This window comes from Pseudomonas sp. BIOMIG1BAC (genome assembly GCF_001705995.2).
Lineage (GTDB): Bacteria > Pseudomonadota > Gammaproteobacteria > Pseudomonadales > Pseudomonadaceae > Aquipseudomonas > Aquipseudomonas sessilinigenes.
Window position 1 is genome coordinate 7,506,948 of sequence record NZ_CP049045.1, and the last position, 54,132, is coordinate 7,561,079.

Annotated in this window: 61 protein-coding genes (2 of these 61 running past the window's edge); 40 read left to right on the forward strand and 21 right to left on the reverse strand. The window is 63.5% G+C overall.

Going from position 1 to position 54,132, the window contains the following annotated elements:
• The 5 genes from ATY02_RS34945 to ATY02_RS34965 all read right to left on the reverse strand — a co-directional run.
• A protein-coding gene (locus tag ATY02_RS34945; RefSeq protein ID WP_068575408.1) for a polyamine ABC transporter substrate-binding protein crosses the window boundary here: on the reverse strand, positions 1-57 show its 5' portion. The gene continues 1,038 nt to the left of window position 1, outside the view; 57 of the gene's 1,095 nt are visible here — the first part of the coding sequence; its start codon is at positions 55-57; its stop codon lies off the left edge, out of view.
• A 189-nt stretch (positions 58-246) separates the two neighbouring features.
• The gene (locus tag ATY02_RS34950; protein WP_068575407.1) at positions 247-1,359 is read right to left on the reverse strand and encodes a polyamine ABC transporter substrate-binding protein; all 1,113 of its coding nucleotides are present in this window, start codon (positions 1,357-1,359) and stop codon (positions 247-249) included.
• A 180-nt stretch (positions 1,360-1,539) separates the two neighbouring features.
• Positions 1,540-2,904 (reverse strand): aspartate aminotransferase family protein, encoded by a 1,365-nt coding sequence (locus ATY02_RS34955; RefSeq protein ID WP_068575406.1) that lies wholly within the window; start codon positions 2,902-2,904, stop codon positions 1,540-1,542.
• Positions 2,905-2,960: 56 nt separating this feature from the next.
• Entirely contained in the window at positions 2,961-4,319 is a 1,359-nt protein-coding gene (locus tag ATY02_RS34960; RefSeq protein WP_068575405.1) for a glutamine synthetase family protein, read from the reverse strand.
• Between the two features lie 38 nt (positions 4,320-4,357).
• A complete protein-coding gene (locus tag ATY02_RS34965) occupies positions 4,358-5,140 on the reverse strand; it encodes a gamma-glutamyl-gamma-aminobutyrate hydrolase family protein (protein WP_068575404.1) in 783 nt (260 codons plus the stop codon).
• Between the two features lie 278 nt (positions 5,141-5,418).
• On the opposite strand from ATY02_RS34965, the gene ATY02_RS34970 reads away from it, so the two are divergent.
• Positions 5,419-6,795, forward strand: a complete 1,377-nt coding sequence (locus tag ATY02_RS34970; RefSeq protein WP_068575403.1) for a glutamine synthetase family protein — start codon at positions 5,419-5,421, stop codon at positions 6,793-6,795.
• A gap of 142 nt (positions 6,796-6,937) precedes the next feature.
• Positions 6,938-7,576, forward strand: a complete 639-nt coding sequence (locus ATY02_RS34975) for a TetR/AcrR family transcriptional regulator (protein ID WP_068575402.1) — start codon at positions 6,938-6,940, stop codon at positions 7,574-7,576.
• A gap of 4 nt (positions 7,577-7,580) precedes the next feature.
• Here the strand turns inward: ATY02_RS34975 and coaA are convergent, their stop codons facing one another.
• The 8 genes from coaA to ATY02_RS35015 form a co-directional block, all read right to left on the reverse strand.
• Positions 7,581-8,498: a type I pantothenate kinase gene (gene coaA, locus ATY02_RS34980; RefSeq protein ID WP_068575401.1), complete on the reverse strand. Its 918-nt coding sequence runs from the start codon at positions 8,496-8,498 to the stop codon at positions 7,581-7,583.
• A 118-nt stretch (positions 8,499-8,616) separates the two neighbouring features.
• Positions 8,617-8,832: a TOBE domain-containing protein gene (locus ATY02_RS34985; RefSeq protein WP_011064106.1), complete on the reverse strand. Its 216-nt coding sequence runs from the start codon at positions 8,830-8,832 to the stop codon at positions 8,617-8,619.
• A gap of 88 nt (positions 8,833-8,920) precedes the next feature.
• Entirely contained in the window at positions 8,921-9,727 is an 807-nt protein-coding gene (ssuB, locus tag ATY02_RS34990; protein ID WP_068575400.1) for an aliphatic sulfonates ABC transporter ATP-binding protein, read from the reverse strand.
• Positions 9,724-10,512, reverse strand: coding sequence for an aliphatic sulfonate ABC transporter permease SsuC (ssuC, locus tag ATY02_RS34995; protein WP_068575399.1), 789 nt, complete (start codon positions 10,510-10,512; stop codon positions 9,724-9,726). The genes ssuB and ssuC overlap by 4 nt, the downstream gene beginning before the upstream one ends.
• A 9-nt stretch (positions 10,513-10,521) precedes the next feature.
• Entirely contained in the window at positions 10,522-11,670 is a 1,149-nt protein-coding gene (gene ssuD / locus ATY02_RS35000; protein ID WP_068575398.1) for an FMNH2-dependent alkanesulfonate monooxygenase, read from the reverse strand.
• Positions 11,671-11,694: 24 nt separating this feature from the next.
• On the reverse strand, positions 11,695-12,660 hold the full coding sequence (locus ATY02_RS35005; protein ID WP_068575397.1) for a sulfonate ABC transporter substrate-binding protein: 966 nt from the start codon (positions 12,658-12,660) through the stop codon (positions 11,695-11,697).
• Positions 12,661-12,750: 90 nt separating this feature from the next.
• A complete protein-coding gene (ssuE, locus tag ATY02_RS35010) occupies positions 12,751-13,344 on the reverse strand; it encodes an NADPH-dependent FMN reductase (protein ID WP_068575396.1) in 594 nt (197 codons plus the stop codon).
• Positions 13,345-13,551: 207 nt separating this feature from the next.
• A complete protein-coding gene (locus tag ATY02_RS35015; RefSeq protein WP_022641715.1) occupies positions 13,552-14,190 on the reverse strand; it encodes a peroxiredoxin in 639 nt (212 codons plus the stop codon).
• A gap of 443 nt (positions 14,191-14,633) precedes the next feature.
• On the opposite strand from ATY02_RS35015, the gene ATY02_RS35020 reads away from it, so the two are divergent.
• The 9 genes from ATY02_RS35020 (at position 14,634) to ATY02_RS35060 (ending at position 23,833) form a co-directional block, all read left to right on the forward strand.
• The gene (locus tag ATY02_RS35020; protein ID WP_019726269.1) at positions 14,634-15,833 is read left to right on the forward strand and encodes a tyrosine-type recombinase/integrase; all 1,200 of its coding nucleotides are present in this window, start codon (positions 14,634-14,636) and stop codon (positions 15,831-15,833) included.
• Entirely contained in the window at positions 15,830-16,894 is a 1,065-nt protein-coding gene (locus ATY02_RS35025) for a PDDEXK nuclease domain-containing protein (protein ID WP_019726270.1), read from the forward strand. The genes ATY02_RS35020 and ATY02_RS35025 overlap by 4 nt, the downstream gene beginning before the upstream one ends.
• 364 nt (positions 16,895-17,258) lie before the next feature.
• Complete coding sequence (gene radC / locus ATY02_RS35030; RefSeq protein ID WP_019726271.1) at positions 17,259-17,768, forward strand: RadC family protein; 510 nt, start codon at positions 17,259-17,261, stop codon at positions 17,766-17,768.
• Positions 17,769-18,051: 283 nt separating this feature from the next.
• Positions 18,052-18,402: a DUF2958 domain-containing protein gene (locus ATY02_RS35035; RefSeq protein WP_019726272.1), complete on the forward strand. Its 351-nt coding sequence runs from the start codon at positions 18,052-18,054 to the stop codon at positions 18,400-18,402.
• 65 nt (positions 18,403-18,467) lie between these two features.
• Complete coding sequence (locus ATY02_RS35040) at positions 18,468-18,746, forward strand: hypothetical protein (RefSeq protein WP_019726273.1); 279 nt, start codon at positions 18,468-18,470, stop codon at positions 18,744-18,746.
• A 700-nt stretch (positions 18,747-19,446) separates the two neighbouring features.
• A complete protein-coding gene (locus tag ATY02_RS35045) occupies positions 19,447-20,271 on the forward strand; it encodes a DUF932 domain-containing protein (protein ID WP_068584010.1) in 825 nt (274 codons plus the stop codon).
• Between the two features lie 64 nt (positions 20,272-20,335).
• Positions 20,336-22,393 carry a ParB/RepB/Spo0J family partition protein gene (locus ATY02_RS35050; protein ID WP_019726276.1) on the forward strand — a complete coding sequence of 686 codons (2,058 nt, stop codon included), beginning with the start codon at positions 20,336-20,338 and terminating at the stop codon, positions 22,391-22,393.
• Positions 22,394-22,454: 61 nt separating this feature from the next.
• Complete coding sequence (locus tag ATY02_RS35055) at positions 22,455-22,664, forward strand: hypothetical protein (RefSeq protein ID WP_019726277.1); 210 nt, start codon at positions 22,455-22,457, stop codon at positions 22,662-22,664.
• 854 nt (positions 22,665-23,518) lie between these two features.
• Positions 23,519-23,833, forward strand: a complete 315-nt coding sequence (locus ATY02_RS35060; protein ID WP_019726278.1) for a DUF736 domain-containing protein — start codon at positions 23,519-23,521, stop codon at positions 23,831-23,833.
• Positions 23,834-24,245: 412 nt separating this feature from the next.
• Here the strand turns inward: ATY02_RS35060 and ATY02_RS35065 are convergent, their stop codons facing one another.
• The gene (locus ATY02_RS35065; protein ID WP_003158660.1) at positions 24,246-27,161 is read right to left on the reverse strand and encodes a Tn3-like element IS1071 family transposase; all 2,916 of its coding nucleotides are present in this window, start codon (positions 27,159-27,161) and stop codon (positions 24,246-24,248) included.
• 215 nt (positions 27,162-27,376) lie between these two features.
• Positions 27,377-27,670, reverse strand: coding sequence for a helix-turn-helix domain-containing protein (locus ATY02_RS35070; protein WP_019726279.1), 294 nt, complete (start codon positions 27,668-27,670; stop codon positions 27,377-27,379).
• 223 nt (positions 27,671-27,893) lie between these two features.
• Between ATY02_RS35070 and ATY02_RS35075 the strand changes: the two genes are divergently transcribed.
• The 17 genes from ATY02_RS35075 (at position 27,894) to ATY02_RS35160 (ending at position 41,217) form a co-directional block, all read left to right on the forward strand.
• Positions 27,894-28,241, forward strand: coding sequence for a DUF2958 domain-containing protein (locus ATY02_RS35075; protein ID WP_019726280.1), 348 nt, complete (start codon positions 27,894-27,896; stop codon positions 28,239-28,241).
• A 340-nt stretch (positions 28,242-28,581) separates the two neighbouring features.
• A complete protein-coding gene (locus ATY02_RS35080) occupies positions 28,582-29,361 on the forward strand; it encodes a DUF2285 domain-containing protein (protein WP_019726283.1) in 780 nt (259 codons plus the stop codon).
• Between the two features lie 83 nt (positions 29,362-29,444).
• Positions 29,445-29,726, forward strand: a complete 282-nt coding sequence (locus ATY02_RS35085) for a helix-turn-helix transcriptional regulator (protein WP_019726284.1) — start codon at positions 29,445-29,447, stop codon at positions 29,724-29,726.
• Between the two features lie 26 nt (positions 29,727-29,752).
• A complete protein-coding gene (locus ATY02_RS35090; protein WP_019726285.1) occupies positions 29,753-30,610 on the forward strand; it encodes a replication initiator protein A in 858 nt (285 codons plus the stop codon).
• A gap of 253 nt (positions 30,611-30,863) precedes the next feature.
• Positions 30,864-31,502, forward strand: coding sequence for a ParA family partition ATPase (gene parA / locus ATY02_RS35100; protein WP_019726286.1), 639 nt, complete (start codon positions 30,864-30,866; stop codon positions 31,500-31,502).
• On the forward strand, positions 31,499-31,783 hold the full coding sequence (locus tag ATY02_RS35105; protein WP_025981540.1) for a hypothetical protein: 285 nt from the start codon (positions 31,499-31,501) through the stop codon (positions 31,781-31,783). The genes parA and ATY02_RS35105 overlap by 4 nt, the downstream gene beginning before the upstream one ends.
• Positions 31,780-32,313, forward strand: a complete 534-nt coding sequence (locus ATY02_RS35110; protein WP_025981541.1) for a DUF2840 domain-containing protein — start codon at positions 31,780-31,782, stop codon at positions 32,311-32,313. The genes ATY02_RS35105 and ATY02_RS35110 overlap by 4 nt, the downstream gene beginning before the upstream one ends.
• Entirely contained in the window at positions 32,310-32,885 is a 576-nt protein-coding gene (locus tag ATY02_RS35115; RefSeq protein ID WP_019726289.1) for a S26 family signal peptidase, read from the forward strand. The genes ATY02_RS35110 and ATY02_RS35115 overlap by 4 nt, the downstream gene beginning before the upstream one ends.
• A gap of 448 nt (positions 32,886-33,333) precedes the next feature.
• On the forward strand, positions 33,334-35,328 hold the full coding sequence (locus ATY02_RS35120; RefSeq protein ID WP_034112315.1) for a relaxase/mobilization nuclease domain-containing protein: 1,995 nt from the start codon (positions 33,334-33,336) through the stop codon (positions 35,326-35,328).
• Positions 35,329-35,442: 114 nt separating this feature from the next.
• Entirely contained in the window at positions 35,443-35,910 is a 468-nt protein-coding gene (locus ATY02_RS35125) for a DUF6789 family protein (RefSeq protein WP_034112313.1), read from the forward strand.
• Positions 35,911-35,977: 67 nt separating this feature from the next.
• Complete coding sequence (locus ATY02_RS35130; RefSeq protein ID WP_054076179.1) at positions 35,978-36,937, forward strand: IS5 family transposase; 960 nt, start codon at positions 35,978-35,980, stop codon at positions 36,935-36,937.
• Between the two features lie 450 nt (positions 36,938-37,387).
• Positions 37,388-37,951: an RNA polymerase sigma factor gene (locus tag ATY02_RS35135; protein ID WP_034112311.1), complete on the forward strand. Its 564-nt coding sequence runs from the start codon at positions 37,388-37,390 to the stop codon at positions 37,949-37,951.
• 329 nt (positions 37,952-38,280) lie between these two features.
• Positions 38,281-38,511 carry a DUF2282 domain-containing protein gene (locus ATY02_RS35140; RefSeq protein ID WP_226097804.1) on the forward strand — a complete coding sequence of 77 codons (231 nt, stop codon included), beginning with the start codon at positions 38,281-38,283 and terminating at the stop codon, positions 38,509-38,511.
• 69 nt (positions 38,512-38,580) lie between these two features.
• Complete coding sequence (locus ATY02_RS35145; protein ID WP_052229529.1) at positions 38,581-39,474, forward strand: DUF692 domain-containing protein; 894 nt, start codon at positions 38,581-38,583, stop codon at positions 39,472-39,474.
• A complete protein-coding gene (locus ATY02_RS35150) occupies positions 39,458-40,246 on the forward strand; it encodes a DNA-binding domain-containing protein (protein WP_034112307.1) in 789 nt (262 codons plus the stop codon). Before ATY02_RS35145 ends, ATY02_RS35150 begins: the two co-directional genes overlap by 17 nt.
• Positions 40,239-40,748, forward strand: a complete 510-nt coding sequence (locus ATY02_RS35155; RefSeq protein ID WP_052229528.1) for a DoxX family protein — start codon at positions 40,239-40,241, stop codon at positions 40,746-40,748. The genes ATY02_RS35150 and ATY02_RS35155 overlap by 8 nt, the downstream gene beginning before the upstream one ends.
• A 13-nt stretch (positions 40,749-40,761) precedes the next feature.
• Positions 40,762-41,217: a DUF302 domain-containing protein gene (locus tag ATY02_RS35160; RefSeq protein ID WP_034112305.1), complete on the forward strand. Its 456-nt coding sequence runs from the start codon at positions 40,762-40,764 to the stop codon at positions 41,215-41,217.
• 191 nt (positions 41,218-41,408) lie between these two features.
• Here the strand turns inward: ATY02_RS35160 and merR are convergent, their stop codons facing one another.
• Positions 41,409-41,816, reverse strand: coding sequence for an Hg(II)-responsive transcriptional regulator (gene merR, locus ATY02_RS35165; RefSeq protein ID WP_034112304.1), 408 nt, complete (start codon positions 41,814-41,816; stop codon positions 41,409-41,411).
• A 71-nt stretch (positions 41,817-41,887) separates the two neighbouring features.
• Here merR and merT point away from each other — a divergent pair, with 71 nt between their 5' ends.
• From merT to merA, 4 genes are read left to right on the forward strand one after another with little or no spacing between them, the layout of a single operon-like run.
• On the forward strand, positions 41,888-42,238 hold the full coding sequence (merT, locus tag ATY02_RS35170) for a mercuric ion transporter MerT (protein WP_034112303.1): 351 nt from the start codon (positions 41,888-41,890) through the stop codon (positions 42,236-42,238).
• Positions 42,239-42,251: 13 nt separating this feature from the next.
• Complete coding sequence (merP, locus tag ATY02_RS35175) at positions 42,252-42,527, forward strand: mercury resistance system periplasmic binding protein MerP (RefSeq protein WP_034112302.1); 276 nt, start codon at positions 42,252-42,254, stop codon at positions 42,525-42,527.
• A gap of 15 nt (positions 42,528-42,542) precedes the next feature.
• On the forward strand, positions 42,543-42,965 hold the full coding sequence (gene merC / locus ATY02_RS35180; protein WP_034112301.1) for an organomercurial transporter MerC: 423 nt from the start codon (positions 42,543-42,545) through the stop codon (positions 42,963-42,965).
• 37 nt (positions 42,966-43,002) lie between these two features.
• Positions 43,003-44,685: a mercury(II) reductase gene (gene merA / locus ATY02_RS35185; RefSeq protein ID WP_034112300.1), complete on the forward strand. Its 1,683-nt coding sequence runs from the start codon at positions 43,003-43,005 to the stop codon at positions 44,683-44,685.
• Between the two features lie 25 nt (positions 44,686-44,710).
• Here merA and ATY02_RS35190 read toward each other — a convergent pair whose 3' ends face one another.
• The 5 genes from ATY02_RS35190 to ATY02_RS35210 all read right to left on the reverse strand — a co-directional run bounded on the left by ATY02_RS35190 (position 44,711) and on the right by ATY02_RS35210 (position 48,247).
• The gene (locus tag ATY02_RS35190) at positions 44,711-45,682 is read right to left on the reverse strand and encodes an HPP family protein (protein WP_206600606.1); all 972 of its coding nucleotides are present in this window, start codon (positions 45,680-45,682) and stop codon (positions 44,711-44,713) included.
• Positions 45,683-45,752: 70 nt separating this feature from the next.
• A complete protein-coding gene (locus ATY02_RS35195) occupies positions 45,753-46,325 on the reverse strand; it encodes a carboxymuconolactone decarboxylase family protein (RefSeq protein WP_034112296.1) in 573 nt (190 codons plus the stop codon).
• Positions 46,322-47,086: a YiiX/YebB-like N1pC/P60 family cysteine hydrolase gene (locus ATY02_RS35200; RefSeq protein WP_228022245.1), complete on the reverse strand. Its 765-nt coding sequence runs from the start codon at positions 47,084-47,086 to the stop codon at positions 46,322-46,324. Before ATY02_RS35200 ends, ATY02_RS35195 begins: the two co-directional genes overlap by 4 nt.
• Before the next feature lie 46 nt (positions 47,087-47,132).
• Positions 47,133-47,861, reverse strand: coding sequence for a cytochrome c biogenesis CcdA family protein (locus ATY02_RS35205; RefSeq protein ID WP_034112294.1), 729 nt, complete (start codon positions 47,859-47,861; stop codon positions 47,133-47,135).
• The gene (locus ATY02_RS35210; protein ID WP_034112292.1) at positions 47,861-48,247 is read right to left on the reverse strand and encodes a thioredoxin family protein; all 387 of its coding nucleotides are present in this window, start codon (positions 48,245-48,247) and stop codon (positions 47,861-47,863) included. The genes ATY02_RS35205 and ATY02_RS35210 overlap by 1 nt, the downstream gene beginning before the upstream one ends.
• Before the next feature lie 322 nt (positions 48,248-48,569).
• On the opposite strand from ATY02_RS35210, the gene ATY02_RS35215 reads away from it, so the two are divergent.
• The 8 genes from ATY02_RS35215 to ATY02_RS35250 form a co-directional block, all read left to right on the forward strand.
• On the forward strand, positions 48,570-48,782 hold the full coding sequence (locus ATY02_RS35215; protein WP_141698137.1) for a hypothetical protein: 213 nt from the start codon (positions 48,570-48,572) through the stop codon (positions 48,780-48,782).
• Between the two features lie 14 nt (positions 48,783-48,796).
• A complete protein-coding gene (locus ATY02_RS35220) occupies positions 48,797-49,702 on the forward strand; it encodes a LysR family transcriptional regulator (protein WP_034112290.1) in 906 nt (301 codons plus the stop codon).
• 33 nt (positions 49,703-49,735) lie between these two features.
• A complete protein-coding gene (locus tag ATY02_RS35225) occupies positions 49,736-49,966 on the forward strand; it encodes an EexN family lipoprotein (RefSeq protein WP_034112288.1) in 231 nt (76 codons plus the stop codon).
• Between the two features lie 217 nt (positions 49,967-50,183).
• Positions 50,184-52,193 (forward strand): conjugal transfer protein TraG, encoded by a 2,010-nt coding sequence (locus ATY02_RS35230; RefSeq protein ID WP_034112285.1) that lies wholly within the window; start codon positions 50,184-50,186, stop codon positions 52,191-52,193.
• The gene (locus tag ATY02_RS35235; protein ID WP_034112282.1) at positions 52,190-52,654 is read left to right on the forward strand and encodes a CopG family transcriptional regulator; all 465 of its coding nucleotides are present in this window, start codon (positions 52,190-52,192) and stop codon (positions 52,652-52,654) included. Before ATY02_RS35230 ends, ATY02_RS35235 begins: the two co-directional genes overlap by 4 nt.
• Complete coding sequence (gene trbB, locus ATY02_RS35240; RefSeq protein ID WP_034112280.1) at positions 52,651-53,703, forward strand: P-type conjugative transfer ATPase TrbB; 1,053 nt, start codon at positions 52,651-52,653, stop codon at positions 53,701-53,703. Before ATY02_RS35235 ends, trbB begins: the two co-directional genes overlap by 4 nt.
• The gene (locus ATY02_RS35245; protein WP_034112278.1) at positions 53,700-54,092 is read left to right on the forward strand and encodes a TrbC/VirB2 family protein; all 393 of its coding nucleotides are present in this window, start codon (positions 53,700-53,702) and stop codon (positions 54,090-54,092) included. Before trbB ends, ATY02_RS35245 begins: the two co-directional genes overlap by 4 nt.
• Positions 54,089-54,132, forward strand: the start of a protein-coding gene (locus tag ATY02_RS35250; RefSeq protein WP_034112276.1) for a VirB3 family type IV secretion system protein. Its footprint extends 229 nt past the window's final position; only the first 44 of its 273 coding nucleotides appear in the window; its start codon is at positions 54,089-54,091; the stop codon falls past the right edge of the window. Before ATY02_RS35245 ends, ATY02_RS35250 begins: the two co-directional genes overlap by 4 nt.

Sequence of the window (54,132 nt, forward strand, 5' to 3'; positions counted from 1 at the left end):
CACCAGCGTCAGACTGGCGGCGACCAGCATGGCTTTGCGAAATAAAGAAATAGGCAAGTGGAGGTCCTCTTAAATAGTTGGGCCCAAGTTGCTCCGAGCTACCTGACAGCCCCCAAGCTGCCCAGCAACAAAACCGGCGCGCAACTTACCCTCGATAAACCAATCCAGCAAAACTTTCTGTCATTTATTTGTTCCCTGTTGCCGTCGTCGTCACGACAACGGCAACAGGTCTTGCTGAAAATCGGCTTACTTGCCGGATTTGATCTTGGTCCAGCTGCGAGTCAGGATGCGCTGGGTTGCGGCCGGCAGGTCGGCGATCGCATACAGCTTGGCCTGGACTTCAGCCGGTGGGTAAACGCCTGGATCGCTGGTGATGTCTTTATCGACCAGTGGGGTTGCAGCCGCGTTACCGTTGGGGAAGCGCACGGCGTTGGTGATCTCGGCCATGATTTCCGGCTTCTGCAGGAACGTCATGAACTTGTAGGCACCCTCGACGTTCTCTGCGTCCTTGGGAATGGCCACCATGTCGTAGAAGCTGCCAGCACCTTCCTTGGGAATGTTATAGCTGACCTTGACCTTGTCACCGGCTTCCGCAGCGCGGGCCTTGGCCTGGTAGATGTCACCCGAGTAACCCACGGCTACGCAGATATTGCCGTTGGCCAGGTCCGAGATGTATTTGGAGGAGTGGAAGTAGCCGATCGAAGGACGGATCTTGAGGAACAGCTTCTCAGCCTCGTCCAGTTGCTTCTTGTCCTGGCTGTCGGTCGGATAGCCCAGGTAGTGCAGCGCCACCGGGATCATCTCGGTCGGCGAATCGAGGAAGCTGATACCGCAGGACTTCAACTTCTCGGCGTTTTCCGGCTTGAACAACAGGTCCCAGGAGTTGGTGGGAGCATCGGCACCCAGCGCAGCCTTGACCTTCTCGGCGTTGAAGCCGATGCCGATCGAACCCCACATGTAAGGGAAGGCATGCTTGTTGCCCGGGTCACTCACCGATACCGCCTTGAGCAGCGACTCGTTGAGGTTCTTCCAGTTCGGCAACTTGGACTTGTCCAGGTCCTGGTAGACACCGGCCTTGATCTGCTTGGCCAGGAAGTTGTTGGAAGGCACTACCACGTCGTAACCGGACTTGCCGGCGAGCAACTTGGCTTCCAGGGTTTCATTGCTGTCGAAAACGTCATAGACAACCTTGATACCCGACTCGGCTTCAAACTTCTTGATGGTGTCTGGAGCAATGTAGTCGGACCAGTTGTATACGTGCAGCACTTTATCGTCCGCCTGTGCTGCCGCCGCCATCACGCCCATCAGGGACATGGCGAGGAGGGTCTTGCCAGCTAACTTCTTACCTAATGCCTTCATGCGTAATGCTCCAATTATTCTTTTTAACCACATTCTCGGTGATCAGGAGCCAGGACCAGGTTCCGGGCCACTAAAAACGGCGGGTAGTCTGGCAAGATCCAAGGCCGGCTTTCAAGAAAAGTCGGCCTTTAATCTGCCCTGGACACGGTGCCCGCAAGCACCGCGCCCAAAGCCTAGCACTCAGCCCTGCAGGACACTCAAGGTCAGGTCCAGGCACTTACGCGCCTTGGCCACCAACTCGTCGATTTCCGCCTCGCTGATCACCAGCGACGGGGCAATGATCATGGTGTCGCCCACGGCGCGCATGATCAGGCCGTTGTCGAAGCAGAACTGCCGGCAAATCATGCCCACGCCCCGGCCCTCGTAGCGCGCCCGGGTGGCCTTGTCCTTGACCAGTTCGATCGCCCCCAACATCCCCAGGCCACGAACTTCGCCCACCAGCGGGTGGTCGCTGAGCTCACGCAGACGCTTCTGCAAATACGGTGCCGTCTGGCTATGTACCTTCTCGACGATTTTCTCTTCGCGCAGGATGCGGATGTTTTCCAGGCCCACCGCTGCTGCCACCGGGTGGCCGGAATAGGTGAAGCCGTGGTTGAAGTCACCGCCCTCGCTGAGCACCTTGGCCACGGTGTCACGTACGATCACACCGCCCATGGGGATGTAACCGGAGGTCAGGCCCTTGGCGATGGTCATGAGGTCAGGCGCCAGGTCATAGTAGTCGGCGCCGAACCATTCGCCGGTGCGACCGAAGCCGCAGATCACTTCGTCGGCGACGAACAGGATCTCGTACTTGGCGAGGATTTCCTTGATCTTCGGCCAGTAGGTTTCCGGCGGGATGATCACACCGCCAGCGCCCTGGATCGGCTCGGCAATGAAGGCGGCAACGTTGTCTTCGCCGACTTCGAGGATTTTCTTCTCCAGTTGCTCGGCAGCCCACACGCCGAACTCATCCGGCGTCATGTCGCCGCCTTCGCCGAACCAATATGGCTGCGGGATATGCACGATGCCGGGAATCGGCAGGCCGCCCTGCTCGTGCATGCCGCTCATGCCGCCCAGGCTGGCGCCAGCTACCGTGGAACCGTGGTAGCCGTTGATGCGGCCGATGATGGTCTGCTTCTGCGGCTTGCCCTTGAGCGCCCAGTAATGGCGCACCATGCGCAGCACGGTGTCGTTGCCCTCGGAGCCGGAGCCGGTGAAGAACACATGACTCATGCCCTTGGGGGCCACGTCGATGATCGCCTTGGCCAGTTCCAGCGCCGGTGGGTGGGCAGTCTGGAAGAACAGGTTGTAGTACGGCAGTTCGCGCATCTGCTTGCTGGCCACCTCGGCCAGTTCGTCACGACCGTAGCCCACGGCCACGCACCACAGCCCGGCCATGCCGTCGAGAATCTGGTTGCCTTCACTGTCCCACAGGTACACGCCCTTGGCATGGGTGATGATTCGCGGCCCCTTCTCCTTCAGTTGATTGAAGTCGCTGAAGGGTGCCAGGTGGTGATCACTGCTGAGGGTTTGCCACTCGCGGGTTTGCGGGTTTTTATGAGTCATCAATGTCTCCTTAGTGTCAGTGAAGGCGCCACCGCCGGACAGCGGCGCCCGGCGTATCAGACGGCGAACAACAGGAATTCCCTCTCCCAGGAACTGATCACGCGCTTGAAGTTTTCATGCTCGGCCCGTTTGACCGCGACGTAGCCGGTGATGAATTTGTGGCCCAGGTACTTCTCGATGGTCTTGCTGTTTTCCATCCGTTCCAGTGCGTCCTCGATGGTCAGCGGCAGGCGCAGGTTGCGGCGCTCGTAGCCACGGCCCACCACTGGCGCGCTCGGGTTGTGCCCCTCGACCATGCCGATGAAGCCGCACAGCAGGCTGGCGGCGATCGCCAGGTAGGGATTGGCGTCGGCACCCGGCAGGCGGTTTTCCACCCGGCGGTTCTGCGGCCCGGCATCCGGCACCCGCAGGCCCACGGTACGGTTCTCCTCGCCCCACTCGACGTTCACCGGCGCCGAGGTGTCGGGCAGGAAACGGCGGAACGAGTTGACGTTGGGGGCGAACAGCGGCAGCAGCTCGGGGATGAATTTCTGCAAGCCGCCAATGTGATTGAGGAACAGCTGGCTCATGGTCCCGTCTTCATTGGAGAAGACGTTCTTGCCCGTGTTGATGTCGATGATGCTCTGGTGCAGGTGCATGGCACTGCCCGGCTCGCCGGTCATGGGCTTGGCCATGAAGGTGGCCGCCACATCGTGCTTGAGCGCCGCTTCGCGCATGGTGCGCTTGAACACCAGGATCTGGTCGGCCAGGGACAGGGCGTCGCCGTGACGGAAGTTGATTTCCATCTGCGCCGTGCCGTCTTCGTGGATCAGGGTATCGAGGTCCAGCTCCTGCAGTTCGCACCAGTCGTAGACATCCTCGAACAGCGGGTCGAATTCGTTGGCCGCTTCGATGGAGAAAGACTGGCGCCCGGTTTCCGGACGGCCGGAACGGCCCACCGGCGGCTGCAACGGATAGTCGGGGTCCTCGCTGCGCTTGGTCAGGTAGAACTCCATTTCCGGCGCCACGATCGGCTGCCAGCCATGGTCGGCATAGAGTTTCAGGACCTTCTTGAGCACGTTGCGCGGCGACAGCTCGATGGGGTTGCCCTGCTTGTCGTAGGTATCGTGGATCACCTGGGCCGTGGGCTCTATGGCCCAGGGTACGAGATAGACCGCGTTATGGTCGGGACGACAGATCATGTCGATGTCCGCCGGGTCCAGCAGCTCGTAATAGATGTCGTCTTCGACATAGTCGCCGGTGACGGTCTGCAGTAGCACGCTCTCGGGCAGGCGCATGCCTTTTTCGGCGATGAACTTGTTGGTCGGCGAGATCTTGCCCCGGGTGATGCCGGTCAGATCGCCGATCATGCATTCGACTTCTGTGATCTTGTGGTCTTTCAACCAATCGGTGAGCTGGTCGAGGTTGTTACTCATAAATGCCTCTAGGCTGAGTTTCCTGACTCTCTATTAAGTCAGGCGTTGTATGACGCTTCGGCGTCGCGCTGTTTTGCCCGCTTGCGGCAGGCATCACCAAAAGCCCGGAAGATGGCCAGGTAGTGAGGATTGCAGCTTACCTGCCATTCGGGGTGCCATTGCACCCCCAAAGCAAAAGCCTTGCTCGCCTCGACGGAAACAGCCTCGATCAGCCCATCCGGAGCCCGGGCCTCGACCTTCAACCCCGGGGCCAGGCGCTCGATGCCCTGGGCATGGATCGAGTTGACTTGGATTGTTTCCGGTAGCCCCAGCCCCGCCAGTACTCCATCGGCCTCGATGAACAGCTCGTGGGCCGGCGCATACCAGGCGTCCAGGGGTTGGCCGGGCACCTCGGCATGCCGGTGGTCCATGAACGGCGGCACCTGGTGCACGCTCTGGTGCAGGCTGCCGCCCAGAGCGACATTCATCTCCTGGAAGCCGCGGCAAATTCCCAGAACCGGGACGCCCGCCTCGACGGCGGCATCGAGCAGCGGCAGGGTGGCGGCATCCCGTGCAGAATCATGAGCAGTTCCAGGCTCGCTGGCCTGGCCCTGATAGTGGAAAGGTTCGATATTGGAAGGGGAGCCGGTAAAGAGGATACCGTCCAGACCGTCCAGAATATCGGACGGGGCAAGCAGCTGCGCCATGGACGCGAGGATCACCGGCAGGCCCTGGGCTGCGGTGGCTACTGCCTGGACATACTCGTCGCCACTGATGTGATAAGCGTGCGAACCGATCTGCCTAGAGCAGGCGGTGACGCCGATTAACGGCAGGCGAGACATGAAACACCCCGGTATTATTGATGTTATGGGTTTGGCCCGAGCTTAGCCTTGTTCATTTTTTTACACAACACCCCTGTAAAAGATACAACACAGCCTGTTCAAACCAAGGGTAGCCAGGGTGCCCGAACTCGCAAAAGCGCCCTGTTTTACTGCAAAAACACCCTGCCAGCCCTTTATTAGGGCAAAAAAGCCCTTACTTGACTTCGGCATGCCGTTCGGGTTGACTGAAACCAGAAAAGATCAATGATTGATATTTTTAACAACAAAGGTGTTGCATCATGTCGGTACCCCCGCGTGCCGTTCAGCTGAACGAAGCGAACGCGTTCCTTAAGGAACATCCTGAGGTTCTGTACGTCGACCTTCTGATTGCGGATATGAATGGTGTGGTGCGCGGCAAGCGCATCGAACGCACCAGCCTCCACAAGGTTTACGAGAAAGGTATCAACCTCCCGGCTTCCCTCTTTGCTCTGGATATCAATGGCTCCACGGTGGAAAGCACCGGCCTGGGCCTGGATATCGGTGACGCTGACCGCATCTGCTATCCAATCCCCGATACGCTCTCCAACGAACCCTGGCAGAAGCGCCCCACTGCACAACTGTTGATGACCATGCACGAGTTGGAAGGCGATCCGTTCTTCGCCGACCCCCGTGAGGTCCTGCGCCAGGTGGTGAGCAAGTTCGACGAACTGGGCCTGACCATCTGCGCGGCGTTCGAGCTGGAGTTCTACCTGATCGACCAGGAGAACGTGAACGGTCGCCCACAACCGCCACGCTCGCCGATCTCCGGCAAGCGCCCGCAATCCACCCAGGTCTACCTGATCGACGACCTCGACGAATACGTCGACTGCCTGCAGGACATCCTCGAAGGTGCCAAGGAACAAGGCATCCCGGCCGACGCCATCGTCAAGGAAAGCGCCCCGGCCCAGTTCGAAGTGAACCTGCACCACGTCGCCGACCCGCTCAAGGCCTGCGATTACGCGGTGCTGCTCAAGCGCCTGATCAAGAACATCGCCTACGACCATGAGATGGACACCACCTTCATGGCCAAGCCTTATCCGGGCCAGGCGGGCAACGGCCTGCACGTCCATATCTCGGTGCTGGACAAGGATGGCAAGAACATCTTCACCAGTGAGGATCCCGAGCAGAACGCCGCGCTGCGTCACGCGATCGGCGGTGTGCTCGAGACCCTACCCGCGTCGATGGCCTTCCTGTGCCCGAACGTCAACTCGTACCGCCGTTTCGGTGCCCAGTTCTACGTCCCCAACGCTCCGAGCTGGGGCCTGGACAACCGTACCGTAGCGCTGCGCGTACCGACGGGCGCACCGGATGCGGTACGTATCGAGCACCGTGTGGCCGGCGCCGATGCCAACCCCTACCTGCTGATGGCTTCGGTGCTGGCGGGCGTGCATCACGGCCTGACCAACAAGGTCGAGCCAAGCACGCCAATCGAGGGTAACGCCTACGAGCAGGTGGAACAGAGCCTGCCGAACAACCTGCGCGATGCCCTGCGCGAGCTGGACGACAGCGAGATCCTCAACAAGTACATCGATCCGAAGTACATCGATATCTTCGTTGCCTGCAAGGAAAGCGAGCTGGAGGAGTTCGAGCACTCCATCTCCGACCTCGAGTACAACTGGTACCTGCACACCGTCTGAACGGCCTGCAGCAAAGAACGCCGCGCAGCCCATGGCCCGCGGCGTTTTTTATGCCCGTGATCCGCAACTACGGCGCTCGGTTGCCGCTACAGGGAGCCCAATCCTCTGGCGTACAATGCCGGCTGTCCAACAGGAGACCCCGATGACGCGCACCGCCCCTCTTCGCAAGCCCCGTGCACGCAGCCAGGCCCGGATCGACTCGATACTTGACGCGGCTCGCACCCTGCTGGCCAGCGAAGGCGTGGCCAGCCTGTCGATCTACAGCGTGGCCGAGCGCGCGCAGATCCCGCCGTCGTCGGTTTATCACTTCTTCGCCAGCGTACCGGCCCTGCTCGAAGCCCTTACCGCGGATGTCCACGCCGCATTCCGCGCGTGCCTGCAAGCCCCGATCGAGCATGAAAGGCTCGACGGCTGGCGGGACCTGTCACGCCTGGTGGAGCAACGTATGCTCGCCATCTACGCAGACGATGCCGCAGCCCGGCAGTTGATCCTGGCGCAACATGGATTGACCGAAGTCACCCAAGCCGACCGCCAGCACGATCTCGAACTGGGCGACCTGATGCACAAGCTGTTCAACCGGCACTTCACCCTACCGGCACTGCCACAGGACGTGGACGTATTCGCCCTGGCCATGGAGCTGGGGGACCGGGTGTATGCCCGGTCGGTGCAGCAACACGGGCAAATCACCGCCCGCATGGCAGAGGAAGGCATGCGGGTATTCGATGCCTACCTGGGCCTGTACCTGCCGCCGTACCTGCCCAAGCGCCCCACCCCGCTCTGAACGTTCAAGCCTGGCGCAGCGACAACCTGTCGATGCGGTGATCCAAAGTCTTGTGGATCACCAGGTTGGCCCGCTCCCGGGTGGGCAGGATGTTCTCCACAAGATTCTTCAGGTTCACCCGGTCCCAGGTATCGGAGGCCATGGCCAGCGCCTCTGGGTCGGACAGCCCCTTGAACTTGTTGAAGTAGGAGTCGTCCGACTGGAAGGCCGTGTTCTTCAAATAGACGAAGCGCTCCAGGTACCAGGTCTTGATGGCCTCCGGTGCGGCGTCGACATAGATCGAGAAGTCGATGAAATCCAGGGCATGCAGGCCCTGCCCCCGCTCACCCTGCAACACATTCAGGCCTTCGAGGATGATGATGTCCGGCGCCTCCACCGACTGCGCCTCGTCAGCCAGGATGTCGTAGCGGACATGGGAATAGATGGGGATCTGCGCGGCCTCGCCCCGCCGGCACACCGCCTGGAGAAACTCCAGGAATAGCGGCTCGTCGTAGGACTCGGGAAACCCCTTGCGATGCAGGATGTTCTTTTCCTGCAGGCTCGCCAGGGGCAAGAGGAACGAATCGGTGGTCACCAACTGCACGTTGGGCTTGCCCGGCCAGTAGGCCAGCAACGCGGCCAGGACCCTGGCGAAGCTGCTCTTGCCCACTGCGACACTGCCCGACACCCCGATGACATAAGGCACCTTGCCCCCATCCTGTGGCGCCTTGAGCGCCTGGACCTGCGTGGCATGCAGATGCAACAGGCGCGACAGCGGCAACAGGATCTGCCTGACCTCTTCTGACTCCATGGGCTGGGTCGGGCTGGTCAGCGTCTCCATCTCCGACGGCGACAGGCTCATGGGCTCCCCGGCCCGGAGAGCGGCCCAATGGTCGCGGTCGAACTCCAAGTACCCTGCGTTTGGACCCTGCTTTGTTGTCATGTCTGTACTGTTCAGGCCTTGCGAAAGCAGGGAAAGTATCAAATCTGACCGTTATTTACAGCGCCCATGAAAAAGCCCCGCAGGGCTCGCTCCCTCCGGGGCCTTGATACGACGGTGTTCACAACTTGGCGATCGACACCTCCGTGGACTTCACGAAGGCAATCACTTCACTGCCAATGGACAGCTCCAGCTCCTTGACCGAGCGGGTAGTGATCACCGAAGTGACGATCCCCGAGGCTGTCTGCACGTCGATTTCCGACAACACATCACCCTCGACGATTTCCTTGATGGTGCCCTTGAACTGGTTGCGAACATTGATGGCTTTGATGGTCATGGTATTTCTCCTGGGGTCGAAAAACAGAGCTGCACGTTTCAAGCGGCCAGCGGCAAGCCCAAGCACAACGCTCTTGCTTGCTGCTGCTCTACAGCGCCCAACGCAATTGCGTGGGCAGGGGTGAAACAGGTTCCGGCTCGGGCGGCGACCCGGGCAGCGACAACACGCGATTGAGCACCTCGGTCTCCAGCGCCGCCAGGCGATGGGAGCCGCGTACCCGCGGCCGCGGCAGCTCGACATGCAAGTCGAGGCCAACCTCGCCGTCCTCGATCAACAGCACCCGATCGGCAATCGCTACCGCCTCGCTGACATCGTGGGTCACCAGCAGCACGGTGAAGCCGTGCTGCTGCCACAGGCGTTCGATCAACTGCTGCATCTCGATTCGGGTCAGGGCATCCAGGGCCCCCAAGGGCTCGTCCAGCAACAACAGCCGTGGTTGATGGATCAGCGCCCGGGCCAGGGCCACGCGCTGCTTCTGCCCACCGGACAAGGCCGCCGGCCATTCATTGGCCCGATCCGCCAGGCCTACCGCCTCCAGGGCCTCCAGGGCCTGGGGCCGCCAGTTGCCCTTGAGCCCCAACCCAACGTTGTCGATGACTTTCTTCCAGGGCAGCAGGCGCGCCTCCTGGAACATCAAGCGAGTGTCCTCGCGCGCCTCGACCAGCGGTGCAGCACCGGCCAGCAACTGGCCGCCGCTAGGCTGGTCAAGACCCGCCAGCAAGCGCAGCAAGGTGCTCTTGCCACAGCCACTGCGCCCCACCACCGCAACGAACTGGCCAGCGGGAATATGCAAGTCGACTTCCCGCAGCACCTGTCGCGAGCCAAAGGTCTTCTGCAGTTTGCGTACTGCCAGCGGGATGCCCCGCAGCAGCCGTGGTGGTTGCTGGGCAGTCATTGCGCACCTCCCTTGACGACCTGATAAGCCGGGTGCCAACGCAGCCAGACTCGCTCCAGGCCACGTGCCGCAAGGTCTGCGAGCTTGCCCAGCACGGCGTACATGACAATCGCCAGGACCACCACGTCGGTCTGCAGGAACTCCCGGGCATTCATTGCCAGGTAGCCAATGCCGGAACTGGCAGAGATGGTTTCGGCAACGATCAGGGTCAGCCACATGAAGCCCAGGGCGAAGCGCACCCCCACCAGGATCGATGGCAAGGCTCCCGGCAGGATGACCTGGCGAAACAACGCGAAGCCTGTCAGGCCGTAGCTGCGGGACATTTCCACCAGCGCCGGGTCGACGTTGCGAATGCCGTGGTAGGTGTTGAGGTAGATCGGGAACAAAGTACCCAGGGCCACCAGGAAGATCTTCGCCGACTCATCGATACCGAACCACAGGATCACCAGCGGGATCAGCGCCAGGTGCGGCACGTTGCGAATCATCTGCACCGAGCTGTCCAGCAAGCGCTCGCCCCATTTCGACAGGCCGGTAATGAAGCCCAGCACCAGGCCGATGCTGCCACCGATCAGGAAGCCCAGCCCGGCACGCCAGCCACTGATGGCCAGGTGGGTCCAGATATCGCCACTGCGTATCAGGCTGACCCCAGCCTCTATCACCGCGCTGGGGGCCGGCAGGATACGGGTCGACAGCCAACCCGCCGACACCGACAACTGCCAGGCCGCCAGTAACAGCAACGGCAGCCCCCACGGCGCCAGCCGATGCACTATGCGTTGTCCGTTCATGGCCGCACCTCAGCTCTGGGATGCGGCTTTGGGAATGATGTCGTTGGCTACCATCTCGCCGAACGGACTCACATAACCGGCAGCCTCCGGCAGCTTGGGCCGCTCGATGTCCAGGTGCGGGAACAGCAACTCGGCCACCCGGTAGGACTCCTCCAGATGGGGATAACCGGAGAAGATGAAGGTGTCGATCCCAAGGTCCGCGTACTCCTGCATCCGCGCCGCCACGGTCGGCCCGTCGCCCACGAGGGCGGTGCCAGCCCCGCCACGCACCAGGCCGACTCCAGCCCAGAGATTGGGGCTGACTTCCAGCTTGTCGCGACGACCGCCGTGCAAGGCCGCCATGCGCTGCTGGCCCACGGAGTCGAAGCGCGCCAGGGATGCCTGGGCCCGGGCGATGGTCTCGTCATCCAGGTGGGAGATGAGTTTGTCCGCGGCTTTCCAGGCCTCTTCGTTGGTTTCGCGCACGATCACGTGCAACCGGATACCGAAGCGCACGGTGCGCCCAAGCTTGGCGGCCTTATCCCGCACTTGCTGGATCTTCTCGGCCACTGCGGCCGGTGGTTCGCCCCAGGTCAGCACCATCTCCACCTGCTCGGCGGCCAGGTCCTGCGCCGCTTCCGACGATCCGCCGAAGTACAGCGGCGGACGCGGTTGCTGCAGCGGCGGATAGAGCAGCTTGGCGCCCTTCACGCTGATGTGCTGGCCGTCGTAGTCGACGGTCTCGCCTTCCAGCACCCGGCGCCAGATGCGGGTGAACTCCACCGAAGCCTGGTACCGCTCCTCATGGTCGAGGAACAGGCCATCGCCCGCCAGCTCGTCAGGGTCGCCCCCGGTTACCAGGTTGAACAGAGCCCGGCCACCGGACAAGCGATCCAGAGTTGCCGCCTGACGCGCTGCCACGGTCGGGGAAATGATCCCGGGACGCAGCGCGACAAGGAATTTCAGACGCTGGGTCACCGGAATCAGCGAGGCTGCCACCAGCCAGGAGTCCTCGCAGGAACGCCCGGTAGGGATCAGCACGCCACCGAAACCCAGGCGGTCGGCGGCCTGGGCGATCTGCTGCAGGTAACCATGATCGACGGCGCGGGCGCCTTCGGCGGTGCCAAGGTAATGGCCGTCGCCGTGGGTGGGCAGGAACCAGAAGATGTTGAGGCTCATGGAGTGGTCTCCTAAGGGGTCGGGTTACGGCGCTTTGGCCACGGCGGCGCCGGGCGTCCAGATCACGTCTTTGATGTTCAAGGGCTTGGGAATCAGCTTGAGCTGGTAGAAGCTGTCGGCGATTTTCTGCTGGGCGGCGATCACTTCCGGGGTCAGGAAGCCTGCGCCATAGCCCTGGCGCTTGACCGAGGTCAGGGTGATCTCGGGAGACAGCCCCAGCAGCGGCGCCACCTGATCGGTGACCTCCTGCGGGTTGGCCCTGGACCACTCGCCCACCGCCCGCACTTCTTCCACCAGGGTCTTGATCACCTCAGGGTGCTGCTGCGCATAGGGCTTGGTGGCCAGGTAGAACTGGTGGTTGTCGACGATGCCGCTGCCGTCACGCAGGGTTCGCGCTTGCAACTGCTGCTCGGCGGCGGCCTGGTAAGGGTCCCAGATCACCCAGGCATCGACGCTGCCACGCTCGAAAGCGGCGCGGGCATCGGCCGGCGGCAGGAACACGGTCTGGATATCGCTGTACTTCAGGCCGGCATCTTCCAGGGCGCGGACCAGCAAGTAATGGACGTTGGAGCCTTTGTTGAGCACCACCTTCTTGCCCTTGAGCTCCTGCACCGAGCGGATCGGCGAGTCCTTGGGCACCAGGATCGCTTCACTCAGGGGAGCCGGTGGCTCATAGGCCACATAGAGCAGGTCGGCGCCGGCAGCCTGGGCGAACACCGGTGGCGTCTCGCCGGTCACACCGAAGTCGATGGAGCCGACGTTCAGCCCCTCCAACAGCTGCGGGCCACCGGGAAACTCAGTCCACTGTACATCGACGCCCTGCTGCGCCAGGCGCTTCTCCAGGGAGCCCTTGGCCTTGAGCAGCACCAGGGTGCCGTACTTCTGATAGCCGATACGCAGGGTCTCGGCCTGGGCTTGGACAATGGCGCCGAAGGACACAGCCGCAGCAAACAGAGCGACCAGCCCGCGACGCAAAATGACAGGGCGCATGGCGCTCTCCTTTTTGCTGTGGGGTTTTGGCTGCACCTGCTTGCCCGTTGGCGGGCGAGTAAGGCCAGTAGTTCAGATCAATGACGTGGCTCAAATGCTCCAGCGAGCACTGAGCAGGCGTTCATTCAACAGATTCGGGTCCAGCGGCTTGGGACGGCGTGCCAGGGCGCTGTGGAACTGCTCCAGGGCTTCCTGCAAACGCAGCTCCAGGGCTTGGGCCAACTGCGGCTGGACGCTGCCTTCGCCGTAGGCGATCTGGCTATCCTCGGCAAAGATGCCCTGGAGCATTTCCTGGGCCTTGAGCGCCGAAAGCACAGGCTTCAAGGCGTAGTCCACCACGAGCATGTGGGCGATGCTGCCACCGGTGGCCATGGGCAGCACCACCTTGTGCCTCAACGCGCCCTCGGGCAGCAGGTCCAGCAATGTCTTCAGGGCTCCGGAGAACGAAGCCTTGTAGACCGGAGTGGCGATCAGCAGGCCGTCGGCCTGTTCGATCTGGCGCAGCAGGTCGATGACCTTGGGGCTGTCGAAGCGGGCGTGAAGCAGGTCCTCGGCCGGGAAGTCCCGCACCTGGTAACTGACCACTTCCACACCTTGCTGCTGCAACCAGCGCTTGGCCAACTCCAGCAGCACTCCGGAACGGGAACGCTGGCTGGGACTGCCACCGAGAGAGACCACCAGCATGCAGGGGATTCCTTGAACGAATAAGGTGATTCGCGGGATGCGATCTCACCGGATGAGCAGACCTTAACAGTCTATTTTTATATCTATAAATCTTATTTATTCATTTGTTTATTCCACAAAAGAATATAAGAAGGTGCATTTACCAGGCGAAAAAAAAGGCCGTCGAAACGGCCTGAAAACCCCTGCTTTATGGATCTGTCATGCGCCTCAACGGTTGGGTTGTGGAGTCAGCCGCAGGTAGGGCTTCACTGCGCGATAGCCTTTGGGAAAACGCCGCTTGATCTCTTCCTCGTCCTTCAGGGACGGCACGATCACCACTTCGTCACCGTCCTGCCAGTTGGCCGGGGTGGCCACCTTGTAGTTGTCGGTGAGTTGCAGCGAGTCGATCACCCGCAGGATCTCGTGGAAATTGCGCCCAGTGCTGGCTGGGTAGGTGATGGTCAGGCGGATTTTCTTGTTCGGGTCGATGATGAACAGCGAGCGCACGGTCAGGGTGTCGCTGGCATTGGGATGGATCAGGTCATAGAGGTCCGAGACCTTGCGGTCGGCGTCGGCCAGGATCGGGAAGTTGACCCGGGTGTCCTGGGTCTCGTTGATGTCCTCGATCCAGCGGTGATGGGAATCCACCGGGTCCACCGACAGGGCGATGGCCTTGACCCCGCGCTGGGCGAATTCATCCTTGAGCTTGGCGGTAAAACCCAGCTCGGTGGTGCATACCGGGGTGAAGTCCGCCGGATGGGAAAACAGCACGCCCCAGCTATCACCCAGCCACTCGTGGAAACGAATCTTGCCGGCACTGGAATCCTGTTCGAAGTCGGGGGCGATGTCGCCCAGTCTGAGGCTCATGGGTGCTGCTCCTGTGAGTGCGTGATGACGCTACTCTGCCTCGGGCGCAGTTTATTTAAAAAGAATAAATATCGATTTATTAAGACCGTAAAGGAATATTAAAAATCTCTTCACTGGACTCGCAGGCACGCCAGGAACACCCTGGTACACAAGGTTCGAGAAGGCCTTGAGTAGCTGCAAGAAAGAGGGGAATTCAGGAAGGGCTCACGGGGGTGGGCCTGACTTGGAACGAAGCCTCGCCCGACATTGCGCCGGGCGAGGTTTTTTATTTCACGATGACTCCAGCACCGAACTTTGCTGGACTGCGCTAGAACCCGATACAGAAGGTTTATCAATAACTTACGCGCGTCCATCATATGCCGGTGCTTTCTGAAACCTGACCCGGCTTCCGCTCTCATGGCTCCCATGTGGCTCTTGGAAACGGGTCTTTCCGAGGAGTCATCATGGCCAAGATCAAGCTCACCAAGACCGCCGTGGAGGCGGCGCAACCCCAGCCGCAGGCCGTCGAACTACGGGATACCGTGGTGCCTGGCTTCCTGTGCAAGATTACCCCGGCGGGCCGCCGCGTGTTCATGCTCCAGTACCGCACGAACGCGGGCGAGCGACGCAAGCCCGCCCTGGGCCTGTTCGGGGAACTGACCGTTGAACAGGCCCGCGTCATGGCTCAGGACTGGTTGGCCGAGGTTCGCCGGGGCGGCGATCCTGGCGGCGCCAAGGCCGATGCGCGCAAGGCGCCCACCGTCACGGAGCTGTGCAAAAAGTTCATGGAGGAATACTCCAAGAAGCGCAACAAGCCCAGCACGCAGGAGGGCTATCAGGGCGTCATCGACCGCTGCATCATTCCACTGTTGGGCCGCAAGAAGGTGCAGGACGTGAAGCGGCCCGACATTGCCGGCCTGATGCAAAAGCTGGCCTACAAGCCGACCGAAGCGAACAAGGCTTTCGGCGTGTTGCGCAAGATGTTCAACCTGGCCGAAGTGTGGGGCTACCGTCCCGACGGCACGAACCCGTGCCGTCACGTCCCGATGTACCCACCTGGGAAGGAAACCCGGCTCATCATTGATGACGAACTGGCGTTGATCTTCCGCCACCTGGACAAGCTGGAAGCGGAAGGTCTGGAGAACTACGTCATCCCCTTGGCAATCCGCCTGCAATTCGAGTTCGCCGCGCGTCGCTCCGAAATCTGTCCGCTCGAATGGAGCTGGCTGGACTTCGAGAACCGGCGAGTGGTGTGGCCCGACAGCAAGACGGGCGGCATGTCCAAGCCCATGAGCGCGGAAGCCTATCGGCTGCTCTCGACGGCGCCACGTCGGGAAGGCTGCCCGTATGTCCTGCCATCGCCCAACGACCCGGACAAGCACCTGACCTTTGGCGAGCACTATGGCGGATGGTGCCGGGCGCTTAAGGCCGCCGGCGTGCCGCACGTCGGCACGCACGGCATCCGCCATCGTTCGACGACCGACATTGCCAATTCGGGCGTGCCGACCAAGGTAGGCATGAAGCTGACCGGGCACAAGACCGTGGCGATGTTCATGCACTACGTCCACACCGAGGACAAGCCGGTACGCGAGGCGGCCGAGCTGGTGGCGAGCCGTCGTCAGGCGATCACGGGTGCGCGGCAGGCCGAGGGAGTAGCAGCATGAACCGGCGCAAAGTATCCGTGGCGTCCTCCGCAGCGCCTTCGGCGCTGCTGGGCGACATTCGGGCATTGATTGAGGCGGCGCGGCAGCGCGCCGTCTTGGCGGTCAATGCCGAACTGACCCTGCTGTTCTGGCGTATCGGCCAGCGCATCCATACGGAGGTGCTGGCCGGCCAGCGGGCCGGGTACGGCGAGGAAATCCTGCCGACCCTGGCGGCGCAGCTTGTGCGCGACTACGGGCGCAGCTTCGCGGACAAGAACCTGCGCCGCATGGTGCAGTTCGCCGCCACCTACCCGGACGAGCCAATTGTCGTGACGCTGTCACGACAATTGAGCTGGTCGCATTTCCTGGCGCTGCTGCCGCTGAAAGACCCGCTCCAACGGCAATACTACGTGCAGATGGCGAGCGCCGAACGCTGGAGCGTGCGGACGCTGCGCGAGCGCATCGACTCGATGCTGTACGAGCGCACGGCGCTGTCGCAGAAGCCGGGCGAGACGATCGCGCAGGAGCTGGCGACGATGCGCGATGCGCAGCGCATGACGCCGGCGCTGGTCATGCGCGATCCCTACATTCTCGACTTTCTCGGGCTGCGTGACACCTGGCAGGAAAGCGACTTGGAAGCGGCCATCATCCGCGAAATGGAATCCTTCCTGCTGGAGCTGGGGGCCGGTTTCTCCTTCGTCGCCCGGCAAAAGCGCATCCCGATTGACGACGAGGATTTCCACCTCGACCTGCTGTTCTACAACCGCAAGTTGCGGCGGCTGGTGGCGGTGGAGTTGAAGGTCGGCGAGTTCAAGGCGGCCTACAAGGGGCAGATGGAGCTTTACCTTCGCTGGCTGGACAAGCACGAACGCGAGCCGGAGGAAGCCTCGCCGCTGGGCATCATCCTTTGCACCGGCAAGAAGCGCGAGCAGATCGAATTGCTGGAGCTGGACAAGTCAGGCATCCACGTCGCCGAGTACCTGACTGCCTTGCCGCCGAGGGGCGTGCTGGTGGAACGGCTGCAACAGGCAGCAGAGCGGGCGCAGTTGCAGATCGAGCAGCGCAAGACGGACACCGAGTAGTCCTGTCCCAAGCAGTCGGGCATCCCGGCGTTCCGCCGTCGCGCTGTCGTGCTGCGCATCGAGCCTCGCTGCGCGAGTCTCGCCCCTTGCGGGCTTCCATCGTTCCCTCGCTTTGCTCGGCTGACGCCTTCGGCCCTGACGGGCCTGCGCGCTCCGCTTGCCCCAAAAGCCGAGGGTGTGCAGTGGGCGGGGTGTAGGCGGTCTTGCTGTTCCCTTCACCGTATCACGGCGTTCTCGCCGTCAAGGGCGGCGCGCGCTGTTGCGCGCTTGCGTCCTGGCGGCCGTCTGCGACCCCTGACTGCTTGCGCTGCGCCGTGCTGGACACGGTTCCGGGCAATTCCGCCCGAGCAACCGGAGCACGATCATGTCGCAACTGTCCTTTTCCTCGTTCGATGCCGCGCTGATGGTGCGCGACTCCCAAGGTCATTACCTGCCGGCGACGGCCGACCAGATTCTGGAGGCCGCGCGCCAGGCCATCGAGCACAAGATGCAGCGCGGTGCCTCATTCAGTTCACCGTCGGAAGTCAAGGAGTACCTGCGCGCCAAACTGGCCGGCTTCGAGCATGAGGTGTTCGCGGTGCTGTTCCTCGATTCGCAGCATCGCCTTATCGAGTATGCCGAGATGTTCCACGGCACCATCGACAGCGCATCGGTGTATCCGCGCGAAGTGGTGAAGGAAGCGCTGCGGCTCAACGCGGCAGCGGTCATCGTTTCGCACAACCACCCGAGCGGCAATCCAGAGCCAAGTGCGGCCGACAGGGCATTGACGTTGCAACTCAAGAGCGCGCTGGCGCTGGTGGACGTTCGCACGTTGGATCACATCATCGTGGCGGGCAGCCTCACTACGTCCTTCGCCGAACGTGGCTTGATCTGACCGAGGGGGCTTCGGCCCCCTTTTTGCTGCGCCTGCTGGCGCAACTCCGGCCCTCGCGGGCCTGCGCGTGCTACGCACTTGCCCCAAAGCCGGAGGTGCGTGGAGGTTGTGAGGGAGGCGGTCTTGCTGTTCCCCTCATCGTGCCACGGCGTTCTCGCCGTCAAGGGCTGCGCGCCAATGGCGCTTGCGTCCTGGCGGCCGTCTACGACCCCTGACTGCTTGCGCTGCGCCGTGCCCCGGAAGGGTCGGGCAATTCCGCCCGGCAACCTTTCAGGAGTTCACCATGAACAACGTACTTATCACTGCCGAGCAGCGCGTCGTGCTGCTGGCCAACGGCAGCACATCGCTGGAGAACCCGGACTTCGACCCAGCCCCGGTGGTCAAGCTGTTCACGCCGGACGGCGGCGCGACCTGGCTGCTGACCGAGATTGACCCCGACGACCATGACCACGCTTTCGGTCTTTGTGACCTGGGGCTGGGGATGCCGGAACTCGGCTGGGTCAGCTTGAACGAGCTGGCGAGCGTGCGCGGCGGGCTGGGCCTGCCGATCGAGCGCGACCTGTCTTTCCGTGGCGAAAAGCGGTTGAGCGCCTACGTGCGCGATGCGCGGCTGGCGGGGCGGATCGTCGTCTGACCTCGCCCTTGGAGCGCCTCAAGGCGCTCCTTGCGCTTTCTCGATCATTTCAGGAGATCAATGCCATGAGCAGCCATCACGACTACATCATCGAAATCACGGCGCAGCACGATGCGCTCAAGCCCTTCGCGCCGGAGAACGGCCAGCCGCTGCGCTTCAAGATCGGCGACGCGGTGATCTACACCAACCAGTTCGGCGTGCAGTTCCGTCGCCGCGTCACCGGTTTCTACCAGCCCAGCGGGCTTTGTGGTCACTATGCGCGCGGAGCGCGCTATCTGCTGAACTCGACTTCGCCGTGGGTGCCGGTTGCGCAATCCAGCCTGCGTCCTGACGACTCGGCCTGATGCCTTCGCGCCCCTTGCGGCGCGCTACGCGCTTCGCTTGCCTCCAGGGGAAAGCCCTGCGGGCTATCCCCGCCGCGCAGACTTGGCGCCCCTGAACATCGCCGACCCGGCTGCGCCGGATCGGCCAGACAGCATCCACAGCAGATCCACGATGCCCTGCGCGTGCTCGTCCTGACCCTGTTGTCCATTCGGTTTTGAAGTCTGGGCGTCCCCGGCCACCTGGGAGATGGCCGGTCGCGCTGTCGTGCTGCGCATCGAGCCGCCTGCGGCGTCTCGCCCCTGTCGGGCTTCCATCGTTCCCTCGCTCCGCTCGGCTGACGCCTCCGGCCCAGCTTCCAGCTTCGGGCCTGCGCGCTTGCGCTTGCCGTGCGGTCGGCGTGGAAGGTGCCCGTTGCCATGTCCAGCCGTCTTCCCTGACTCCATCACCTTGTCCGCGACTGTAGCCCGCTCCCGTGTGCCATCAAGGCGCGCAGGGCCGTGTCCTCGGCTTCGCCTGCGGGCCGCACCAACCCTGCGCTTTTTTCCTTGACGGCCCCCGTCCGCGCGCTCCTGACCGTCGCGGGCGATGAACTCAGGAAAGACGGTGGCAACAGGGCCAACCGGGTTCCTCGTGCCGACCGCACCGAACAGCCGAAAGGCTGGGCTCCGAATCTAGGAATCCGGTGTGCGCTTTCTTCAACAGCCAAGTCAGGAGAACGACATGCTTGCAACCCGTTTCGCTTCCCATTCCCCCGCACTGCGCAGCGACTACCCGCTGTCCGATGACCAGATTCACCGTGTAGCGCCGTCCATCTTTGCGGATGCCCCGTATGAAAGTCGTTCGCAGCGATACGCCTATATCCCTACGGCGGCGGTTTTGACCGAGCTTCGCAAAGAAGGGTTTCAGCCTTTCATGGTGACGCAAACCCGCGTGCGCGATGAAGGCAAGCGCGAGCACACGAAACACATGCTGCGCCTGCGCCACGCCAGCCAGATCAACGGCGCGGAAGCCAATGAAATCATCCTGCTGAACTCGCACGATGGCACCAGCAGCTATCAGATGCTGGCGGGCCAGTTCCGATTTGTTTGCAGCAATGGCCTTGTGTGCGGCGACACCGTGGCCGATGTGCGCGTCCCCCATAAAGGCGACGTGGCGGGCCAAGTCATCGAAGGCGCTTTCGAGGTGCTGCGCGGTTTCGACCTTGTGCGCGATTCCCGCGACGCCATGCGCGCTATCACGCTCGATGAAGGCGAAGCCGAAGTGTTCGCCCGCGCCGCGCTGACCCTCAAGTACGACGACCCGAACAAGCCCGCGCCCATCACCGAAAGCCAGATTCTGATGCCGCGCCGGTTTGAAGACCGCCGCCCCGACTTGTGGAGCGTGTTCAACCGCACCCAAGAGAACCTGACCAAAGGCGGATTGCATGGTCGCAGCGCCAACGGACGCCGCCAGCAGACCCGTCCGATACAGGGCATTGATTCCGATGTGCGCCTCAATCGCGCCTTGTGGATGCTGGCCGATGGCCTGCGCCAGTTGAAAGCCTGACCCGTCCCCCGCAGGAGGGGCGGTTTCCCCTCCATTCCTTGTTTCACTCGATTGGAGAACCACCATGAACGCCATCACCACCACCGAAGCCCGCGCCGTCAATGCCGCCGCCGCTATCCCGCTGGAAGCCGCCGACCCGACCAAGAACCTGATTCTGGTTCCGCTGTCGCGGCTGGTGCTGCGCCCCACGGGCCGCAACGTGCGCAAGACCCCGCGCATGTCCATCCCCGAACTGGCTGCAAGCATCCAGCGCGTGGGCCTGCTGCAAAACCTGATCGTGATCGCATCCGCCGATGGCGAGCATTACGAGGTGGTCGCCGGTGGTCGTCGCCTTGCTGCGCTGAAGCTGCTGGCGAAAAAGCACCGCATCGCCAAGGATTGGGAGGTGCCTTGCTTGCAAGTGGCCGATGGCACGGCCCGCACTGCCAGTCTCACCGAGAACGTGCAGCGTGAAGCCATGCACCCGGCAGACCAGTTTGAAGCCTTCGCCGCGCTGGTGGCCGAAGGCCGACCCATCGAGGACATCGCAGCGGATTTTTCCGTCACGCCGCTGGTGGTGCAGCGCCGCTTGAAGCTTGCGAACGTCTCGCCGCGCCTCATGGCCGACTACCGCGCCGATGCCGTGAGCCTTGACCAGTTGATGGCCCTTGCCATCACCGATGACCACACCGCGCAGGAAGCCGCCTTCTACGATGCGCCAACGTGGCAGCGCCAGCCGTCCGCGCTGCGCGACCGCCTCACCGAAAGGGAAATCGACGCCTACCGGCATCCGCTGGTGCGGTTCGTCGGGCTGGAAACCTACGAGGCCGCAGGCGGTGGCGTGCGCCGTGACCTGTTCGCGGAAGGTGACGCGGGCGTGTATCTGACCGATGCCGCGCTGCTGGACAGGCTGGCGCAAGACCGGCTGGCGGGCATCGCCGCCGAGGTGAAGGCCGAAGGCTGGGCATGGGTGGATGCCACGCCGGGCGTGACCCATGCCGACCTGCACGCTTTCCAGCGTGCGCCGAGGGAGCGGCGCGAACCGACCAAGCGCGAAGCGCAGCGCATCGAAAAGCTGCAAGCCAAGGTGCAGGCCATTGGCGAAGCCCTCGATGGTGCGCTGGAAGCCGAGGACGAGGACAAGGCCGACGCGCTGCAAGAGGAAGGCGAAGCCGTGGGCGAGCAGTTGCAGGCGTTGGAAGATGGTTTGCAGGACTACAGCCCGACCGTGAAGGCCGCAGCCGGTGCCATCGTCACCATCGACCGCAACGGGCAGGCCGTGATCCATCACGGCCTGATGCGCGAAGCCGAGGCCAAGGCCCTGCGCACGCTGGAACGCCTGCGCCAAGGTTTCAGCGGTGAGGATGCCGAGAACGGCGACGAAGGCGAGGACGACGACCAGCCCAAGACCGCCGCCATGTCCGACCGACTGGCGCAGCGGTTGAGTGCCCACCGCACCGCCGCGCTACAAATCGAAGTGGCGCAGCATCCGCAAGTGGCGCTGGCCGCGCTGGTGCATGGCATGGTGCAGACCGTTTTGCACGGCAGCCACTACGGCCACGACCTGCCGCTGGGCGTGAGCCTGAAAGTGCAAGACCGGCTGGAAGGCATGGCACCGGACTGGCCGGAATCGCCCGCTGCCGTGGCGCTGCGCGAACTGCAACAGGTGGCGGGCGAAGCCTTGCCGCAGGACAGCGCCGAACTGTTCGCCGCGTTGCTGGCGAATTCGCAAGACGAACTGGTGCGACTGCTGGCGGTATGCGTGGCCGTCACGGTGGACGTGGTGACACCCCGCACCATGCGGCAGCAGCCGGGCGAGGAACTGGCGCAGGCCGTGGGGCTGGACATGGCCGCATGGTGGAAGCCCACCAATGAGGGTTATTTCCGGCATGTGCCGAAGGCCGCGATTCTGGAAGCCGTGGAGCAGTTCGCCCCGTCGCACGTCACCCGGCTGGCGAAGCTGAAGAAGGCCGACATTGCCAGCGAAGCGGAGCGGCTGGCCGATGGCACTGGCTGGATGCCTGCCATCTTCAAGGCCGAAGGCACGCAGGAAACCACGCCGGCGGCGCCGCAGGCCCAGGACAACGCCCCGGAGGATGCCGAGGCAATGGCGAATGAAACCGCCGTGGCGCTAGCCGCTTGACCCGCGCCGACAGCAAGCGCCCCGGTCTCGACCGGGGCGCTTGCTGGAAGGAGAACACCCCATGACACGTACCACCACCAGCCGCCCACGCATGGCGGCGATCTACGCCCCCGGCACGGTACGCGCCCGCCGCTGGCACGGCGATGGCGACGTGCGCGGCTACCGCCCGCCCTCGGGCTGGTCAGCCCGCGCCGACCTGACCGACATTCACCCCATCACGGGCCGCGCCTTGCCGCGTGCCGTATGGTGGCTCATCGAGACGAAGGAATAACCCGATCAGCACCGCGCCCATGCCGTTCCGTCCTGGGCGCGGTGAAAGCAAAATCCGGGCGCGGCAGTGGCCGCGCCCGGTGTTCAAGGCCAACTGCCGAATCAGAACGCCGCCGCCCTCGCGGTGGCTCAGGTGGCGGCGTTAAAGCAGCCGAGCATCCGCCCGGCCCACACCTGCGCGCTCCGCTTGCCTCCAGGGGAAAGCCCTGCGGGCTATCCCCGCCGCGCACAGCTTGGCGCCCCTCGATGCCGCCGAACCGGCTTCGCCGGATCGGCCCGGCCAGCGCTCCGCCACGATGGACGGGGCGCTGGCGAACACGCTGGCGTTTGCTGCGGCGGGTTGTGCAAATGCGTGCCGTCCTCAACGCTGGCGGTTCTTGCCCATCACGTCCATGAAGGACTGTTCACGGACAACCCGCCCAGCATCGCTATGGAGTTTCTATGCCACGCCACTAGACCGGCGCCGCAAGTTGCGGCGGAGGCGTTCTTGCCTGTCATCGGGTGGTTGACCTGGCCTGCGTCAGTGGGCGAGCCGGAGCAGTCTTCATGCGGGGATGCCGAGCCGGCCACATCTCCTTGCGGTGCGGTTCGGCCCAAGGCGTCCTTGTGTTGTTGTGAATCCTGGCGGTGGCGCGGCTGCGCCTCGGGCTTCATGGCTGCAACCGTCCGGCGAAAACAATTTCCCCTGCTTTGTCACTGCGTTCGGTGCATTCCTCGCGGGACAAATTCTTTTCGCCTCCCGGCTCTCCACTGCGTTTCGACCGCAAGCGGTGCAGCCAGCCCGTCCCCCGCCGGCCGGATCACAACAAGGACGCGATGGGCGCGAACCTTGTTCCACCGAACGGAGATTTCACTATGGCCAACATCGGCACCTTCACCGCAGACAAAGACGGCTTCACCGGCACGCTTCGCACCCTGACGCTCAACGTCAAGGTCAAGCTGGTGCCCAACGACAAGGGCGACAACGAGAAGGCCCCCGACTTCCGCCTGCAGGCCGCCAGCCACGACATCGGCGCAGCGTGGAAGAAGACCAGCGAGGCCGGGCGGGAGTACATCTCCGTGACCCTCGACGATCCATCGTTCCCGGCCACGGTCTACGCCCGCCTGATCGAAGGCGAAGACGGCACGCACGACTTGATCTGGTCGCGCAGCAAGCCCCAGGCGGCGTGACCGCCGCCCGCAGCGCCCCGCCACATGGCGGGGCGCTGCGCTGTTGTGTTGGTTCGTACCGAACCTGGTGGCAGGCGGTGGCCCATAGTGTGGGCTGCACTTCTATGCGGGGACGCGGTGCTTGCCGTTGCAATCAGGGCATGGCGTGTCGGCGCGACCCGCCGCCGGACTTTTACGGGCTACGCCCCGTGCCGTCTTTGCCGTCACGGCCATCCGGCTCCAATCCCTCACGCCTTCGCGCCTGCGGCGCTGCGCACTTCGCTTGCCTCGGGGTCTCCTCGTTTTCAGTGCAATAAGTGACGGTACGAAAAGCTAGCACTGGCGCGGAGGTGGTGTTGGTAGATCGTTGATTTCATTGACTTTCCTGTTCACTTTCAAATCTGCGATTCGTGGCGTCAAACCGTGGTCGGTTTCATCCATTGGTGCCAGTTATCGATGCATTTGGCCGCGAAGGCAGGATTTGGTCAGCATAGCGGTCAACCGGGAAGCGAAACACACCCCGCAAGTTGATGCTCTCCAGCCTGGTGGGCGCAATCTTCCCGATCAGTTCCGGTGGAATGACCTGGCGGCGGTTCGACCAGCGATCCAGGACCGCCTGCATCTGTGAGGTATTCCACGCCATCACGATGTTGGCCATCAGGCTCAACGCATCGGCCACAGCCTGCATTTCATCGACACGTTTGGCCTGCGCCGGGCTGATCCGGCCGGTATAAATGGCGCGCTTGAGGGCGTTAACAGCCTCGCCCCGATTGAGCACCCGGCGCAACTCGTTCCTGAAAGCGTCCTTGACAAAGTAGTCAGCCAAAAACGCCGTACGCAGCAACCGCCCCAATTGCACGCCAGCCTCATAGATTGGATCGCCCTGGGCGGCAGAACCGAACCGCGCAAGAGCTGCCACCGCACTGGCATGTCCGCTCATGACCGAGGCTGCCAGGTGCACCAGACTATCCCAATGCTTTTCGATCAAAGCGACGTCGACATTGGCTTCGCACACCGCAGCGATTTCTGCGGGCACTTTGGTGCCGCGTGGCACAAAGAGGTGGCGCTGTTTGAGTTCCTTCAACCGCGGGCAAAGATCAAAACCAAGCAAACGGGCATGTGACATGGCAAAGTCGGTGTAGCCATGGGTATCCACAGCAAGCTGGCTGGTCTCCAGCTTTTCTTGGCGGATGACACCTTCAATGGCCACGCCCGCCTGGCGCTCATTGAGCACAAAGGGCTGCGCATGGAAGATGCCCCACCGGTCTTTTACATGGGAGTAGATTCCAATGGAAGGTGTGTTGCGCCGAGGATCAAGCCGGGCTTGCCACACCCGTTTGGTGGTCTCCATGGTCATCATGTCAGAAGATGCCAAATCGGACCGCCCCCAGGTGGCGGCAATCGGGTGTCGCTGCATGAATTCCAGCACAGCCTGGCAGGCCTGGCTCAGACGCCGTTCGTCCCGCGCCCAGCGCATGGCCTGGCGAATGCTGGTGGCAGACAATTGCGGAATCATGCGCGCGCATTCGACCGCAGTCAGACTGGTGCCGTGGGCCATGATGCCGGCATAGACCATCAGCAGCTCGTCGGTAGAGCGCGGCTCACGTCCGAGCATGATCCAGCTAAAGCGCACCTGGGCGTCAACGGCCAGAATCACTTCCGGCAATTGAACCTCACCGATGCGGTGATCCAAAGCCGCGCGCAGCTTGGTCACTTCTGGGTCTTCGTCCTCTGCGGGCAATGGCGACAAATGGAGTTCATCATCCACGCGCAGTACGCCACTGCGGGCTGCAGCGGCCACCGCATCGACACCGGCAGTTACTCTGGCCAGCAAAGGCTTCAAGAAAGTGGCAGCCTTGCTGGGTAACGATAGACGGGCATAGTGTTTCTTGGACTCTGCCTGCCAACGCTCGTCCGTGAAGAACAAGCGCGCACGACCCCGAAAGCTCAGGCTGTGCTCAATCCAGACCGAGCCATTGCGCACCGCGCGGCGCAGGGCAAACAGGGTGGCCACCTCCAACGCCTGAAACGCCCGTTCCCGGTCTGGGCTGGAGATCGAAACCTGCCAGATCATTCCCAGACTTGGTGCCACCACTTCAACTGGCAGCTTTCTGGATCCTTTGAGATATAAAGCTTGCAGCTTGGCAAGGTACTCGATGGCAGGATGCTCGCCGGTGGCCTGCCAGGGCAGCTTTGCAATGGCGACGAGCAACGACCGCACGGGGCGAATTCCATCAATCAATCCCTCGCGGACCAGGGAGGCCCTGCTCGGTGGTTTGCGTTTCTGGGTTTCGGTGATCAAGGCTTCAAGACGGGCACGCAACTCAGCATCTGGCACCGCACCTTGCGCGCTCAAGGCAACAAGTTCGCCGAGCAGCGTTTTGTACATTGCGGCCCAATTGACGGTAGCGGGGACATCGGCGGCAGCCTGACGCCACAGATCGGCGATCCGGCGCTGCACCATAAGGATCAACTGGTCTGTGGTGGTGAACAGGCAATACCGAAGAAAGCATGCGACCTCCACGGTGCGCGCTGGCTCTTTGATCTTGGCTCCGGCTGAGGGCGGCCTGGAGACAAGTCGGCGCGCGTAGCGGCGCAAGATGAGATCGGGGATGTCTGCCAGGTGCTTATGAACGTCCAGCGTGTAAAGCAGGTCGATGCGCTCCAGTACCTCGCTGATTTGGCGGGTTGAGTGTTTCGCCGGTGCAGCCCATAGCCAACTCTGCTGGGTTTGTCCATCTGGGCGCAGCTCTGAAACTGAGGCTCGCCAGCGATCAAGTGTTGCTGGATCAACGCTGGCGGCGATGGCGGTGCCTGTTTCAACTTCAAGCTGGGCAAGTGCCGCCGCAATCAGTGTCCGAATTGCCCGCTCGTGCACGATCACCAGCTTGTTCTTGTACAGCCATTGACGCGCCCGCACGAGTAGCTGATCGCGGTCGGCGCAGCGCGCCACTTCGTCGCGCAGTTCACGTACCAGTGAGCGGCGCTGGTGCTCGCTCATCCACTGGAATCCAAGGACCGTGCAGGCTACTTGTTGGTGATCGAATAGCGTGCGCCCGCGTTCATACATGGCTCTCAGCGAGGCGACTTCTGGTGCTGCAATGCCAAGCTCGTTGCCAAGGTGGCGCCACAAGGCTACTGGAATTACCCGAAAGGCACCGAGCAAACGCCCACTCATGCGCAGGAAACCAATATGGAGCGCCAGACCAAGCTTGTGGGAATCACCTCGGCGTGCATTGATTGCGTCGCGCTCGGCACCATCGAAGGTGAAAAATGCCTTCATCTCGAAGTCGCTGATATCGCGGGGGAGCCCACGCATCCCCAAAAACGTTGTGTGCCAACCCTGCATCGTGAACCTCAAAAGTGGGAGGCCACCATACCCGTTTACAAAGCGAACAGGAAAGTCAATGAAATCAACGGTCTACCCAGACCACCCCCGCGCCAGTGCTAGCTTTGCGTACCGTCACTTATTGCACTGAAAACGAGGAGACCCCGCCTCCGAGGGAAAGCCCTACGAGCTATCCCCGCCGCGCACAGCTTGGCGCCCCTCGATGCAGCCGGAGCCTACGGATGGGCCGCCGCTGCGAGCTGGCTTTCAGCCTCGCTCATCAGCACTGCCGTGCTGCATTCGAGCGCGCCGGCGATCTTGAAGATGATCGCCAGCGTGGGCATGTGCTCGCCGCGCTCGACCTTGCCCATGTGCGAGCGCTCGACGCCAGCCAGGTGCGCCAGCGATTCCTGCGCAATGCCGCGCTCCGTCCGCAACGCGCGCACCGCCGCGCCGAAGGCTTGCGCCAACTCGGCATCGTAGGTGGTGGCGCCGGCCGGTCGGCCGCGCTGAATGGGTCGCTTCTGCATAGACAGAAGCGTCAAGTCGCAGCACAATTAAAACCACGTTATCTTTAACTCTTTCAGTGAAACCTCACTGTTTTGCGTTTTTACGGGAATCCGCATTTGTGCCTCTGCGGATTTCCACAAAGGCGCATAGCCACGGAATCACAATCGTGCTTTTTCCCAAATCCGCCGATGCGGCTTTGCGTTTTCACGCTTGGGCGGATTTGTGAATTGGGAATAGATCGCCATGAACTCACTCATCACCGAGGACGAGCGCCAACGCCTGCTGACCCACGGCCAGGCACGTGCTGACGGTCAGGCCGGCGACCCGCTGCCCGTGGTGCGCCTGTTCACACCGGACGCACACCTCACCTGGCTGCTCGCTTCGCTCGACCCGGCCGACGGCGATACGGCCTACGGCCTGATCGACCTGGGCCTGGGGATGCCTGAGCTGGGCACCGTGAAGCTGTCCGATCTGGCATCCATCGTCGGGCCGCGCAAGCAGCCTGTGATGCGGGATCGGTATTTCCAGGCGGCGCGGCCCCTGTCGGAATATGTCCGGCTGGCCCAGGAGAACGGCGGCATTGTCGATTAAGCCAATCGCGTTCCGGCGCAGCCGGACGTATTGAGACTATTTCCGTCGGAATTCGGATTTGTCCGGTCTCAATTCGCACTCTTGCACCAAAACAGGGCCTTTGAGACGGAAACGGCCACGATCTTTGGCGCGAGTTACGGCACCTTGATTTGTGCCGCGTGACTTTTTTGGACTGCGCGGCCGTCGTATTCGGACGCATTGCGCAATACCCCGGAGCCAATCGGTCTTGACACTTGATGTACAGCTTAAACAGGTTCGGATGATGTTTTGATGTGGATGCGGTGGCTCCGTTCTTGAACGCCCGTGACGACGTTCCTGCTGTTCGACGGGAGCTTGAGTCATGGTCAATCCTCACCATATCGCGCATTGGTATCCGACCGCCGCGTACCTCTACATCTTGTGCCTGGACACGCTCGCACTGGCCTGGGAGTACCTGCGCCGCCACCCCGATTACCGGCTCGACTGGCAGCGCCACCAGCGCCGACCGCAAGCGGCGCAACAGGCGGCGCTTCGCTGGGGCTTGCGTCTGCTGGAAGACCCGGCCCTGGATGCGCGCGACGCGCATCCGGCCTGGCTGCCCGGCCACGATGCCGTGGTGCAACTCCATCCCGATGCCGATCCGCCGCCCGATGCGGCGGCCTTCGCGTTCTGGCACATCCCCGGTCACAAGCAACTGCTGCACGACGGTAAAGGGCTGGCGCTGATCGCGCACAACCCCGGCCATTGCGCGCGCTTCGCGCTGGCGCCCGGCCTGGAAGATGGCATGGCGGTCGCCTATGCCAATCGCGGAGGTGGCGGCGGCGCTGCCGCACCTGCGCCTACGCGCAGCGCGACGCTGGCCGCGGCCAGGCCCCGGCCTACACCGGCCGCGATGCTGGAGTTGCACACCCTGCAGGCGCTCGACGCGACCCTGGCGGGTGCGTCCTTGCGCGACGTGGCCGAAGGGCTGTTCGGTGCCGATGCCGTGGCGGCGGACTGGCACGCCGACGGCGACCTGCGCGCCCGCGTGCGCCGCCTGGTGCGGCGCGGCGATGCACTGATGCGCGGCGGTTATCGCCGGCTAGCACAACTGCCGCCGCTTGAGAAGGGACGTTTTGATGGGGACGCAAAACGTCCCTGAGCAGCGGAGCTTCGTTTTCTGAGACTGCCTCCATCCGGTTGCGCTGTGTGGCCGGAGCTTTGAAAGCTATGGAGGTTCACACCATGCGTCCCGCTCCCTTGCGGCCTGCCGCCACTGTCCCGACCGCTGCCGCACAACCGCAGCGTTACCTCACCAACGACGAAGCCGCCGAGTACCTGCGCCTGTCGCCGCGCACGCTGGAGAAGCAGCGCGTGATCGGCGGTGGCCCGCGCTTTCGCAAGTTCGGCCGGCGCGTCATGTACGCCGTGGCCGACCTCGACGCCTGGGCCGCCGACCGCAGCTTCGAGACGACTTCCGATCCTGAGTACGCCGAACAGCACTCGGCGGACAGCCGTGCGCGCTGATCGCTGGCACGCGCCAGGCCACCGCCATGCCCAGCCCCGCGCTGCCGTCCCGGCAGCGGCCCTCGCAAGAACGCGAACAGCTCGACCTGTTCCGTGCCTTGCCGGGCGACATGGCGCCGCGCGACAGCCAGGACTTGATGGCCTTTCCGTTCTTCTCGCTGGCGAAGTCGCGGCGCACGGCGCCCATCGACTTCCGGGCGGGCAACGTCACGATCCGCGTGGAAGGCACACAGGAGCACGGCATCGCCACGATCTGGGACGCGGACGTGCTGATCTGGGCTGCTTCGCAGATCGTGGAGGCGCGCGACGCAGGCTTACGCCCGTCGCGGCTGATGCAGGCCACGCCCTACGAGATCCTGCGCTTCATCGGGCGCGGTACGTCGCTGCGCGACTACCAGCGCCTCAAAGCCGCGTTGGATCGGCTGCAATCCACGACCGTGGCCACGTCGATCCGCGAGACAACCGGGCGACGCCTGCATCGGTTTTCGTGGATCAACGAGTGGAAGGAACTGGCCGATGCCAAGGGCACGCCCTTGGGGCTGGAGCTGATCCTGCCGGATTGGTTCTTTGGTGGGGTGATGGATGCCGCTCTGGTGCTGACCATCGACCCGGCGTATTTCCGGCTGACGGGCGGCATCGAACGGTGGCTGTACCGCCTGGTGCGCAAGCACGGCGGGCGGCAGGAAGGCGGCTGGCAATTCGATTTCCGGCACCTGTACCGGAAATCGGGCAGCGTCACGCGCTTCTCGGACTTTGCCTACGACCTGCGCGCGCTCGTCGCGCGGCAGTCGCTGCCCGGCTATGTCCTGAGCATCGAGCGGATGCCGGGCGATGGAGTCGAGTTGCTGATGTTTCGGCCCGTGCCGTTCACGGCACGGGGATAACTTCGGGAAAAGCGGTGGACGGGCTCGTGCTATCAGGAGTACGGGGTATCGTGCTATCGGGAGTACGACTATCGTGCTATCAGGAGTACGGATCGTCCGCAAAGCCAATAACGGCGCGGGTTTCGACCTCCCTTAACTTACCTAACTTAAATTCTCTAACTTGTAGTAGGGAAACGCCGTCGCGGTGGACAACCGCTGCGCGGCCACAAACGCAGCAGACAAAGCCTGCTCTTCCAGCATGGAGGGCCAGGCCATGATCGTCGCGCTGCTCAACCAGAAAGGCGGCGTGGGCAAGACCACGCTCGCCACCCATATCGCCGGCGAGCTGGCGATGCGCGGCCAGCATGTCGTGCTGCTGGACGCCGACCCGCAGGGTTCTTCACTGGACTGGACGCAACGACGCAGCCAGCAAGGCTTGCCTCGGCTGTTCAGCGCCGTGGGCCTCGCACGCGAAACGCTGCATCAGGAAGCGCCAGAACTCGCCAGGCGGGCCGATCACGTCGTCATCGACGGCCCGCCGCGCATCGCCGCCCTCGCGCGCTCCGCGCTACTCGCGGCCGAGCGCGTGCTGATCCCGGTGCAGCCCAGCCCCTACGACCTGTGGGCCAGTGCCGAGATGGTCGCACTGATCCGTGAGGCCCAAGTGTTCCGGCCTGCGCTGCGCGCGGCCTTCGTCATCAACCGGCGCGTCAGCACCACCGTGATCGGGCGCGAAGCGCGCCAGGCGCTCGCCGACCAGCCGCTTCCTGCGCTGCGCGCGGAAGTGCATCAGCGCATCGTGTTCGCCGACAGCGTGGCCGCTGGCCGCCTTTCACGCGAGACGGCGCCGGGCAGCGCCGCCGCCCGCGAAATCACCGCCCTAGTGGACGAATTGCTGCGGTGGACGACATGACAGCGAAGCCGCCACCCAACAGCAAACGCACGGCAAAGCGCGTCGGCATCGGCGCGCGTCCGCCTGCGAATCCGCACGCTGAAGCGTGGATTCGCCAGGGCGACGCCGATGCGTTGGGCAAGGGCGACCTCTACACGGCTCGCCTCACTCTCGACATCACGCCCGCCATGCGGGCGCGCATCAAGGTATCGGCCTTCACGCAAGGCGTGACCGTGGCCGACCTGCTGCGCGGCCTGCTAGAGCGAGAGTTTCCCGAGAACCGCAGGGAGAACACACCATGACCGCATCCGTTTCGCCTGCCGCTGTCGCGGCCACGGCTGCACTGGCTGCGCCTATCGGCCAGCCTGCCAGTGCGCCGATGACGCGCGTGGCGCTCGCCTACATCGACCAGCGTTTCGACCTCTATCTGCGCTTCGGCGAGCCGTCGCGCATCCTTCGCCTCGACCACTGGCGGCGATGCGCGTTGTTCCTGCCCGGCGCGATGCTTTGCCGCATCCGCTGGCAGGCCAACGCCTACGGCACGATCCGCTGGCAACTCATGGTGATGCAGACTTGCACGCCGCTGGCCGGCGCGCAGCGCATCCCCGGCGTGCAGCCGGGCGCGCGCCTGCTGCTACACGCCGAAGGCGACGCCAACGTGCGCGCCGTGCTGGAACGCATCGACGGCGTCGAGGCGCTGGGCATCGCGCCCGCAGACGCCTCCCCCGCGTACTGGCGCACGCTGGGCAATCGGCTCGCTGCGCGCTTGCCGCTGCCGGACTACAGCGCCGAGCGGCACGCCGCCTGGCTAGCCGGGAGGGCGCTGCCATGACCGCCGCTTCCACCATCGGCACTGCGCCGCGTTCTCGCGCGCGCCTCGTCCTGGCGGGCTTGTCCGCCTGCGGCCTCGCTGCGCTGGCCTGGGCGTCCTTCGTGCATCCGCTGCCGCGCCTGATCTACAACCCGTCCGACAGCGTTCCCATGGGTTGGTATCGCGTCGATCCGCTGAACCATCGGCCCGGCTCGCTGCCACGTCCCTTGTCCGTGGGCAGCATCGTCTTGGCCTCGCTGCCGCCAGATGCCGCAGCGCTGGCCGCGCAACGCCGCTACCTGCCGGCGGGCGTGCCGCTGCTCAAGCGCGTGGGCGCGATCGCGCCGCAGGAGGTGTGCATCGCTGGCGGCATCGTCCGCATCGACGGCGTGCCTTCGGCCGCCGTGCTGCGCGCCGACCGCTGGGGCCGGCCGCTGCCATCCTGGCAGCAGTGCCGCCGCCTCGAACCGGGCGAGTTGCTCCTGTTGAGCGTGACCAATCCGGCATCGTTCGATGGCCGGTATTTCGGGCCGGTGCGCACGTCCGCCGTGATCGGCATCGCGCACCCGGTCTGGCTGGAGAAGCGTCCATGATGGCTGCCGATGAGATGCACGTCGCCGTGCATCTCATCGTGCCATCGGGCATGTCGATCCGGTGGCTTTCTTCGTGCCGTCGCGCATGTCGTGCGAGCGCCGATCCTGCGTATCGGGCGCCGCACTTCGCGCTGCCTTCCCGTGTGCAGGCGTCTTGCCTCGAACGCGCCCGGCCTGTGGCCGTCGCCGCGTTCGCCGGCGTGCTGGCTGCTCGCGCAGCAGCGCCGCCGGGCCGCCGCTGCCCGGAGCGCCAGCGAGGGGCAAAGGCGGAAGGCAAGACAAAAGGACGCGGCACCGGGCCGCGTCGAAAGCCAGTCTGCACGTGGGGTTGGCGCAGCACGGCGCGGCTTTGCCGCCGTGCCGCTTGTGGCGCGAGGCCCGCGCCAATACGGGCATGTCCGCGTGCTTCGCACGATCAGACACGCCAGAGCTTGCAGGGAGAACGACCATGACTGACCGCCGCGATGACGATTTCCGCGTGCGCCCCAGCGCCCCGAAGAACCGGGGCAAGGGCCAAGGCCAGAGCTTCGTTTCCAAGGTGCTCAAGCAGGCAGGCAAGGCCAGCAGCGGCAAGTCCACGATGCGCCGTCCTGGCGCGACGGGTGGCACGGGCCAGCGGCCCGGCTCGCGACTGGGGCGCGGCTACACAGCGGCGCGCTTCGCCGGGGCGAAGCTGACGCCCATGTCTCGGCGCGTGACCATCAAGACGCTGTTGGTGAATCACCAGCGGGCCAGCCCGCAGTCGCTCGCCAAGCACCTGCACTACATCGAGCGCGACGGCGTGGGCCGCGACGGCGAGCCGGGCCAAGCCTACGGGCCGCAGACCGACGTGGCCGACCTCGACGCCTTCAAGGAACGCTGCGCCGACGACCGGCACCATTTCCGCTTCATCCTCTCGCCCGAGGATGGCGCGGAGCTGGAAGACCTGCGTACCTACACGCGACATCTCATGGGCCGCATGGAGGCCGACCTGGGCACGGACCTCGATTGGGTGGCGGTCAACCACTGGAACACCGACAACCCGCACACGCACATCGTCGTGCGCGGGCGCGACGACACGGGCAAAGACCTCATCATCGCGGGCGACTACATTGCCGATGGCTTCCGCCATCGCGCCGCCGAACTGGCGACCGAATGGCTGGGGCCGCGCACCGAGCTGGAGATCCAGCAGACCTTGCAGCACGAGGTAGAGCAAGAGCGGTGGACGAGCCTGGATCGCACCTTGAAGCGCGAGGCCGGCGACGATGGCCTGGTGCATGTCGAACGGCTCAACGAACCCCGCCTGCAACGCCAGCGCCTGCTGCTGATCGGCCGCCTGCAACGCTTGCAGCGCCTGGGCCTGGCCGACGAGACGCAGCCCGGCACCTGGGCCGTGCATGCCGATGCGGAAAAGACCCTGCGCGCCCTGGGCGAGCGCGGCGACATCATCCGCACCATGCAGCGGGCCATGCGCGGCGAGCCGCGCGAGCTGGCGGTGTTCGAGCCAGGGCAGGACGCGGATGGAAGTGGCCGCAGCATCCTCGGGCGCGTGGCCGCGAAAGGACTGGCCGACGAACTGCGTGATCGGGGCTATCTGGTCATCGACGGCGTGGACGGCAAGGCGCACTACGTCGCGCTCAACGCCCACGACGAGCTGGCGAATTACCCGACCGGCGCCGTGGTGGAGGTCAAGGGATCGGCCGACGTGCGCGCGGCCGACAAGAACATCGCCGCGCTGGCGAGCGATGGCCTGTACCGCACCGACCATCACCTCGCCATCGCGCAGGGCCAGGCCGTGCCCGGCCGCGACCCGCAGGAGGTCGTGGCGGCCCACGTCCGCAGGCTGGAAGCCCTGCGCCGGGCGGGCATCGTGGAGCGGGTGGCCGAGGGGCTATGGAAGGTGCCGGGCGACCTGCCCGAGCAGGGCCGCCGCTACGACGCGCAACGCCTGGGCGGCGTAGCCGTGGAGCTGAAATCGCACCTGCCCATCGAGCGGCAGGCCCGCGTGATCGGGGCCACCTGGCTCGACCAGCAGTTGATCGGCGGCGGCTCCGGCCTGGGCGACCTGGGCTTTGGCGGTGAGGCCAAGCAGGCGATGCAGCAGCGCGCCGACTTCCTGGCCGAACAGGGGCTGGCCGAGCGGCGCGGGCAGCGCGTGATCCTGGCGCGCAACCTGCTGGGCACGCTGCGCAACCGGGAACTGGCGCAGTCCGCCAAGGACATTGCCGCCGACACCGGCCTGGAGCATCGACCCGTGGCCGACGGGCAGCGCGTGGCCGGCATCTACCGGCGCAGCGTCATGCTTGCCAGCGGGCGCTACGCGATGCTGGATGACGGCATGGGATTTAGCCTCGTGCCGTGGCGGCCGGTGATCGAGCAGCGCTTGGGGCAGCAAATCGCCGCAACGGTGCGCGGCGGGCAGGTGTCCTGGAGGTGGGGACGGCAACTCGGCCCAACAATTTAGCGGATCAACCGAATCGTTTTTCCAGTTCGGCGCCTCTTATAGGAAAAATGGGAGCAGTCGGTGCCTCCATCCAATCCGGGATCAACGATCCCCAACCTTGAGGAGCTTGTAACCATGTCTTGTTACGTTCGTTCGATGGTGGCTGGATTTGTCGCCACTGTAGCGCTGTCGCTGCTGATGCTGATGAAGGGCGCCATGGGCTTGATGCCCGAATTGAATCCAATCGCCATGCTCACGGAGATGGCGCACGCAAAAATGGGTATGCCGGCTTCGCCCATGGTCGGATGGGTGGCGCACTTCATGATTGGCACCGTCGTGTGGGGCATCCTGTTCCAACTGCTGTATGGCAGGCTGCCAGGGCGCAGTGCGCTGCTCAAGGGAATGTCGTTTTCCTTGCTAGCTTGGCTCATGATGATGATCGGTCCGATGCCAATGGCCGACGCAGGCCTGTTCGGGATGAACCTGGGGATGATGGCGCCGATGATGACCCTGATGATGCACCTCATTTGGGGCGCAGTGCTGGGCTACACCTATGGTCGGCTCAATGCCAATTCGTGCGCTGTTCGGACTGCAACTTCTTAAGGAACATCTGCATAAATCGTGCCCCGATGTGCTAATCCGAAGCTGATGGTCTGAGAAAATTCCAGTCATGAAACAAGCCGATCTGGGTCTGAACCTGACGATGAAGCGCACGCGCAAGCGGGAGTTTCTTGGCGAGATGGAGCGCGTGGTGCCGTGGGCGGCGTTGGTCGCGCTGATCACGCCCTACGCGCCCGAGGGCAAACGCGGACGCCCGCCATTTGCCGTGGAGACCATGCTGCGCGTGCACTTCATGCAGCAATGGTTCACGCTGAGCGACCCGGCGATGGAAGAGGCGCTGCACGACATGCCGTTGTTCCGGGAGTTTGCAGGGCTGAACTGGGACACAGCAGTGCCCGACGAGACGACGATTCTGCGGTTTCGCCGACTGCTGGAGGACCACAAGCTGGCCCCGCAGATTCTGGCGCTGGTCAATGAACTGCTGGGCGCCAAGGGTCTGCTGCTGCGCGCTGGCACCGTGGTGGACGCCACGCTGATTGCGGCCCCCAGCTCGACCAAGAATGCGTCGGGCGAACGCGACCCTGAGATGAAGCAGAGCAAAAAAGGGAACCAATGGTATTTCGGCATGAAGGCCCACATTGGGGTGGATGCCGACTCGGGCCTGGTGCACACGGTGCGCGGCACTACAGGCAGCGTCAACGACGTGATCGAAGCCAACAGCCTGCTGCACGGTGAAGAAACCGAAGCCTGGGGCGACGCCGGCTACCAGGGGGCTGCCAAGCGGCCCGATGCGCAAGACGGCGTGCGCTGGAACATCGCCATGCGCCCGGGCAAACGCCGGGCGCTGGACAAGGACAACGTGATCGATGCCTTGATCAACAAGATCGAGAAGCTCAAGGCCGGCATCCGGGCCAAGGTTGAGCATCCGTTCCGGGTGATCAAGCGCCAGTTCGGGCACGTCAAGGTGCGCTACCGCGGGTTGAAGAAGAACACTGCGCAGTTGCACACGCTGTTTGCACTGTCCAATCTGTGGATGGTGCGGCACAAATTGATGGCGGTGCAGGCATGAGTGCGCCTGCAATTCGCCAAAAGGCCTGCGGGCCGGCCGAAAGTGACGGAAAACCGGCCGCCGAGCTGACTGAACCGGAAAAATGACTCGCATGGTCGGCATTAGCACATCGCAAAGTGCTTAAAGCAGACCTTCCTTAATGAGCAGAAATTGCCATATTGAGGATACGAAAATGATGAAGGACACAGAGGCTACGGCGGAACGCGAGATTCCGCCGGATAACAGTACGCTCTACGTCGGGTTGGGCCTTGGACTGGGTAGCTATGTGACAGCCACCAGCGTTTTAGCAGGCTTTGTCTGCCCGGTTTGCGTTGTAGCAGCTCCCGCTTTGCTTGCGACAGGTGTTTATCAGAAAATTAGGAATCGTAGCCGAAGACCCGAGAATCGGAGCGAAATACAAATAAAGGCTCGCTGAATTAACCAATCATCGAGTCAGCACAGGAGATCAGCATGGGCACCCCTGTTGGCGACCGCAACAATTTAATCATGGCGGCACAGACTGGAGACGCGGCCGCCCTTTCCCGTCTGCTGGCAGTGTGCCAAGCCGATGCACGCCGCTATGCGTACAAGCACTGCCATGCGAGCGACGTTGATGATGCGGTTCAAGAATCACTACTCATCATTTCTCGCAAGGTCAGCGGGCTAAAAGCGGCTGCGGCCTTTTCATCGTGGCTGTTCACGGTCATCAAGCACGAATGCCGCAAGCTCGCGCGGATGATGTTCAAGCACGAGCCACTGCCTGATGAAGTAGCCGAGGAGCTGCTGCTTCATCGTCCCGACGATGAATTGAGAATCGATCTTGCCAATGCCCTGGAGTCGTTGCCTGCCCATTACCTCGAAGTGGTACTTCTGCGCGACTTCGAGGAATTGACCATTGCCGAGATCGCTGCTCAGTTGGGTGAGCAGCCCGGCGCGATCAAGAGTCGGCTCCATCGTGCCCGCGAGCTAGTGCGCGAATACATGCTCAGTTCAGAACCATCCTCGGGGCACGGACACCGCACACCGACGAAATAGCCAAGCTGAGTCCTCGTCCGGGCCGCCTCGCCAAGCGAGGCGGCAATTTCTTGCGCATTGTCATGGATAACCCTCAATTGCTAGGCCCAGGCCAGTGATTGAGGTTTTTTTGCTTTCTACCGAACCGTTTTGCACGGCGGTCGCCTCTTAGGAAATGAGGCTGGCGATTGCTGGCCGATTACCCGCAGCTCACTCGGCTGCTTCTTTCCTATCAGGAGATCACAATGTCAAACCGTATGTTGTCCGCCGCCGTCGCCACGGCGTTTGTCGCAGCCTTCGCCGCCCCCGCCTTTTCGCAGGGCATGAGCCAGGCCGACATGCAGAAGAAGATGCAGGAGAACCAAGCCAAGAGCATGGAGATGATGAAGACCGGCAAGTTCGACAAGTGCTATGGCGTTGCCCTGAAGGGGCAGAACGACTGCTTCGCCGGCGCCGGCACAAGTTGCGCGGGTACCAGCACCGCCGACTACCAGGGGAACGCCTGGAAGCTGGTCGCCAAGGGCACCTGCACCACGATCTCGACGCCCAACGGGCACGGCAGTCTCAGCGCCAAGTCCTGACGCGAGCATTCACCTTGGTGGGCGGTGGCCTGTCGCCCCGCCCGCCAGCTTGTGACAACGAGGATCAACATGGGCATTCACCAAACTGCGCACGCCGCCGGGCGGGGAATCCCTGCGCGAGCCGGCGTAGGCCTTAAGGCCGACCACTACCGAACCATCATCGAAACGCGGCCGGATATGGGCTTCTTTGAAGTTCATGCGGAAAACTACATGGGCGCTGGCGGCCCGCCCCATCGCTACCTGACGGCCATCCGAGAACACTATCCCCTGTCGTTGCACGGCGTGGGCCTGTCCATCGGTGCCGACAGGCCACTCGACCAAGCGCATTTGCTGCGTCTCAAGGCGCTGAACGAGCGGTACGAACCCGGCCTGCTTTCCGAACACCTGGCATGGTCTTCACATGGCACCAGCTACCTCGATGATCTGTTGCCGGTGCCGTACACCGACGACACGCTGAACCGCATCTGCGAGCACATCGACCAGGTGCAAACAGCTATGGCCCGGCAAATGCTGCTGGAGAACCCCGCGACCTACATCTGGTTCAAGGAGAGCACATGGCGCGAGACGGATTTCATCAGGGAGATCACCCGGAGAACCGGGTGCGGTCTGCTGCTGGACGTGAACAACGTCCACGTGGCGAGCACGAATCAGCAATGGGACGCGCGCGCCTACATCAACGATTTCCCCCTCGACCATGTGCAGCAAATCCACTTGGCCGGCCACTCCCTTCAGACGGACGAGAAGGGACGCCCTTTGCTGATCGACTCACACGACCAAAGAGTGGATGAGCGGGTGTGGAACCTCTTTAGGCAGGTCATCCAATGCATCGGGCCAGTCCCTACGCTGATCGAGTGGGATTCCAACATTCCCGCATGGCCCGAGCTGCAAACAGAGGCCGTGATGGCCGATGTGCTGATGGGCATGTCCAACGTACAGGAGCGACGCCATGGCACGCTTGGCTGAACGCCTGGAGGAATTCGCCTCGGCGCTGCTCGACCCGGAACGCGCGGTGCCCGAGGGGCTGGTCGGCCCCGACGGCGAGCCGAGCGCACGGCGCTTTGCCGTCTATCGGAACAATGTGTTCGTTGGCCTGACGGACGCGCTGCGCGCGGGCTTTCCCTGCGTCGTCAAGCTGGTGGGCGACGAATTCTTCGCGGCGATGGCCCGCGTCTTCGCGGCCGCCACGCCGCCCAGCTCGCCGGTGCTGCTGCACTACGGCGCCGAGTTCCCGGACTTCATCGCGTCCTTTCCACCCGCGGAACCCTTACCCTATCTCGCCGACGTGGCCCGCATCGAGCGCGCCGCGACCGAGGCGTACCACGCGCACGAGGCAGAACCCTTGGCGCCCAGCGTGCTTGCAGGAGTACCGCCTGACCAAGCTTCCATGCTGCGGTTTCGGCTCCACCCTTCCGTGCGCCTGGTGCGTTCGCCATTCCCAGCCTTCACCATCTGGAGGATGAACACCTCGGATGGCACGCCAGCACCCGTTGACCTCTCCGAAGCGCAGGACACGATGGTGCTACGCCCCGACGCCGAGGTGGACGTGCGCAAGATACTTCCCGCGAGCCATGACTTCGTAGCCGCGCTCGGCCAGGGCCTGACGCTATCGCAGGCCATGGAAACGGCCCTCGCCACCGACGGCGATTTTGACCTGTCGGAGAACTTGCGGGAATTGATCCAGATGGGCGCCTTTGTCGGCTTCGCGTTGGAAGCCGGGGAGAACGATCATGAGTAACTTCCAAGTGCCGAAAGGTTGGCCCGGAATACTTGGCGCGGCGAACTGTGCATTGCACTGGCTGGCAAAGATCGCCGGCATGGCCGCGCCGCTGTTCCTTCGGGTGGCGCTGGCCTTGCCCTTCTTCAAGTCGGGCCTCACCAAATGGGACGGTCTCCTGTCGCTGTCGCCAGCGGCGAGTTTTCTGTTTGAAGATGAATTCAAGCTGCACATCCTGGGGAAGGTCTATGACCTGCCTGCGCCGGACGTACTCGCCTTCGCCAGTGGATCGGCCGAGATCATCTTTCCGATCCTGCTGATTCTCGGACTTGGCACGCGCATGAGTGCCCTGGGCTTGCTCGGCATGACGGCGGTGATCCAGCTCATCGTGCCGGACGGGTGGGCGAACTTTCATTTGCCCTGGGCGACGATGGCGATTGCCCTGATCGCTATCGGGCCGGGCCGGCTTTCACTCGACCATGGGATTCGCGGCTTCTTGGAGCATTGCGAGGCTTCGGCCTGACAAGGAGGTCAGCATGCTTGCATTGCGCGCCATATCCCTCGTGATGGCAGGTTTCTTTGCTTCGGGGGCCGGAGCTGCCGATGGGCTGATTGCGGTACAAAGCCCGTACAGTGTCAAGGAAACGATTGACCGTTTCGAGACGGCCGCCAAGTCTCGGGGCATCTATATCTTCCTGCGCCTCGATCACGCGCAGGGCGCGAAGAAGGTCGGCAAGGACTTGCGGTCGACCGAGCTTCTGGTGTTCGGCAATCCCCAGGGCGGCACCCCCTTGATGGAATGCGCGCAGACTGCCGGTATCGACCTTCCGCTCAAGGCCTTGGCCTGGCAGGACGCGACTGGGCAAGTGTGGCTTGGCTACAACGATCCGAAGTATCTCGCATCGCGCCATGGCGCCGACAACTGCGGCCCCGTCGTGGAAAACATCTCCAAGGCGCTGGGCGGCATGACGCAGGAGGCGATTCGGAAGTGAGCGCGCTCGTCCGTCTTGGCCTCACCGTCAGGGCAGTGAAGCGCCTGTTTTGCTCCGCCTGCGCCATACTGGGGGCAGCATGTTCAGAGACAAGGCGCCAATGTCCACAGAGCCTGCGAATCGGCAATCGAGGGCGGTACTGACGAACGCTGCGATCACGCCGTAGTGTCAGCAGCCGTCCATATGCCAGTTCAACCGCCATGCAGCGCGTCAATCAACGGGCAGGACACATGGCCCTCATGCGCACAGCATTCGTTCACCAATTTTGACAGCGCCTGTTCCATCCGCATAAGGTCGTTCAGGCGGGTGCGAACATCGGCCAGCCGCAGTGCGGCAAGGTCGGCTGCTTCACTGCAATGGGTGCCGTCCTCCAGCTTCAGCAACTCCCCGATTTCATCGAGGCTGAATCCCAGCCGCTGCGCCGCCTTCACGAACTTCACCCGCGCCACGTCGGCGCTGCAGTAGCGTCGAATGCTGCCGTAGGGCCGGTTCGGCGTCGGCAGCAGCCCTTTGTGCTGATAGAAGCGGATCGTCTCCACGTTGACCCCGGCTGCCTTGGCGAAGGCGCCGATGGTCAGGCTTTCCAAGGTGTTTTCCATTCCGCTTGACTCCGTAGTTGACTACGGAAGTAACGTTACTCCAACGAGCAAATCCTCGAAAGGAGAACCTGATGTCGGAATCGCAAGACGGGCGCGGCGCCCTCGCCGCCGGCGGGCTGGCCGCCATCCTCGCTTCGACCTGCTGCCTGGGGCCACTGGTTCTGGTCGCTCTGGGCTTCAGCGGTGCCTGGATCGGCAACTTGACCGCACTGGAACCGTATCGCCCGATCTTCATCGGCGCGGCGCTGGTGGCGTTGTTCTTCGCCTGGCGACACATCTACCGGCCGGCAACTGCCTGCAAGCCGGGCGAGGTGTGTGCGATCCCGCAGGTTCGCACCACCTACAAGCTGATTTTCTGGATCGTGGCAGCGCTCGTTCTGGTCGCGCTCGGATTTCCCTACGTGTTGCCTTTCTTCTATTGATCGGGAGTTCACCATGAAAAAACTGCTTGCCTCCCTTGCGCTCGTTGCCGTCACCGTTCCAGTGTGGGCCGCTACCCAGACCGTCACGCTGGCCGTGCCCGGCATGACCTGCGCCGCTTGCCCGATCACCGTCAAGAAGGCGCTCTCCAAGGTCGAGGGCGTCAGCCAAGTCGATGTGACCTTCGAGAAGCGCGAAGCGGTCGTCACCTTTGATGATGCCAAGGCCAGCGTCCAGAAGCTGACCAAAGCCACCGAAGACGCGGGCTATCCGTCCAGCGTCAAGCGCTAAACCGGGAGCGATGCCATGAAACCGATTGCGCGTATCGCCGACAAAGCCGGGGCATTGGGCACCCTCGTCTCCGCGATGGGCTGCGCAATGTGCTTTCCCGCACTCGCCAGCCTAGGCGCGGCCATCGGGCTGGGTTTTCTCCAGCAATACGAAGGCTTGTTCATTTCCAGGCTGTTGCCATTGTTTGCTGCATTGGCGCTTGCGGCCAACGCGCTCGGTTGGCTACGCCACCGGCAATGGCACCGGAGTCTGCTGGGTATGGTCGGTCCCGCCATCGTTATCGTGGGCGCGGTCTGGCTGCTTGGCACCGCTTGGATGCGGCCCCTGGTCTATACGGGGATCGCCTTGATGGCCGTCGTTTCGGTCTGGGATTTGGTATCTCAGGCCAACCGCCGCTGCGGTCCTGACGGCTGCGAACTGCCCGCGAAACACGGCTGACTGGCTTGCGCCACAACGAATTGAAAGGAATGACTTCATGACACAGTTGAAGATCACCGGCATGACCTGCGACTCCTGCGCGGTCCACGTCAAGGAAGCACTGGAAAACGTGCCTGGCGTGCAATCGGCCGAAGTGTCCTACACCAAGGGCAGCGCCCAGCTCGCCATCGCGGCCGGCACTTCACCCGATGCCCTGATCGCGGCTGTCGCCGGACTCGGCTACCGCGCGGCGCTGGCCGATGCGTCGAACGCGCTTCCCAAAGGCGGACTGCTCGACCGCATGCGCGATTGGGTCGACGGCGGCGACAAGGCCAGCCACGACGGCGGCCTGCATATTGTCGTCATCGGCAGCGGTGGGGCCGCGATGGCGGCGGCGCTGAAGGCCGTCGAACGCGGCGCACGGGTGACGCTAATCGAGCGCGGCACCATCGGCGGCACCTGCGTCAATGTCGGCTGCGTGCCCTCGAAGATCATGATCCGCGCCGCCCACATCGCCCACCTGCGCCGCGAAAGCCCGTTCGATGGCGGCATCCAGGCGAACCCGCCGCTGATCCTGCGCGAACGGCTGCTGGCCCAGCAGCAGGCGCGCGTCGATGAGTTGCGCCATGCCAAGTACGAAAGCATCCTGGACGGCAACCCAGCCATCATGCGGCTAGCGGGCGAAGCCCGTTTCAAGGACGGCCGCAACCTCACCGTGCGGCTGAACGAGGGCGGCGAGCGCGTGGTTTCGTTCGACCGCTGCCTGATCGCCACCGGCGCGAGCGCGGCGGTGCCGCCGATCCCAGGCCTCAAGGACACGCCCTACTGGACTTCAACCGAGGCGCTGGTGAGCGACACGATTCCCGCACGCCTAGCCGTGATCGGCTCATCGGTAGTGGCTGTTGAGCTGGCGCAAGCCTTCGCCCGGCTTGGGGCCAAGGTCACGATCCTGGCGCGCAGCACGCTGTTCTTTCGCGAAGACCCGGCCATCGGCGAAGCCGTGACGGTGGCGTTTCGCTTGGAGGGCATCGAGGTGCTGGAACATACGCAAGCCAGCCAGGTCGCGCACGTGGACGGCGAGTTTGTGTTGACCACCAACCATGGCGAACTGTGTGCCGACCGGCTGCTGGTGGCGACGGGCCGCACACCTAATACGCGCAGCCTCAACCTCGAAGCCGCCCGGGTGGCGGTGAACAAGCAAGGGGCCATCGAGATCGACCTCAGCATGCGCACCAGCGCCCCGGACATCTACGCCGGCGGCGACTGCACCGACCAGCCGCAGTTCGTCTACGTCGCGGCGGCGGCTGGTACCCGCGCCGCGATCAACATGACCGGCGGCGACGCGTCGCTGGACCTGACCGCCATGCCAGCGGTGGTGTTCACCGACCCACAGGTCTCTACCGTGGGCTTGAGCGAGCAGGAGGCGCACCACGCCGGCATCGAGACCGACAGCCGCACGCTCACCCTCGACAACGTGCCGCGCGCGCTCGCCAACTTCGATACGCGCGGCTTCATCAAGCTGGTGATCGAGGAAGGCAGCCACCGTTTGATCGGCGTGCAGGCGGTGGCCCCAGAAGCGGGCGAGTTGATCCAGGCAGCGGCGCTGGCGATCCGCGCGCGCATGACGGTGCAGGAACTGGCCGACCAGTTGTTCCCGTATCTGACGATGGTCGAGGGCCTGAAGCTCGCCGCGCAGACCTTCAGCAAGGACGTGAAGCAGCTATCGTGCTGCGCTGGATAGCAAAAGCTAAGAAGGTTGCGCCCCCTCAGGACGGTGAAAGGCGCATCCTTCTCAGCCTGCCCCATACGAGGAACAGCATGGTCAGAGTTAAGGTGCCAATGCCCACGGAGGCCGCGAATCGGTAATCGACGGCTGGGATGATAAACGGCAGCAGGCCCACGGCGAGCGCCGGCGGCACGTGCAGATCGAATAATCGCAAGATTAGGATGCCGCATGCCGCGCTGGAGATCACCGCCAGCGGGGCGCCCCCGAACGTCGTGACCAGTGCAACCCCGATCAATGCGCTCAGGGTACACGCGACCGGCAGCAGCAGCGGCTTCTTGACCCAAGGGCAAACGTCCGCATGGGCAAACATTTCAAAGCCGATCACGATAAGCGGCGGGAACAGGATCAACCGCCAACCCGTGGCTTCGGCCAGAATCGCCGTGCCTACCAGAAACACCAGAAAGAACGGGAGCCACGAGTAGGTGCTTGGAGTTTCCTCGGTAACGTCATCGGCCACATCGGAGGCGGTTCGCACCGGCGGTAGCGGGACGAAGCGAGGCCAGACAAGGGAGATCGCGGCGAGCAATATCAGGCCGACCAGCAACGATGCCGGGTAGTACCAGCTTGTGATGTTGAGTGAGATTGGCAGCACGCCCGCCGAAATGGCCGGGGCAATCGATGACTTCAATATGCGGATGATGAGCATCGCGGCTGCGGTCGCCAGCAGGATCGGCACGATCCCGCTGCCCATGCTTCGGGCGAAGATCGTGCCTACCAGCCCGGTAAGAAGCGGTGTGAGAACCAGCATCCCCGGCGCTTTGGCCCAGGTGCCGTGCGGTCGCTTGATGATGTCATGGGCCAGGGCGCCTAGTTCGGGAAAAAGAATGTAGTGAACATGCGTGGCCGCCGCGATCCACGCGATGACACCCATGTAGAGCGCCGTCAGCAACTCCCCAAAGAATCCCCACGGCAGCGACGATCGCCGTATACCAAACAATCTCATGCCTTCCATCCACGACATCCATTTTCTTGAAGGCCCACCTCGGGCAAGTGATGGTTGACTCCAAGGTGGGGCGCCGTACTTATTTCGTCCCTATCGGCAGAGCGTAGGACGCAAAGGCCGCGTCCACGGGTGTGTCGAACAGGTGATTGGTGTAGTTCGAGATCGTCTTGACGGCGATGGCGAGCACCACCTGTAGAGCCTGCTGCTCGCTGTAGCCCGCGTCGGTGAAGGTCTGCAAACTCGCCTGCGACGGATTGCCCCGCGTCTGCACCATGTCCTTGACGAAGGCGGTAAGGGCGTGCAGCTTCGGGTCATCCATCGGCGTGCCCTCACGGATTGCCTGGAGCGCCTGCGGCGGCACCTTCGATACCTTCTCGGCGATCATGCTGTGAGCGGCCACGCAGTAGTGGCAGCCGTTTTCCCGACTGATGACCAGCAGCACGACTTCCTGCTCGGCCGGCGTGAAGCCGGATTCCTTGCGGAACCAGTCATACCCATGGAGGTAGGTCGAGAGCGCGCCAGGGGCGTGGGCCATTTCTCCATACATGTTGGGAACAAATCCCTGCTTCCTGCGCGTGTTACTCAGGAACTCGCGGCTCCTTTCAGGGGCGGTGTCTTCGGTAAGAAGAGGCAGTGTCAGCTTGGCGTTCATGGAGTGCTCCTAAGTGGAAATATTCCGGCTTCCAGATTGGGTTTGATGATGGCGAAGTTGGGCGAGACGTCGAAGTCGCGCGGGGCGAACAGGCTGTGGTGCCGCACATGAAGAATCTCGGCCACACAGCCGGGGCACATCGGGTCCTGCGACGGCACGGTCTCGATCAGCGGCAGGATCGGATAGCGAATCGACTGGAAAGCTTGGGCGATCAGCGTCGAGCAGATGGCGCGGGTGGGGTCGCCGCTGCCCAGGCCGAGCATGCGACGGCGCCAACGCACCGGCACCGGCGGCGTGGGCAACAGATATCGGGCCAGGTCGATCACGTTCTTCAAGTCGTACTGATGGCCCAGCCGAGCCACCGCCGTGCCGACCAGGGTGTCAATCTCGGCAGCGGTCAGGCCCACGGGCCGGCACACTCGGGTATGCAGATCGGCGAACTCGGCCACGCTGACCAGACGCACGCCTTCGCGTAGATCGGCTTCAAGAAAGCAACGGGGCCGCCCTTCGGCATCGGTCGGCCTGCCGGCCGTGCCGACAAACAGTGCCGCGTGCGACCAGGTGGATTGGGTCAGGTACTTGATGGCCACGCTGACCCGGCTCTGACCTTCGACCAGCAGCACGTCGCCGGGCTGCAGGCACGCCATGAGAAGGTCTGGATCGGTCGGCGGGGCCACGCTATGCACATGGTGGGGCCGACTGAGGTAGCGGCTCAGTCCTTCTCCACAGCGGCGCGCGATGCTGTCCAAGATGTTTCCCACGGCGTCACCCTGTCGAAACGAAGGTGAAATTCGGGCGCGGCATGGCTCAGAACCTCGTCGTCAGTTGTGTGAGCCAGGCCGGTGAATGTTCCACAAGCCATGCTTCCATCGGCTTGTCGGCGCCTGTCAGGATCAGGGCGGCCAGGGCAAGCATGATCGCGCCCAACAGGACTTTCCCGGCCTTGCCGGCGTGCAGGAGCTTGGATCGCGTGCGGCCGATCGCGCTGCGCGACACATAGGCCAGTGCAACCAGGGGCAATGCCGCGCCGATACCGAACACCGCCATCATCGAGCCTGCTTGCGCCAGGTTCGTACCCTGGCTGGCCAGAACGATGGCCGCGCCAAGCGTCGGCCCCACGCAGGGACTCCAGACCAGCCCCAGCACTAGGCCCACCACGAACTGCCCCGTCAGCCCGTCCAGTTGGACACGCGCAAGCAGGTCGTTCCCGGCATTGCCGATGCCGGCCGTCAGCGACGCAAACAGCTGCTGGAGGGCGCTGGACATGAGCACCACGCCTAACAGTCCCAGGACGGCCGCGCCCACGCCCCGGAAGATCGTTGTGTCGATGCCGAGCGAGGCGCCTGCCCAGGCCAGCGCCGTGCCGACAATGGCATAGGACAGAGCGAGGCCGCCCGCCAGGGCCAACGGCGCGTGCCGATGGGCGTTGACCGCCGAGCCAATCAGGATCGGTACGATGGGCAGGACGCAAGGCGACAGCGTGGAAAGCACCCCCGCGAGCAGTCCGAGGCCGTAGGAACCGAGGCCGAGCGTCATCAGCGCGTGGTCTTCTGAATCAGGCCCTCGATGCCGGCCTCGGTGGTGTCGCCCACGGAGCGGGCCACTTCCTGGGTGCCTTTGAAGCCTACCAGCGTACTTTGCATGCTGACCTTGAAGGCCCGGACGGTGCTCTTTTCGCTGTCGAAGTCCACGGTCAGCAAGGTCACGTCCTTGTAGGCGGGCTGCTTCATTAGGGTTTCCAAGATCGGCTTCTGCGCCTTGCAGGTCGGGCACCACGTCGCGCTGACGTCCACTACCACGGGCTGGCCAGCCTGCGTCAGACGGTCGAACTCGGCTTGGCTGAACGGTTTGATCTCCCCGGCGCTGGCGATGCTGGCGAACGTGGCAAGAGCGAGAAAGGCGGCGGTCATACGTAGTTTCATGGGCGTAATCCTGAATAAGGGGAGAACCGCCCAAGGCGATGACTCGCGCGGGCGAACACGGTCGCCAAGAGTGACGGCCTCTTCCTAAGAGGCGGGGAGTCGTCAAGATGGTTCGCATCCGAGCGAAAAAAATCTGCGAGGCCGCACTGCGGAATCTGTCCCCGCTTTTGGCAGGGCCAGCTTTTTTGCACATGCGGCGAACCGTTTTGGCGGTTGCGCCCCTCTTATTGGCAGGAGGGAGTAGTGCGGCCGCCCAAGGGGGGCGTCCTCAGCATCTCTCAGTTCTTCCCGTCGCACCGTTCCCAGGTGATAGGAGCGCATCATGTATTGCAGCACTTCTGTTAAAGCGCAATTGGTTCGTGGCGCATTGGCCGTGACATCCATTGCGGGCGCCATCGTTTTAACCCCTAACTTTTGGCCTGCGGCAGGGCTATTTGGTTTGGCCATCTATCTTATGCGCGGGTGTCCCGCCTGCTGGCTCGCGGGACTAATGAAAGCCATTCGGGTTCGCAACGAGCGCAAGTCGCTGCTGTAGCTCGATCCACGAACATGGAGCTACGTCATCTACGATGCTTTCTTGCGGTTGCGGAGGAACTCCACTTCGCTCGTGCCGCCGAACGACTGCACATTGACCAGTCGCCGCTATCCCGTACCATCAAGGAACTAGAGGAAGAACTTAGCGCACGCCTTTTCGTTCGCACCACCCGCAGCACGCAATTGACCCGCGCTGGCCGACTACTCTTGGAGCACGTGCCGCGCATCTTCGCTGCATTGGAGCAAGCGCGCGATAGCGTCAAATCCGCTGCCAACGGCTTTCACGGTCAGTTGCGCATCGCCTTGTCCGATGGTGTGACGCCTTCGCGCTTGCCGGCCTTGCTGGCACGATGCCGTGAAGAAGATCCCGAAGTAGAGATACGGCTGTTTGAAGTGCCACTAGCCCAGCAGATCAAGGGTCTTCACGATGACCTATACGATGCTGGATTTTCGATGGCAGATGACGTGGGTGATGGCATCTTGGTTGCTCCCGCCTGGGAAGATGAATTGATGCTGGCGGTGCCGGCACGCCATCCGGTGCTGGCCTATAAGCGCGTTCCGTTGGAGGAAGTATTGCGCCATCCGCTGGTTCTGGGCGATCCAGCCGTATGCGAGGGCCATGCACGGCAGGTCGAACGTATCCTGCGCAAACATGAACAAGAGCCGTTGATCGTCCAGCACGTCGCCAGCTTCGATCTGATGATGACACTCGTTTCTGCTGGAATTGCATTGGGGTTGGCCGGCACGGCGCACATCACAGGCAGCCGCGAGCCTGGCGTCATAGGTCGGCCGTTAGCGGGACAACCACCGATGTTGACAACCTATCTACTTCGCCGCGACATGGAGCCATGCGAGATGTTGACTCGCTTCATTGAACGAGTTGCTTGCCTCGATTCAACAGATGACATTGGCACTGCCTAAGATTTCCAGAACTGCGATGAAAGGACTGGAGCCATGAACAAATTGCTACCGCTGCTGATGATCGCCGCCGCATTGGCGGCATGCGGTCAATCCCAACCTTCGGAAACTGTGGACTACCTTGTGGCCCATCCTGAGCGCATCAAGGAACTCCAGCGCCAATGCAAGGAGGATCGCGCGAAGGTCGGCGACGAACTCTGCGTGCGCGCGGCCGAAGCCGCCAATCGGCGCTTCTTCGGTGATCGACCCGAGCAGAAATCCAAGTAGCGCCCCTCGCAGTCGCTACGCCGCGACAGAATTCGCGCCGTTACCTCATCACGCCGCAACGCGCTCGCGTTCGCGGCGTTTTTATTGTCTTCGCCCTTGCAAGAAATCTGGCCTTTTCAGCCTGAATTGCCGCCAGAACGGCCTTTGACCGACCTGCGCACGCGCCTTGATCCTCAGTGCTGCGGCACCTCCGTGTGCCGTGATTGGAGACAAGGTCATGCAAGGGACGAACGTGCTGTTCGGTCAGATTGCCGTCGTATTCGGCATCGTGATCGCCGGCGTGTGGGCAGCCACACAATGGACGGCAGCAGCCCTTGGCTATCAAGTACGCCTTGGCTCGCCCTGGTTCGACTTCCTGGGCACGCCGGTCTATCACCCGTGGCGGCTGTTCGAGTGGTGGTTCTTCTTCGACGCCTACGCACCGCGTGTCTTCGACATTGGCGGCGCGATTGCCGGCGGCAGCGGCCTTGTCGCCGTGCTGGTTGCCATCGGCATGTCGATCTGGCGCTCGCGCCAATCACGCCTCGTCACCACCTACGGCTCGGCCCGCTGGGCGAACGCGGAGGACATTCGCAAGGCGGGTCTAACGCAGCCAGCCGGCGTGTTCCTCGGCCAGCATAACCGGCAGTACCTGCGCCATGAAGGCCCAGAACACGTCTTGACCTTTGCGCCCACGCGCAGCGGCAAAGGCGTTGGCCTGGTGGTGCCGACACTGCTTTCCTGGCCCGCGTCCGCCGTCATCCACGACATCAAGGGCGAGAACTGGCAGATCACCGCCGGCTGGCGCTCGCGCTTCTCGCATTGCCTGTTGTTCAACCCCACGGATGCGAAGTCGGCGGCCTACAACCCGCTGCTGGAGGTGCGACGCGGCGCGCATGAAGTGCGCGACGTGCAGAACATCGCGGACATTCTGGTCGATCCCGAAGGCGCGCTGGAGCGGCGCAACCATTGGGAGAAGACTTCGCACGCGCTGCTGGTCGGGGCCATCTTGCATGTGCTCTACGCGGGCGAGGACAAGACGCTGCGCGGCGTCGCCAACTTCCTCTCCGATCCGGCCAGCCCATTCGAGCTGACCTTGCACCGGATGATGACCACGCCCCATCTGGGCGATGGCCCGCATCCGGTGGTTGCCTCTGCGGCGCGCGAAGTGCTCAACAAGTCGGACAACGAGCGCTCGGGCGTCTTGTCCACGGCCATGTCGTTCCTCGGCCTGTACCGCGACCCGACGGTGGCCGAAGTCACCTCGCGCTGCGACTGGCGCATCGCCGATCTCATTTCCGTCGAGCACCCCGTATCGCTGTACCTCGTGGTGCCGCCTTCGGACATTTCGCGCACCAAACCGCTCATCCGCCTGATCCTCAACCAGATCGGCCGGCGGCTCACCGAATCACTCGACGGCAGCGATGGCATCGAGCGCCGCCACAAGTTGCTGCTGATGCTCGACGAATTCCCGGCCTTGGGCCGGCTCGACTTCTTCGAGACGGCACTGGCCTTCATGGCGGGCTACGGCATCCGCAGTTTTCTCATCGCGCAGTCGCTCAACCAGATCGACAAGGCGTATGGGCAGAACCATTCGATTCTGGACAACTGCCATGTGCGCGTGACGTTCGCCACCAACGACGAACGCACCGCCAAGCGCATTTCCGAAACGCTTGGCACCGCTACCGAGCTACGCGCGCAGCGCAACTACGCTGGTCATCGGCTCGCGCCGTGGCTGGGCCACCTGATGGTGTCGCGGCAGGAGACGGCCCGCCCGCTGCTGACGCCGGGCGAAGTCATGCAGCTTCCGCCCGACGAGGCCGTGGTGATGGTCTCCAGCGTCGCGCCGATCAAGGCCAAGAAGCTGCGCTACTACGCAGACAGCAATTTCAAGCGGCGCGTGCTGTCACCGCCTGTGCTCGCTGCCGGGCGCTATGCCGATGTTCCTCCGGTACGCCCCGACGACTGGAGCGGACTGGCGATTCCGCCGACGCCTGCCGCACCGGCTACGTCATCCGCCGATGGCCTGGAACACCTGGGCACGGCCGACGACGGCTGCCCGCGCCGCCAGCCAGAGCTAACTGAGGCCGTCGCCTACGACCCCGAGAGCGCCGCGCCCGCGGCCGACCTCGGCCTGCTCGATGACGACGACGACCTGCCGCTTCCCCTTCCGCGCCAGCTTGATCCGGCCATGCAGCGCACGGCCCGGCTGGCATCCCTCGACCCCAACGACGGAATCGAGCTATGAGCCACTACCGCCTGAACCTCTTTATCCAGCCCGAGCACGCCCAGCGGCTCGATGAACTGGCCGCCAAGAAAGGCGTGTCCAAGTCCAGCATCGTCGCTGCCGCCTTAGCGTCTTGGCTGTCGCCGGACGCGGCCGACCAGCGCGAAGCGGCCATCGCCAAGCGGCTGGATCGGCTGTCGCGCCAAGCCGAGCGCATGGAGCGTGACCAGAACATCGCCATCGAGACGCTGGCGCTGTTCATCCGCTACTACCTCACGGTCAGCACGCCGGTTCCCGAGGCCCACCAAGACGCGGCCCGCGCCCAGGGCAAGGCGCGCTTCGAGCAGTTCGTCGAACAGCTCGGCCGCCACCTGCTGCGCGGGCGCAGCCTCGTGCGTGACGTGGTGGAGGAACTGCATCCCGACCCGATGCGAATGGGGGGCACGGCGGCAGCCGCCCAGGCCCAGGAGCGTGCGTCATGAGCACCACTCCCCAATCCATGACCACTGCGGCGCTTGACCGACGTATCCAGATGCTGCGCACGGCAATGGGGCCGCTGATCGCCGCCGCGCTCGAAGACCCGGACGTGGTGGAAATCATGCTCAACCCGGATCGCACCCTCTGGGTGGATCGCCTGTCCTCGGGTCGCGCCCCGATGGGCGTGGAGATGCCCGAAGCCGATGGCGAGCGAATCATCCGCCTCGTCGCGGCCCATGTCGGTGCGGAAGTGCATCGCGGCCAGCCGCTGCTATCGGCCGAGTTGCCCGAAACCGGCGAACGCTTCGAGGGCATCTTGCCGCCCGCTGCACCGGGGCCGGCCTTCGCGCTGCGCAAGCGCGCCATCGGCGTCATTCCGCTGGAGCGGTACGTCGTGGAGGGAATGATGACGGCCGCACAGGCGGGCTTTCTGGTTCGCGCTGTGCGCGAGCGCAAGAACATCCTGATCGCCGGGGCCACCAGCAGCGGCAAGACGACCCTTGCCAATGCTCTGCTCGCCGAGATAGCCGCCACGGGCGACCGCGTGCTGGTGCTCGAAGACACGGTGGAACTGCAATGCGCGGCCCGCGACCACGTACCGCTGCGCACCCGCGCTGGCGTGGTGTCCATGACCGAGCTGGTGCGCTCATCCATGCGCCTGCGCCCGGATCGCGTGGTCGTTGGCGAGGTGCGCGGCGCCGAGGCGCTGGATCTCATCAAGGTATGGGGCACGGGCCACCCCGGCGGCATCGCCACGATCCACGCCGGCTCCGCACTGGGCGCGCTGCTGCGCCTGGAGCAACTGATTCTCGAAGTGGCGGTGAACCCGCCGCGTGCGCTGATCGCCGAGGCGGTCAACGTGGTGATCCACATCGCTGGGCGTGGGCGCAAGCGCCGCATCGAGAGCATCGCCCGCGTCGTCGGCTTCGACGGCGTGGGCTACCAACTGGCGGACGCACTGGAGACGCCGTTCCCCGAGCTGCTGCCACTTCCCGATGCCGCACCCGCTGCGGCGATTTCCCCGTCCCCTGACCAACCTGGAGAACTGCCATGACGCAGATGATCGTTCCTGCTTTCCGTTTTTCTGCAAATCCGGCTTTGCGCCTGCCCACACGGTCGCGGCTGCACAGCCTGGGTCGCCCTGCGGCGCAAGGGCTGCTGCTGTCCGCGCTGCTGCTGTTTCTGGCCGGCACCGCGCAGGCCGCCGGCTCCTCGATGCCCTGGGAAGGCCCGTTGCAGTCGATTTTGGAGTCGATTCAAGGGCCGGTGGCGCGCATCGTCGCGGTCATCATCATCATCGCGACGGGCCTGGCGCTCGCCTTTGGCGACACGTCGGGCGGTTTTCGCAAGCTGATCCAGATCGTGTTCGGCTTGAGCATCGCCTTCGCGGCTTCGAGCTTCTTCCTGTCCTTCTTCAGCTTCTCCGGCGGAGCTGTCGTATGAGCGGGTCTGACACCTTCGCGGCCGGGTTCGAGGTGCCGCT

What these genes read in the sequence shown, in the direction of transcription:
- ATY02_RS34950 (WP_068575407.1), bottom strand. Translation starts at nt 1,359, where the DNA reads ATGAAGGCATTAGGTAAGAAGTTAGCTGGCAAGACCCTCCTCGCCATG.
- ATY02_RS34955 (WP_068575406.1), bottom strand. Translation starts at nt 2,904, where the DNA reads ATGACTCATAAAAACCCGCAAACCCGCGAGTGGCAAACCCTCAGCAGT.
- ATY02_RS34960 (WP_068575405.1), bottom strand. Translation starts at nt 4,319, where the DNA reads ATGAGTAACAACCTCGACCAGCTCACCGATTGGTTGAAAGACCACAAG.
- ATY02_RS34965 (WP_068575404.1), bottom strand. Translation starts at nt 5,140, where the DNA reads ATGTCTCGCCTGCCGTTAATCGGCGTCACCGCCTGCTCTAGGCAGATC.
- ATY02_RS34970 (WP_068575403.1), top strand. Translation starts at nt 5,419, where the DNA reads ATGTCGGTACCCCCGCGTGCCGTTCAGCTGAACGAAGCGAACGCGTTC.
- ATY02_RS34975 (WP_068575402.1), top strand. Translation starts at nt 6,938, where the DNA reads ATGACGCGCACCGCCCCTCTTCGCAAGCCCCGTGCACGCAGCCAGGCC.
- coaA (WP_068575401.1), bottom strand. Translation starts at nt 8,498, where the DNA reads ATGACAACAAAGCAGGGTCCAAACGCAGGGTACTTGGAGTTCGACCGC.
- ATY02_RS34985 (WP_011064106.1), bottom strand. Translation starts at nt 8,832, where the DNA reads ATGACCATCAAAGCCATCAATGTTCGCAACCAGTTCAAGGGCACCATC.
- ssuB (WP_068575400.1), bottom strand. Translation starts at nt 9,727, where the DNA reads ATGACTGCCCAGCAACCACCACGGCTGCTGCGGGGCATCCCGCTGGCA.
- ssuC (WP_068575399.1), bottom strand. Translation starts at nt 10,512, where the DNA reads ATGAACGGACAACGCATAGTGCATCGGCTGGCGCCGTGGGGGCTGCCG.
- ssuD (WP_068575398.1), bottom strand. Translation starts at nt 11,670, where the DNA reads ATGAGCCTCAACATCTTCTGGTTCCTGCCCACCCACGGCGACGGCCAT.
- ATY02_RS35005 (WP_068575397.1), bottom strand. Translation starts at nt 12,660, where the DNA reads ATGCGCCCTGTCATTTTGCGTCGCGGGCTGGTCGCTCTGTTTGCTGCG.
- ssuE (WP_068575396.1), bottom strand. Translation starts at nt 13,344, where the DNA reads ATGCTGGTGGTCTCTCTCGGTGGCAGTCCCAGCCAGCGTTCCCGTTCC.
- ATY02_RS35015 (WP_022641715.1), bottom strand. Translation starts at nt 14,190, where the DNA reads ATGAGCCTCAGACTGGGCGACATCGCCCCCGACTTCGAACAGGATTCC.
- ATY02_RS35020 (WP_019726269.1), top strand. Translation starts at nt 14,634, where the DNA reads ATGGCCAAGATCAAGCTCACCAAGACCGCCGTGGAGGCGGCGCAACCC.
- ATY02_RS35025 (WP_019726270.1), top strand. Translation starts at nt 15,830, where the DNA reads ATGAACCGGCGCAAAGTATCCGTGGCGTCCTCCGCAGCGCCTTCGGCG.
- radC (WP_019726271.1), top strand. Translation starts at nt 17,259, where the DNA reads ATGTCGCAACTGTCCTTTTCCTCGTTCGATGCCGCGCTGATGGTGCGC.
- ATY02_RS35035 (WP_019726272.1), top strand. Translation starts at nt 18,052, where the DNA reads ATGAACAACGTACTTATCACTGCCGAGCAGCGCGTCGTGCTGCTGGCC.
- ATY02_RS35040 (WP_019726273.1), top strand. Translation starts at nt 18,468, where the DNA reads ATGAGCAGCCATCACGACTACATCATCGAAATCACGGCGCAGCACGAT.
- ATY02_RS35045 (WP_068584010.1), top strand. Translation starts at nt 19,447, where the DNA reads ATGCTTGCAACCCGTTTCGCTTCCCATTCCCCCGCACTGCGCAGCGAC.
- ATY02_RS35050 (WP_019726276.1), top strand. Translation starts at nt 20,336, where the DNA reads ATGAACGCCATCACCACCACCGAAGCCCGCGCCGTCAATGCCGCCGCC.
- ATY02_RS35055 (WP_019726277.1), top strand. Translation starts at nt 22,455, where the DNA reads ATGACACGTACCACCACCAGCCGCCCACGCATGGCGGCGATCTACGCC.
- ATY02_RS35060 (WP_019726278.1), top strand. Translation starts at nt 23,519, where the DNA reads ATGGCCAACATCGGCACCTTCACCGCAGACAAAGACGGCTTCACCGGC.
- ATY02_RS35065 (WP_003158660.1), bottom strand. Translation starts at nt 27,161, where the DNA reads ATGCAGGGTTGGCACACAACGTTTTTGGGGATGCGTGGGCTCCCCCGC.
- ATY02_RS35070 (WP_019726279.1), bottom strand. Translation starts at nt 27,670, where the DNA reads ATGCAGAAGCGACCCATTCAGCGCGGCCGACCGGCCGGCGCCACCACC.
- ATY02_RS35075 (WP_019726280.1), top strand. Translation starts at nt 27,894, where the DNA reads ATGAACTCACTCATCACCGAGGACGAGCGCCAACGCCTGCTGACCCAC.
- ATY02_RS35080 (WP_019726283.1), top strand. Translation starts at nt 28,582, where the DNA reads ATGGTCAATCCTCACCATATCGCGCATTGGTATCCGACCGCCGCGTAC.
- ATY02_RS35085 (WP_019726284.1), top strand. Translation starts at nt 29,445, where the DNA reads ATGCGTCCCGCTCCCTTGCGGCCTGCCGCCACTGTCCCGACCGCTGCC.
- ATY02_RS35090 (WP_019726285.1), top strand. Translation starts at nt 29,753, where the DNA reads ATGCCCAGCCCCGCGCTGCCGTCCCGGCAGCGGCCCTCGCAAGAACGC.
- parA (WP_019726286.1), top strand. Translation starts at nt 30,864, where the DNA reads ATGATCGTCGCGCTGCTCAACCAGAAAGGCGGCGTGGGCAAGACCACG.
- ATY02_RS35105 (WP_025981540.1), top strand. Translation starts at nt 31,499, where the DNA reads ATGACAGCGAAGCCGCCACCCAACAGCAAACGCACGGCAAAGCGCGTC.
- ATY02_RS35110 (WP_025981541.1), top strand. Translation starts at nt 31,780, where the DNA reads ATGACCGCATCCGTTTCGCCTGCCGCTGTCGCGGCCACGGCTGCACTG.
- ATY02_RS35115 (WP_019726289.1), top strand. Translation starts at nt 32,310, where the DNA reads ATGACCGCCGCTTCCACCATCGGCACTGCGCCGCGTTCTCGCGCGCGC.
- ATY02_RS35120 (WP_034112315.1), top strand. Translation starts at nt 33,334, where the DNA reads ATGACTGACCGCCGCGATGACGATTTCCGCGTGCGCCCCAGCGCCCCG.
- ATY02_RS35125 (WP_034112313.1), top strand. Translation starts at nt 35,443, where the DNA reads ATGTCTTGTTACGTTCGTTCGATGGTGGCTGGATTTGTCGCCACTGTA.
- ATY02_RS35130 (WP_054076179.1), top strand. Translation starts at nt 35,978, where the DNA reads ATGAAACAAGCCGATCTGGGTCTGAACCTGACGATGAAGCGCACGCGC.
- ATY02_RS35135 (WP_034112311.1), top strand. Translation starts at nt 37,388, where the DNA reads ATGGGCACCCCTGTTGGCGACCGCAACAATTTAATCATGGCGGCACAG.
- ATY02_RS35140 (WP_226097804.1), top strand. Translation starts at nt 38,281, where the DNA reads ATGCAGGAGAACCAAGCCAAGAGCATGGAGATGATGAAGACCGGCAAG.
- ATY02_RS35145 (WP_052229529.1), top strand. Translation starts at nt 38,581, where the DNA reads ATGGGCATTCACCAAACTGCGCACGCCGCCGGGCGGGGAATCCCTGCG.
- ATY02_RS35150 (WP_034112307.1), top strand. Translation starts at nt 39,458, where the DNA reads ATGGCACGCTTGGCTGAACGCCTGGAGGAATTCGCCTCGGCGCTGCTC.
- ATY02_RS35155 (WP_052229528.1), top strand. Translation starts at nt 40,239, where the DNA reads ATGAGTAACTTCCAAGTGCCGAAAGGTTGGCCCGGAATACTTGGCGCG.
- ATY02_RS35160 (WP_034112305.1), top strand. Translation starts at nt 40,762, where the DNA reads ATGCTTGCATTGCGCGCCATATCCCTCGTGATGGCAGGTTTCTTTGCT.
- merR (WP_034112304.1), bottom strand. Translation starts at nt 41,816, where the DNA reads ATGGAAAACACCTTGGAAAGCCTGACCATCGGCGCCTTCGCCAAGGCA.
- merT (WP_034112303.1), top strand. Translation starts at nt 41,888, where the DNA reads ATGTCGGAATCGCAAGACGGGCGCGGCGCCCTCGCCGCCGGCGGGCTG.
- merP (WP_034112302.1), top strand. Translation starts at nt 42,252, where the DNA reads ATGAAAAAACTGCTTGCCTCCCTTGCGCTCGTTGCCGTCACCGTTCCA.
- merC (WP_034112301.1), top strand. Translation starts at nt 42,543, where the DNA reads ATGAAACCGATTGCGCGTATCGCCGACAAAGCCGGGGCATTGGGCACC.
- merA (WP_034112300.1), top strand. Translation starts at nt 43,003, where the DNA reads ATGACACAGTTGAAGATCACCGGCATGACCTGCGACTCCTGCGCGGTC.
- ATY02_RS35190 (WP_206600606.1), bottom strand. Translation starts at nt 45,682, where the DNA reads ATGGAAGGCATGAGATTGTTTGGTATACGGCGATCGTCGCTGCCGTGG.
- ATY02_RS35195 (WP_034112296.1), bottom strand. Translation starts at nt 46,325, where the DNA reads ATGAACGCCAAGCTGACACTGCCTCTTCTTACCGAAGACACCGCCCCT.
- ATY02_RS35205 (WP_034112294.1), bottom strand. Translation starts at nt 47,861, where the DNA reads ATGACGCTCGGCCTCGGTTCCTACGGCCTCGGACTGCTCGCGGGGGTG.
- ATY02_RS35210 (WP_034112292.1), bottom strand. Translation starts at nt 48,247, where the DNA reads ATGAAACTACGTATGACCGCCGCCTTTCTCGCTCTTGCCACGTTCGCC.
- ATY02_RS35215 (WP_141698137.1), top strand. Translation starts at nt 48,570, where the DNA reads ATGTATTGCAGCACTTCTGTTAAAGCGCAATTGGTTCGTGGCGCATTG.
- ATY02_RS35220 (WP_034112290.1), top strand. Translation starts at nt 48,797, where the DNA reads ATGGAGCTACGTCATCTACGATGCTTTCTTGCGGTTGCGGAGGAACTC.
- ATY02_RS35225 (WP_034112288.1), top strand. Translation starts at nt 49,736, where the DNA reads ATGAACAAATTGCTACCGCTGCTGATGATCGCCGCCGCATTGGCGGCA.
- ATY02_RS35230 (WP_034112285.1), top strand. Translation starts at nt 50,184, where the DNA reads ATGCAAGGGACGAACGTGCTGTTCGGTCAGATTGCCGTCGTATTCGGC.
- ATY02_RS35235 (WP_034112282.1), top strand. Translation starts at nt 52,190, where the DNA reads ATGAGCCACTACCGCCTGAACCTCTTTATCCAGCCCGAGCACGCCCAG.
- trbB (WP_034112280.1), top strand. Translation starts at nt 52,651, where the DNA reads ATGAGCACCACTCCCCAATCCATGACCACTGCGGCGCTTGACCGACGT.
- ATY02_RS35245 (WP_034112278.1), top strand. Translation starts at nt 53,700, where the DNA reads ATGACGCAGATGATCGTTCCTGCTTTCCGTTTTTCTGCAAATCCGGCT.